Here is a 53,723-nt window from a genome sequence, read left to right as displayed (position 1 = left end):
GGGTCCACGCCGCTGCCGATCTACCGCGCCCTGGAAGCCAAGGTGCAGGCGGGCACGCTCGACGTCTCGCGGGCCCGGGTCTGCCAGCTGGACGAGTACGTCGGCCTGCCCGACGGCCACCCCGAGTCCTACCGCGAGGTGCTGCTGCGCGAGGTGCTGCAGCCGCTCGGCATCCCGGGCGAGCGCTTCATCGGCCCCGACGGCGCGGCCGAGGACATCGCCGCCGCCGCGATCGCCTACGACCGGCAGCTGGCCGAGGCCGGCGGCGTGGACCTCCAGCTGCTGGGCATCGGCACCGACGGCCACATCGGCTTCAACGAGCCGTGCTCCTCGCTCGCCTCGCGGACCCGGATCAAGACCCTGACCGAGCAGACCCGGGTGGACAACGCCCGGTTCTTCGACAGCCTGGACGAGGTCCCGCACCACGTCCTGACCCAGGGCATCGGCACCATCCTGGAGGCCCGCCACCTGGTGCTGCTGGCCACCGGCGCGGCCAAGGCCGAGGCGGTCGCGCAGACCGTCGAGGGCCCGCTCTCCGCCCTGGTCCCGGCCTCCGCGCTGCAGCTGCACCCGCACGCCACCGTGGTGGTGGACGAGGCCGCCGCGACCCACCTCAAGCTGGCCGACTACTTCCGCGCCACCTACGCCGCCAAGCCGTCCTGGCAGTCGATCTGACGCACCGTCCCCCGTGGTGGCGGGCGCCGGCCCCGGCCGGCGCCCGCCACGGCGTTCCCGGACCGGGCGCCGCAGCCGCGATCATGGACTTGAAGAATTCTTCATCTCCAGTGGATGATGCCGGTGCGATGACGCCGGTGCACCGCACCGCCGCGGTGACGGAGGACACAGTGCCGGTTCCGCTCTACCAGGCCAAGGCGGAGTTCTTCCGCACCCTCGGCCACCCCGCCCGGATCCGGGTGCTGGAGCTGCTCCAGGACGGACCGCGTCCGGTGCGCGAGCTGCTGGAGCTGATCGAGATCGAGCCGTCCAGCCTCTCCCAGCAGCTCGCGGTGCTGCGGCGCAGCAACCTGGTGACCGCCACCCGCGCGGGCAGCACCGTGGTCTACGCGCTCAGCACGCCCGACGTCGCCGAGCTGCTCCGGGCCGCCCGGCGGATCCTCACCGAGATGCGGCCCGAGCTCGACCGGGACGCCCTGGGAGCCGCCCTGTGACCGCCGCGAAGGACGCTGCGGAGGACGCCGTGCAGCCCGTCGGGACCCCCGCCCAGTCCCCTGCCGTGCCACCCGTCCTCTCCCCGGTGGACGGCACCGTCCGGGACGAGAAGAGCAAGCGGAAGGCGGCGCTGACCCGCGCCGCCATCTACATCGCCGGCACCCACTTCTTCGCGTTCTTCGTGATGCTCCTCTTCTACCTGGGCAGCCACCGGCACTGACCGACACCACCACCGAGCAACACCGAGGGCCGGGACTCCCGTCCCGGCCCTCGGCATCCCACTCGGCGCCCCACTCGGTGGACCCGCCTCAGTGCGCCACCCGCCGGTGCCTGCCGCCGTCCCGATGCTGACGCTCCGTCAGCATCCGGGCCGTCAGCACCAGGGTCGCCACAACGGTCAGGCCCCAGAAGATCGCGAACAGCACGACCACCCAGGTCGTCGCCACCTGGGCGCCCACCAGGCCGAGCCCCATCGACGCGCCGATCATCACCAGCACCGTGATCGGCCGGATGTGCCAGGCCGCGTCCACCATGTCGCGCACCGGGTGCGGCTGTGCCGACCGCCCGCTCCCGGTGCCGTTCCCGCTGCTGCCCCGCTGCTGCTCCGTCGCCATCGAACGACCTCCTCGGACGGGCCTCCCGGACTACTCCATCCTGCTCCCGGGCGCGTGTGAGTGCGCGTTCGACTGGGGAGTGAGTGCTGAGAGTGCCCGCCCGGGTGCTTGCCGTACCCAGAGGAGTGCGAATGACCAGCAGGAATTCGGCCCACGTGATCGTCGGCGCCAGCCTGGCCGGGGCCAAGGCGGCCGAGGCGCTGCGCAACCAGGGCTACCGGGGGCCGCTGGTCCTGATCGGCACCGAGACCGAAATGCCCTACGAGCGGCCCCCGCTGTCGAAGGGTTACCTCGCGGGCAAGGACTCCCGGGAGAAGATCTACGTCCACCCACGGGAGTGGTACCAGGAGCAGGAGATCGACCTGCGCCTGGGCACCACGGTCACCGCGATCGACCGCGCCGCGCACGAGCTCGAACTCTCCGACGGCAGCCGGCTCGGCTACGCCAAGCTGCTGCTGGCCACCGGTGCCTCGCCGCGCCGGCTGCCGGTGCCCGGCGCCGACCTGGCCGGCGTGCACTACCTGCGCACCGTCGAGGAGAGCGACCGGCTGCGCGAACTCTTCGGCACCGTACGGCACCTGGTGGTGGTCGGCGCCGGCTGGATCGGCCTGGAGGCCACCGCCGCCGCCCGCACCGCCGGGGTCGAGGTCACCGTGCTGGAGGCGCTGGAGCTGCCCCTGCTCCGGGTGCTCGGCCGCGAGGTCGCCCAGGTCTTCGCCGACCTGCACCGCAAGCACGGCGTCGACCTGCGCTTCGGCATCGGCGTGCAGTCCTTCGAGGGCACGGACGGCCGCGTCACCGGCGTCCGCCTGGCCGACGGCACCCTGGTACCCGCCGACGCGGTCCTGGTCGGCATCGGCGCCGCCCCCAACACCGCCCTGGCCGAGGCGGCCGGCCTCCCGGTCGACGACGGCGTCCTCACCGACTCCGGCCTCGCCACCGACGACCCCGACATCTTCGCCGCCGGCGACGTGGCCCGCGCCCAACACCCCCAGTACGGCAAGCCGATCCGCGTGGAGCACTGGGCCAACGCGCTCAACCAACCGCAGACCGCGGCCAAGGCGATGCTCGGCGAGGAGGTCGTCTTCGACCGGATCCCGTACTTCTACACCGACCAGTACGAGCTGGGCATGGAGTACGTCGGCTACGTCGAACCGGACGGCTACGACCAGGTCGTCTTCCGCGGCGACCCGGGAACCCTGGAGTTCATCGCCTTCTGGACCCGCGACGGCCGGGTGCTGGCCGGCATGAACGTGAACGTCTGGGACGTCACCGACCCCATCCGCGACCTGGTCCGCACCGCCCGCCAGGTGGACCTGTCGAAGCTCGCCGACCCGAACGTGCCGCTCGGCTCGCTCTGACGGAGTCAGGGCCCCGGTCGACACACCCACCGGGGCCCTGGGGAAGGTCGCTCTCGCGGAGGAGCGGATCGCCCGGGTGTCGGGCCTGCGGGTCACGGGTGGCGCGGAGCGCTGCGCCGACCCGCGCTGGCATCTCGCTCTAGCTCGACCCTCCCGTGCCCAGGAGGCGAATTCCCACAGGTGGCCGTCGTAGCCGCTGTCGCCCCCTCCCCCTCGCAGGTGGTCAGCCCGCGACGGTCAGCTGCATCAGCGCCTTCGCGGTGTGCATCCGGTTCTCCGACTGGTCGAACACCCGGCTCTGCGGGCCCTCGAAGACCTCGTCGTCCACCTCGCAGATGTCGGGGTGGTCGATCGCGGTCTCGGTGTCGAGCCCGTGGAAGGCGGGGAGGCAGTGCAGGTAGACGGTGTCGGCGCGGCCGGTGCGGGCCATCAGCCCCGCGGTGACCTTGAGGTCGCGCAGCAGGGCGATCCGCTCGGCGGTCCGGTCCTCCTCACCCATCGAGACCCAGACGTCGCCGTAGACCGCCGCCGACCCGCGCAGCGCCGCGGTCGGATCCGAGGTGACGGTGATCCGGGCCTGGTCCGACTCGGCCTCGGCCAGTAGGTCGGCGACCAGCCCGGGGGTGGGCCGGAGCTGCTCCGGCGCGAGGATCCGCAGGTCCAGGCCGAGCTTGGCGGCGGCGATCGCCAGGGTCGTCGCCGTGTTGTTGCGGCCGTCGCCGACGTAGGTGACGGGCAGTCCGGCCAGCTCGCCGAAGGACTCGCGCAGCGTCAGCAGGTCGGCCAGCACCTGGGTGGGGTGGTAGCTGTCGCACAGCCCGTTCCAGACGGGGACGCCCGCGTACTCGGCGAACTCGGCCACGGTGCCGTGCTCGAACCCGCGGAACATCACGCCGTCGAAGACCCGCCCGAAGACCCGGGCGATGTCGCGCACCGACTCCTTGATGCCGAAGCGGATGTCCTCACGACCGAAGACCTCGGGGTGGGCGCCGGACTGAGTGGCCGCCACCACGAAGGAGACCCTGGTGCGGCAGGACGGCTTGAGGAATATCAGCGCGATGTTCCGGCCGGCCAGCACCGGCGGGTGCTCCCCGCGTGCTGCCCGCTCCTTCAGATCGCCCGCGTGCTCCAGCAGTTCGGTGATCTCGGCTGCGCTGAAATCCCGCAGCGAGAGCAGGCTGCGGCCCTTGAGGGTCGAAACCGCCATCGTCCACCTCCGGTTCCAGAACGATTAGTAAAATTGCATTGATGTTCGGCTCGGCACATTATCATGCACGCCTGATACGCTCCGGCAGGCCCATCACCGAGGCACGAGGCACGAGGCACGTGCATTGGGTCGCCGTCGAGACGCTCGGCCAGGTCCCACACCTTCACGATCAGGGGAGCCGGCCGCGCGGCGGGCAATGACCAGGAGCTGTCCGCCCGCCCTCAGCCGAAAGCGCGCGGCGTCCACGAGTCGGTCCGGAGCGATCCCTCCCACTGACGGACTGGGCCCTGCGGGGGCGTTCTGGCAGGAAGATGCCCGGCAGGATCTTGAACGACCTGGCTGCGGACAGGGCCCGCGGTCGGGTGGTTTGCTCGTTGGCACGGGGGAACGCACCAGAACCCCTGCCCCCCACGAGAAGCATCCGACTCCCAAGGAGCTCCCGAACCATGCAGCCTTCCCGTCGCCTGGCCGCCTTGCTTGCCTTCGCCGCCCTGGGCACCGGCCTGCTGACCGCCGCCGCCGAGGCCGCCGCGCCGACCTCGACCGTCCCCACCGCCCCGATCGGGGTCACCACGCCCACTCCCGCGCCGACTTCGACGCCGGCCGGCCAGCCGGGCCCGGGCAACCCGTCCACCGGCCCGACCACGCCGCCGAGTTGCCCGGTGGACTTCATCTGGGAGGCCGGCGTCTGCGTCCCCGTCAACCCGTCCCCGAGCTCGGGCACCTCCTGACCTGCCGGGCCCCGGCCCGCGTCCGGTCAGATCCACTCCAGCCGCGCCGCCTGGTAGCCGGCCTCGAACCGACTGGACGCACCCAACCGCTCCATCAGCTCCGCGACGATCCGCCGTTCGGTCCGCAGGCCGATGCCCAGCGCCCGGGCCACCGCCTCGTCGGTCATCCCGGTCGCGAGCAGCTTGAGCAACTCCCGTTCCTGCGGCCGTAGTCCGCTCTCCGGCGCGGCAGCCGACCCGCCCAGCGGCGTGGCCTGCTCCCAGTACGCCTCGAACAGTGCCCGCAGCGCGTGCACCACCGGCGGACTGTGCAGCACCAACGCCGTCGGCGACCCGTCCGCCGCGCCGGAGAGCACCGCGGTCGTCCCGTCCACGATCAGCATCCGCATCGGCAGGGTCGGCGCCGTCCGGATCTCCCCGCCCCTGCGCACCAGCCACTGCGTGTAGTCCCGCGTCGTCCGGTCCCGCCCGAGCCCGTCGAGGAAGATGGTGCGGAACCGGACTCCGCGGTCCAGCGCCCGGTCGTTGAGCGGCTGGCCCGCCTTGATCGCGGTCTCGCTCAGCGTGTTCAGCGGCTGGAAGGCCAACGACTCCTGCCGGCAGGAACTCGCCAGCGCCTCCAGCCGGGTGCGGATCTCGTCGATGCCGGTCAGTTCCTCCAGCGCACCGGTCCGCGCGCGGACCTCGCACTCCGCGACCAGCAGCGACAGTGCCGCCTGACTGCGCTCGATCCGGTACCGGCGCTCCGCCGACTCGCGCTGCTCGCGCTGGCGCAGGATCTCCATCCCGCGCTCCGGGCTGACCGCCCGGAAGGTGCCCGGCAGTTCCCAGGACGGCGCCAGCAGCGACAGCGCCACCAGCCGACCCGCCACCTCCCGCACCTGCGCCGGCGCCAGCCCGGTCCGCTCGGCCACCTCCGCGTGGTCCGCCTGACGCGCCAGCAGCACCGCCCGGTAGACAGCGAGCATCTCGTGGTCCATCTCGCCAGCGCTGTGCACGTGACCTCCCCCGTTCTCGGCAGTGCAATTGTACCGAGCTGGGGCGGCGCCACGGCCCACGCGGTCCACACGGCACCGTGCTCGCCACTGCGGGAGCAGCTGGTCATCCAGCCGAGCCCACTGGCAGGAAGGTGCCCGGCATGATGTTGAAGTTCCAGGCTGCGGACGGGGTCCACGGCGCGGTGGTTTGCTTGTCGGCACGGGGAGCCCACGGAATCCCCCATCCCCCAGCGGGCGCATCCACGGCAACCAGCAGAAACAATGTGGGAGTAGTTCTGCCGGTGAAAGTCCCTCTTCTCGGACTGGATTTCCGTGGCTTTTCGACCAACGCCGACGAGCGGGCAACGGAAGGGTTTCGGCTCGCCCGCCCGTGAACTCCGGCGCACCATTCGGTTCGATCCAGCGGAGGAGGTGAATGAAATGAAGAACCCCCAGTGGACCACGCCAGAGATCTCTCCCGTCGACTTCTCCGCACTTCTGGGCTGCAGTTGTGACTGCCAGGGGGCCGGTGCGGGTGCCGGCTCCGGAAACGGCATGGACCTCGGCTAGCCGACACCGTTCCGTTCTTTTCCACCAATGACCAACAGGAGGTACCGAGCGATGACGAACACGACCTGGATCACCCCCGCGATCACCACCACGGAGATCACGGCCGAACTCGGCTGCAGCTGCCGCTGCGACTCGGCAGCGGGCGCGGGCGCCGGCGGCGGCGACGACGCGTAGTCGGCGGAGCCACGAGGACGAATGAGTGGGCCGCCGCCGAACCCACCGGTCGGCGGCGGCCCCGCGGAACAGAGGAGGCTTTCGATCAATGGGGCTCATCGACTCATGGGACGACTTCATCGTCCCCCCGGACCTGGTCCGGTTTCACTCCGAAGGCCGAAGGCTGCTGGTCAACCCGGAGATCTCCGCATGGTGCACTCCGGACGACGTCCAGTACGCCGTCCTGGCCGCACTCGTGGACCGCGAGCGGGGAGCGGGTGCAGCCGGGATCTCGCCCCGGGACGTGGAGCGCAGCCTGGCCTACCTGCTCCTGCACTACGTGATCTACCTGCCCGGCCGCGAGCCCAGACCGGTCATGGCGGCGCCGGGACTCAAGCTGGTGTACTACGCCATCACCGACGGCTGCAATCTGCGCTGCCCCTACTGCTACGCGTCGTCGGAGAAAGCTCTCCCCGGGGAACTGGACACGGCCGAATCAATGGCGCTCATGGACGAAATCGCCGACCTGGGCGCCACCACGGTGATATTCACCGGCGGTGAGCCCATGATGCGCCGCGACCTGTTCTCGGTGGTACGCCATGCCCGGTCCCTCGGACTGCGGACGAACATCATCACCAACGCCACACTGGTACGTGATTCCGCCGTTGCCGAGGAGATGTCGGAGATTTTCGACCTGGTGACGGTGAGCATGGACGGCTCCACCGAGGAGAGCCACGAGCGCACACGCGGCCGGGGAACCTTCCGCAAGACGCTCCACGCGCTGAAGCTGTTGAACGAGCACGGCGTCCGACCGGTGATCAACCATGTGGTGGGCAAGGACAACGCGGCCACGATGGAGCAATTCGCCGAGTTCGCCAGCGGATTCGACATCAGGATGGTCCGCGTCATGCAGCAGAGCGCCTTGGGTCGGGGCAAGGAGGACGACGCGACCTACGGCTGGCAGGAATACCTGGCCGGCCATGCGTTCACCTGGACCCACCCCGCGGCCAAGCACCTCCTTCCCGAGGGGCCGAAGGCGGCCAAACCGTGCTCGGTCAAGGGCAACTGCGGCATGGGTGGCGTCGAGATCTACGTCAACTCGCTCGGCAATGTCTATCCGTGCAAGCTGATCACCGCCCCGCTCGACATCGCCGGCAACGTGCGCACCCAGAAGCTGGCTGAGATCTTCGCCGATCCGGTGCTGGCCGAGATGCGGGAGAGCAGCGCGGTCCTGGGTGGATCGGTCCACACCGACTGCGCCGAGTGCTACATCCGTGCCGCCTGCGGCGGCGGCTGCCGGGCCTACCACATGGCGGATTCCGGCAGTTACCGGCGCAACTCCCGGCAGCTCTGCCGCCAACTGCGCCACCAGATGATCTCGTCGATCTGGGCGGCGGTCGGAGCGGGGCCCAGAACGCTGGTCGAGGATCCCGACGCCTTCTCCCCCTACCTCGTCCGGACCGGTGAGCTCCATCCCGTCCACGAGGACTGGAAGGCCGAGCTGACGGTCCGCAAGTCGCTCCCGCTCGTCGCCACCCGGTCCGCCGGCAAGGGATGTGCATCATGACGTACGAGATCAGCGAGTCGGTCGTGTGGACCGGGGCCGGGAACGAGGTCCGCCTGTACGACACCGACTCGGGGGAGTTCCGGACCCTCAACGACAGCGCCGCGCAGATCTGGCACCTGATCACCGACGGGGCCTGCGAACAGCAGGTCAGCGACGTCCTGGTGGAGAAGTACTCGGCCGGTGACGCCGACGAGGGCGCTGTGATCGCCCGCGACGTCCACCGGTTCCTCGCGACCCTGGTGGAGGGCGCCATCCTCGTGCGCACCGACACCGCCGGCGATGACTGCTGACCCGGCCGCCGTCGCGCTGCTGCGCACCGCGCTGGCGGTCAGGGGCCGTGCCCGGGTGACGGTGTCGGGTGACAGCATGCTGCCGGCACTGGCCACCGGGGGCCGCGTGACGCTGGTCGCCGCCCCGTTCGACGAGGTCGAGGTCGGCGACGTCATAGCCTTCGAACAGGCAGGACGCGTCCTGGTGCACCGGGCGGTGGACCGCGCCGAGCGTGAGATCCGGACCGCCGGCGACAACCACTGGTTCGTCGACCCGGTGGTGACGCCGGCGAGTTTCCTCGGCAAGGTCCCGCTGCCCGCCGGCCCCGGGGCCAGGACCTGGCGGGTGCCCGGTCCCCGCGCGGCGGACCGGCCGGACGGACAACCGATCCGGGTCCAGCCCTGGATCTTCTCGGCGGTCCCCCGGCCCGGTTTCCCGTGCCCCTGCCACGAGGTGCGGGTGATTCCCGTGGCAGGAGTCGGCTCGGACCCGGGTGCTCTCCGGCTCCTGCGCGACGAGCTCGCCGGCTTCGACCTCGTGGTCGCGTGCAACCCGCTCGCGGTGCGCGACTTCTCCTCGTTGACCGAGATCGAGTGGCCCCGGTTCGCCACTGTGGCCCTGCTGATCGGCGGAATGATCGGCGAGGGCGCGGCCGGGACCCACGACTTCATCCCCAGTGCGCTGACCGATGTCCAGGTGCGTCCGTCGGGCTTCGGCGAGGCCGTGGCGGCGGATGGCGTCGTTCCCCTTTTCCTCTCCTTCCTGTCTGGTGTGGTGGACCCGTGCCTGAAGCCGTAGCCGTTTCGCAACTGGTCAAGCGCTACCGCGGTGCTGCCGGCAATTCCATCGACGACATCAGTGCCACGCTGGAGGAGGGGCAGTCGGTCGGGCTGCTCGGCCCCAACGGCGCCGGCAAGACCACGCTCGTCAAGCTCCTCTGCGGCGTGACCCGACCCACCAGCGGGACCGTCAGGGTGTTCGGAGGAGACCCCTTCACCGACGCCTCGGGGACCAAGCGGTCGCTGGCGGTCGTGCACCAGTCCTCCCCGATGGACATGATGCTCAGCGTCCGCGACAACATCAAGATCGCCGTCGCCTTCCGCGGACTGACCTGGCGTCAGGCCCGGGGCCGGGTGACCGAGCTGGTCGATGAGTTCAACCTGGGGTCCTGCATGGACAAGGTGGCCTTCACCCTCTCCGGCGGCCAGCAGCGCCGGGTCCAGATCGTGCGCTCCCTGGTGGTGGCACCCAGGCTCTTCCTCCTCGACGAGCCGTCGATCGGACTCGACCCCACGGGGCGTCGGAGGCTCTGGGACCACCTGGGCAGGCTCCGGGCGGAGCACGGCGTCACGCTCGTGCTGACGAGCCACAACATGGACGAGATCGAGCAGAACTGCTCGCAGGTGATCGTCCTCAAGGAGGGGCGGATCATCCGGAACGCGCCGCACGGGGACATCACGGCCGAGTTCGGCGGCACTTCGGCGGTGGTCACCTTCGCCGAGGAGGTCGGCCCGGACGAACTGCGGGAGATCGCCGGAACCCACGGGGTGGCCCTGAAGTCACTGGACCGGATCAGGATCGAGGTCATCGGCGACGATCTGGAGGGATTCGTCTCCACCCTGCTGAAGTACTGGGCCGGCCGCGCCGGGGCGATCCGCAGCATCGCGTTCTCCTGCGTCTCCCTGGAGGAAGCATTCATCCGACTCACCGAAAGGGCATGAGCCCCATGGCACTTCCCGTCCAGCGACGAGGCGGCGGCTTCCGCGCGACCGTCTACCGGGAGGCCGTGCTGCTGACCAGGGACCGGGTCAATCTCGTCCTGTCCATCGCGCCGACCGTGGTCTACCTGCTCATCCTCTCCGCCTCGATGGGGCGGATCATGCCCTCGGTCGCCTACGACGGGCACGAGGTGCCGTACGGCGAGTTCATCGTGCCGACGGTCATCATGTCCGCGATCCTCAGTTCCTCGCTGACGGTCGGCACGGCTCTCTTCCAGGAGGAGATGAGCCGGATGTCTTTGGAAATATGGTCCTACCCGCTGCGGCGCACCGCCTACTTCAGCGGGAAGATCATCGCCGGCATGTCCATGGTGCTCGTCCAGGCGTTCGTGACGATGACGCTCGCAGCCCTGGTGTTCGACGTCGGCTGGAGCGGGACCAGGTGGCTCGCGCTGCTGCTCGCGGGCGCGTCGGTCGGGGCCGCGGTGAACTGCGCGTACCTGTTGGTGGCAACGCTGATCCGGGAGTTCCGGCGATTCATGATCCTCGGGAACATCTCCCTCCAGATCCTGCTCTTCGCCAGTCCGTCGTTCTACCCACAGAACGGCATGGCTCCGCTGGCCCGCTACCTCTCCTACGTGAACCCGGTGACCTACGGGCTCGACTGCATGCGCGCCGCAACCCTGTCACCACCGGGCACCTCGCTCGCCTGGTGCGCGCTCATGCTGTGCGTCGCCTCGGGGTTCGCATCCGTGGTGCTCCGCTCGCTGATCAAGCGAGCCGACAACCTCTGAGCCCGACTCCGGCGAACCCGCAGGGCATCGTCACGACGCTCCACGACCTCGGTCTGAGGGCGGGCTCGGGTCCGACCCGGCAGATCCCGGACTGCCGCGCCGTCGTCTCAGCCGTGCTGAGGATCGCCGCTCTCCCGGCCGAAACCCACCTCACGCGCGAGCCGGCCTCATGGGCTGTCAGCGAGCGTCGGCCTCGGGCCGGGGCAGCTCGTCCAGGTCGAGAGTGTAGGTCCGCCCGTCGGCCAGCTCGATGGGCAGCTTGCCCGAACCGTACTTGTGCGTGTGGGCCGCGATGTAGCCGGAGCCGGTGGGCTGGGTGTGGACGACGACCTCTGCGGCGTACGGGTCCACGACCACGTAGACCGGGATGCCGTAGCGGCCGTACTTCGCCGTGCAGTCGTCGTAGTCCTTGCGCGCGGAGGAGACCGACACCACCTCGGCGATCAACAGCACGTCCTCGAAGCCGTAGCGCTTGCCCTGCCGCTGCGCGTCCTCCCGCAGGATCGCGAAGTCCGGGGCCGAGTTCTCGTCAGCTGGGAAGTCCAGGTAAACGTCGGAGACAGTCTTCGCGTGCCGGCCGAGCGAGAGCGAGTCGATCTGCATCGACTTGATCGTGCTGGAGTGCTCGAAGCTCCGCGGGGTCATGATCACCTTGCCGTCGGCACCGAAGAAGACCACGTGCCCCGCGGGGAACTCGGTGCGCATGACCGCGTCGACGCTCATCAACGGCTCCTTCCTGGCGCCTCCCAGGATAGGGGCCACCGCCCAGCAGTGAGCCCGCGCCGGCCGTCTCGTCGAATGGGTGCGGGCCGCTCGGGGGCTCGGCGGGGACGCCGTGGTTCGCGTCCCCGCCGACGTGTGCGGCCTCTCAGGCGGTCAGGCTGCTTGAGCGGCCCGGGCCGGCCGGGTGGTACGGGTGGGTCAGTTCGAGCAGATCTGCGCGGTGTACTGGATGTCGTTGGTCACGGCGATGGTGCCCAGCGAGCACATGTACTGGCTCGGGGACACCCGCAGGTAGGGCGTGAAGTTCTGGGTGGCGGTGTCGTTGGCGATCGCGCTCGGGGTGTAGTCGGCGCCTTCGCCGATCTCGGCTTCGAGGTGGTAGGAGCCGATGTAGGAGGTGACGCGGGTCCAGTTGCCCGAGCACGCGGCGGACCAGCGCATCTCGACCAGGCCGACGACCGCGCCGTTGTAGTCGTGGATGGAGGTGGAGGCGACGGTGTAGCCGCCGGGGCAGTCGGTGGCGGGGTTGCCGTCGCCGCCGCTGTCGGTGGCGGAGGCCGCGGGGGCCGCGCTCAGTGCGGCGGCGCCGATCAGTGCTGCGGCGGCCAGGACGGTGGCCGTCTTGGTGTGGGTGCGCATGTCGTGTCCTTCCTCGGTCGGTGGCCCGTGTTCGTGGCCTGGTGCTGGTCTACCGAGGTGGCGGCCGGTCTTGTGGCGGTCCGTACCGGTCTCGTACAACCCCGTACACCCGGGCGCTGACGGTCCATCAGGGCACCGGGGCCGCTCAGCCGGTCAGTGGCAGGGGGGATCGAAGGGTTGGTCGGGCAGGAAGCGGTGCCATTCGGCCGGGGTGATCGGGTCACCGCCGTGGTCGCAGATCCGGGCGGCGACGGAGCCGGGGTCGGTGTCCCACAGCTGCACGGTGCCGGCGCTGCCGCCGCCGGCCAGGGTGTGCCCGTCGGGGCTGAACGCGACGGTGAACAGTCCGCCGGCGGCGGCCTGCAGGGTGGCGAGGAGCACGGGCGCCGCGAGGCGGCCGTTGGTCCCGGTGCCCAGTTGCCAGAGCCAGATGCTGCCGTCCGCGCTGCTGACGGCGAGCCGGTCGGTGCGGGGGGCGAAGGCGAGTTCGTAGACCTCGCCGACCGGTCCGACCAGGAGGGTGGGCAGCAGGACCGGCCGCTGAGGCCGGGTCAGGTCGACCAGCCGCACGGAGGAGTCGGCGGTGCCGAAGGCCAGCAGTCGGCCGTCGGGGCTGAAGGCGGTGGCGTAGGCGGCGGCCCCGAGTCCGGTCACGGTGGTCAGCAGCCGGGGGTGGGCGCGGTCCCGGACGTCCCACAGGTAGCCCCTGGCGTCTCCGCCGGCTACGGCCAGCAGGTGGCCGTCCGGGCTGAAGCGGACTCCGTAGGCGGTTGCGGTGGGCCCGGTCAGGTCCGCCGTGACGGTGGGGTGGGCGGGGTCGGTGAGGTCGAGCAGGTGGACCGAGCCGTCGTCGCTGGAGATCGCTGCCGTGCGGCCGTCGGGGCTGAGCGCGATCGCCTCGATCGTGGCGCGGGCGAGCGGGAGTGGGCCGCTGAGCGGGCGGGGGTGGTCGGGGTCGGTGACGTCCCAGCAGCGGACCGAGCCGTCGGTGGTGCCCGCGAGCTCGGTGGTCCCGTCGGGGGTGAGTGCCGAGGCGCCGGCGAGCGGCGCACCCGGTCCCTGGCCGGTGACCGGTGCGGCGGCGCGTGTGGGGTGCGCGGGGTCGGCGGTGTTCCACAGGGTCAGGCTGGCGTCGCCGGCTGCGGCCAGCAGGCGGGTGCCGGAGGCGTTGAAGGAGACCGAGAAGACCTGCTGGGCGCTGTCGGCCAGGGCCGGGCCGGGTACGTCCCAGGTCCGCAGGACGCCGTCGCCGGCCAGGGTTTGGAGGGTGTGCGCGTCACGGTAGACGGCTGCGGTGACGGGTGCCGGATGCGGCAGGGTGGCGATCAGGCGTCGGGAGGCGAGGTCCCACTGCCAGCTGAGCGTGTCGGAACTGCCGGCGGTCAGCGTGCTCCCGTCGGGGCTGAACGCGACGGTGTTGATCCAGCTCGCCGGCCCGGTCAGCGGTGCGCCGAGTGTGCCGGGGTGCGCGGGGTCGGCGATGTTCCAGAGGTAGACGGCGTGGTCGGCCGCGGTGCCGGCGGCCAGGGTGCGGCCGTCGGGGGAGACGGCGAGTGCGAAGATCTCGCCGGTGGGCCCGTCGAGGGTGGCCAGCGGTTCTGGCGGGCCGGTCGCGGGCAGGTTCCACAGGTGCGCGGTGCCGTCGTCGCCGGCCGCTGCCAGGGTTCGGCCGTCGGGGGTGAAGACGACGCTCTTGACGGCCTTGCGCGCGCCGGTCAGTCGGTCGGGCGGGGAGCCGGTTCCCAGCTGCCACAGGTAGGTGGACGCGTCGGCTGCTCCGGCGGCGAGGAACGTGCCGTCGGGGCTGAACGCGAGTGCGAGGACCCGGCCCCCGCTCGCCGGGGGCAGCGGCAGCGGCACGGGGCCGTCGGTGTCGCCGAGGTGCCAGACCCGTACGGAGCCGGCCTGGTCGGCCGCGGCCAGGACGGTGGCGTCGCGGTTGAGCGCCAGGGCCGCGACGGCGTGACCGGTCGTCAGGCGCGCGCCGGTCGGTGCGGGCGCGCCGTTCGGTGCGGTGCGCCACAGGCGTATCTGCCCGTTGTCGTCGCCGGTTGCCAGCAGGTCTCCGGCCGAGGCCAGGACGGCGGTGCCGGCCGGGGCGGCCAGGGTGCGCCGGGGCAGGGGTGCTGCCGAGGATCCCAGCAGGGCCGAGCGGGCCTCGGGGGTGGGCGCGCTGCGGTAGGCGGCGAGGGCGAGTTGGGCGGCCAGGGCCGGGTCCTTGGCGCGCAGCCGCACGGCGGTTGCCGCGATCTGCCGGGAGAGCGCCAGTCGCGACTGGCGGCCGGCGCCCGCGGCGATCTGGTGTGCGTAGAACGCGGTGCCGGCGCAGACCAGGACGAGCACCATCAGGGCGCTCACCAGTTGGTAACCGCGCCGTAAGCGCCGGCGTTCGACGGCCGCGCGCGCGGCGCGGGCGGCCTGCGAGGCGGTGAGGAACTCGCGTTCCAGCGGATTGAGCGCCTCGGCCGGACCGGGCTCCTGGGCCCACTCCAGCGCGCCGGCCAGCGCACCGCCGCGGTAGAGGCCCTCGGCCGGGCGCCCGTCGGCCCGCCACTCGCGCGCGGCGGCGGTGAGCCGGCCGTGCAGGAGGTGGCCCGCTCGGTCCTCGGCCAGCCAGCCGGCCAGGCGGGGCCAGGCGGCCAGCAGCGCCTCGTGCCCGATCTGCGCGGTGTGCGGGCCGGTGATCAGCAGGCGGTGGGTGACGAAGACGTCCAGCATCTCGGCCAGTTCGTCGGCCTCGTGCGCGGGCCGGCCCTCCGCCAGTTCGTCGAAGGTGACCTGCCGTCGGGTGTCCGCGGTGCTGTCGTCGGTGCGCACCAGCCGCAGGAAGAGCCGCCGGGCGGCCTGACGCTGCGTCACTGGGAGTGACTGGTAGGCCTGTTCGGCGGTCCTGGCGACGGCGCCGTGCACGCCGCCGACCGCCCGGTAGTGCGCCAGGCCGATCTCGGCGGTCGGCGGGTCGCTCTGCCGGGCCAGCTCGACCATGGTGTGCAGGGTGTGCGAGAGCAGCGGCAGGGCGGCGGGCTCGCGGGCGGTGTCGCGCAGCAGCAGTTCCACCAGCCCGCTCTCCAGCAGCAGGCCTGCGGAGCGCGCCGGTTCGACCACGGCCTCGCGCAACTGCGGCTCGGTCATGGGCTCCACGACGATCTGCGAGCGCTGGAACAGCTCGGCCAGCCGGGGGTGGCGCAGCGCGTGGCCGTAGAAGTCGGCGCGCAGACCGACCACCACCGGCGCCCGGCGTTCCAGCAGCGCGGTCACGAAGGCGGCCCGCTCCTGCTCGTCGGTGCACAGGGTGAACAGTTCCTCGAACTGGTCGACCACCACCACGGCGCCGCCGTCGGCGTCCGGCATGTGCCGGTGCCACTGCTCCAGCGGTTCGGCCCCGGGCGTGATCAGTACCGCCGACTTGACGGCCGCCAGCAGTCCGGCCCGCAGCAGCGAGGACTTCCCCGATCCGGACGGGCCCACGACGACCAGTGCTCCGCCCCGCGACCGGCAGCGGTCCAGTTCGTGGACCAGTCGCGCGGTCAGCTCCGCGCGGCCGTGGAAGACGGCTGCGTCGCTGCTCTCGAACGCGCGCAGGCCCCGGTAGGGGTTCCAGGCCGGGCCGGTGCCGGGCGCCGGCTGGGCGCGCAGGGCCGCGAGGGCCTCGGACCAGGCTTGGCGGGCCGGGCCCGGGGGCACTCCGAGGGCGGCCAGCAGCAGGTGGAACTGGGGGCGGACCGAGAGCTGCGGCAGGTGCCGGCCGGCGCAGTATCCGGCCACGGTGTTGAACCCCAGGCCGCATTCGCCGGCCAACTGCCGGTAGGACTTGCCGGACGCCCTGCGCAGCGTGTCGAGCTCCCGAGCGAAGTCGGCCGGCGTGTCGATGGCTGCCTCCTGACGTGCGGCCCGGCCAGGCTAGCGGGACGGCGGGCCGGACGCGGGCAACTCGGGTGATCCGACGGACTTTCCGCGAGACGGTGGGTCGGCGTCGCCCCCGCCCACTCCCGGAGGCCGGGCCGGGCCCCGGCCGCGGCTCACTCCGAGTCGGCCGGGTCGGCCGGCGCGGAGGTGTCCTTGAGACCGAGCTTCGCCTCCGCCGTGGTCCAGTCGGTGGCGATCGCCTGCTGGGCGGCCGCCAGGGTGACCTGGCCCTTGCAGACCGCGGTGTGCAGGTGCGTTTCCACCGAGTCCTTGGGGTTGTTCGGGCCCTTGCCCGGCACGTGGCCCGGGGAGGGCGGCTCGACCCAGAGGTTGCGCGGGTCGTTGGGGTCGCCGCCGAGCTGGAGGCTGATCAGGTGGTCGTACTCCGCGTCGCCCATCGGGCCGGTGTACCCGTAGGACTTGGCGTTCTCCGCCTTCTCCTTGTTGGTCACGTTGACCGGCGGACGGATCGTCGAGGTGTAGCCGCCGGGGCGGCAGATGGTGTCCTTGATGTTCTCCTGGGTGACCGCCGGGCTGAGCGCGCCGGGGGTGCAGGCCGGGTCCGGCAGCGGCTGCCCGTCGGGGGTGTGGCGCACGTGGCAGCTCCCCGGGGCGGGCTGCGCCGCCGCCGTGTAACTCGGCTCCGGGCCGGCGCCCATGGGGATCATCGGGTGCCCGCCGGCCGGCGGGGCGGCGTCCGCCGCCTTGTGCCCGCCGGGTCCGCACGCGGTCAGCACCGCGAGCGCCAGCAGGGTCGCGGCCGCTCCCAGGGCGGTTCGGCTCGCCACCGGACCTCGTTGCATCGAACTGTCCTTCCGTCGTACTGACGCACCGACAGCTGCGCCGTCCGGGATTCTCCCAGTTCGGCGGCGGCCGCCGCCGGTCCGCCGCGCGCGGGGTCGGTGGGGCTGTCGCACCGTCACCTCAGGCACCGTCAAGGCTCCACCGTGCCGCACTCGATACGATCATCACATGACCACGGACGCACGACTCGCCCAGGCCGGCATCCACTACGAGCACTCCGTCTTCGGCGGCCACACCGCCGCCATCGCGCCCGCGCTGCGCGAGCTCGACGGGGTCGAGGCGGACCTCGCGCTGGCCCGTGGACGCCTGCTGCACGCCCGGTTCCTCACCGACCGGGTGGAGAACCTCCAGGAGCTGGAGCTGTTCGAGCGGGCCGCCGAGCTGTACGAGGTGCTCGGCGACACCCGCGGCAAGGCCGAGGCGGTGTTCTGGGTCGGCGCCTTCCACCACGTGGTCCGGGGCGACGCGGCCGCCGCGGAGCCCGTCTTCGAGCGCGCCCTGGAGCTGGCCACCGAGGCCGGCGACCGGCTCACCATGTCCTACGCGCTGCGCCACCTCGGCATCGCCGACCAGCAGGCCGACCGGTTCGAAGCCGCCCGCGCCCGCCTGGAGGAGTCCACCCGGCTGCGCCGCGAGCTCGGCTTCCTGCCGGGCGTGGCCGCCAACCTGATCGGCCTGGCCTACCTCGCCGACCAGCAGGGCCGGCCCGAGGACGCGGCCCCCCTGCTCGCGGAGGCGGACGAGCTCGCCGGGAGCAGCGGCGCGGACGGCGTGCTCGGCTGGGTGGCCGAGGCCCGGGCGGACCTTTCCCTGCCGTCGTGAACACCGCCAGGACGCTCGACCTCTGGCGCCAGGAGCTGGGCACCGTACCGGAGTCGGTGTGGGACCTGACCGACCTCGAAGTCCTCGTCCTCGCCGACAACGGGCTCACCGCGCTCTCCCCGCGGATCGCCGGCCTCCGGCACCTGCACACCCTCGACCTCGGCCACAACGCGCTGACCGAGGTCCCGGCCCGGCTTCCCGACCTGAGCCGCTACCTGTACCTGCACGACAACCGGCTCACCGAACTCCCGGACTCCCTCGGCGAGTTGTCCCGCCTGCGCTACCTCAACGCCGGCGAGAACCCGCTCCGGGCCCTCCCCGCCGGCCTCGGCGGCCTCGCCGCCCTGGTGGAACTGCGCTGCCAGCACGCCGAACTGACCGAGCTGCCCGCCTCCCTGGGCGCCCTGTCCGAGCTGCGCGAACTCTGGCTGCGCGGCAACTCCCTGCACTGCCTTCCCGGTTCGACGGCCGAGCTGGCCAACCTCCGGCACCTCGACCTGCGCGAGAACGCCTTCCCGCAGATCCCGGCCCCCTTGGCGGCCCTCCCCCTGCTGCGCCACCTCGACCTGCGCGCCAACCGGATCACCACGCTGCCATCCTGGCTCGCCGACCTCCCCGCGCTGGAGAAGCTCGACCTCCGCTGGAACCCGCTCACCCCCGACCCCGACCCCGCCTTGCTGGCCGGCCTCGCGGAGCGCGGCTGCATCGTGCTCACCTGACCGCGCGGCGAGGTCCGCTCAGAGCGGCGCCATCACCAACTCCCCGATCGGCGCCAGCCCCACCTGCTCCGCCAACCACGGCGCACGTTCGGCCTCGCGGTGGGCCACGTGCACGAAGACCGTGTGGTCCGGCGCGGGTTCCCGCAGGTCCAGGTCGCGCAGGTTCAGACACACCGTCACGTACGAACCCCTGCTGCCGCCCCGGCCGAGGCCGATCGCGGGCGCGTCGAGCCAACCGGCGAAGTCCCACCGCAGGGTCGCCGGCGCTCCGCCCACCGCGGCGAGCAGTGGCCCGGCCAGCTCCGGCGGCATCCCCCAGGCCTGGACCCGCACGGCGGCCTCCCCGCCCCCACCCGTCGCGGGCCAGCGGTCGATGTTCGGGACCAGCTCGACCAGTGGCGCCAGCGCCTCGGCGCCCGGCACCCGGGCGTCGAAGTCCACCTCCAACTCCCCGGTGTCGGCGTGCTCCAACAGTCGGGCGACGGTTGCCAGCGCCTCGGCGAGATCGGCGGTCCGCAGGATCGGCCGCGCGTACGAGTTCGACATGACGAGGAGTCTGACATCCGCACCTCACGGACCCCACCGAGAATCCGCCGGGCAGCCGGTCGGCGAATCGCCCGCGCCGGGCCGCCCCGGTGGACTAGCCTGCCCGCACATCGCGTTCGGCGATGCTCCGCATGGGGAGGGAACTCATGAAGTCCGTTGCCACACCTGGCCGTTGGTTAACCGCACTGGTCACCGCGGGAGCACTCGCGGCACTCGCCGCACCGGTCGCGCAAGCCGCCCGGACACCCCAGGCATCCCAGACACCCCAGGCACCCCAGACCGCCGCGAAGCCCGGCTCCCCCGGGCTGGTCCAGCTGGGCAGCAGCTCGATGCCGCCCAGCGGGCCGCTGCTCGGCCCGGACGGCAGGCGCGCCTACGCCGTCGCCCAGGACGCCGACGGCCACACCCGGCTCCGGACCGTGAGCACCGCCCACGACCGGGTGATCGCCACGCTCGACCTCGGCCTGACCGAGTGGACCCGGGACCGCCCGGCGCTCAGCGCCGACGGCAGCCGGCTCTACGTGGTCAACGGCGAGACCCTGTCGGTGATCGACACCACCAAGCACAAGCCCAGCGTGGTGAGTTCGCTGGTCCTGCCGGACGAGCCGCGCCCGACCGGCTGGGGCCCGGGCGTGGCGGGCACCGTCGCGGTCAACGGCTCCCTGGTCTACCTCGCGCAGGACGGCCCCGCCCCCGGCACCTCGGCGCCGACCGCGGGCCGCGTCTGGGTGTACGACACCGCGCGGCAGGCCGTCATCGGCAGCGTCCAACTCCCGGGCGGCCAGCTGCTGTCGATCGCGGTCCGCCCGGACGGCCGCAGCGCCTACGTCTCCACCGAGGTCGGCATCGTGCACCTGGACACCAGCACCGCGGTGCCCACCGTGGCCGGCACCGTCCCGGGCAGCGCCGGCATGGACGGCCTGGCCCTCAGCCCGGACGGCACCGCGCTCTACGCCGTCAACGACGTCGCCGACGGCACCGGCCTGCGCGTCGACCCGGGCACCGACACGGTCACCGCCCGGCTCACCCTGACCGACGGCTACTCCCAGCTCGCCGCCCCCGTGGTCTCCGCCGACGGCACCCGGCTCTACGTGCCCGACGCCTACCCGGCCGGGCACCCGGCGGTGCTCGCCTTCGACACCGCCACCGGCGCCGCACTCCCGTCGCAGGACGTCACCGGCTTCGCCCTGACCGACTTCGGCGGCCTGGCCCTCGCCCCGAACTCCCGGACCCTGTACGCCACCGGCCAGGACCGCGGCGGCAGCGCGCTGCAGATCCTCGCCTACTGAGCCCTACTGAGGCCTACTGAACCTGCTCCACGGTCACCGCCGAGCTCAACAGCCTGATGTCGTGCTCGGTCCAGCAGTCCGAGATCTCGATGCCGACCTCGCTGCCGCACCCGGCGCACAGCAGGTTCGGTCCGTTGATCCCGTCCCGCCGGCAGCACCCGTAGAGCCGGGACGAGTCCGTGTGCGGCCGCAGCCCAACGCCGTCCAGCGGGTTGATCACCCAGGTGGCGGCCGCACCGGCACGCGTGCACGAATCCGGGTCGACGGCGGTGGCCCCGGCCACCACCGTCGACGGGCCGTAGGTGTAGTGCTCCCGGCCCGACACCCGTGGCAGGGGCTCCAGTTCACGGCGCTCCACCGGCTTCGACAGGCGGGCGCCGCACCGCCGGCAGGCGAACTCGATCAGCACGTCCGCCCCCACGCCTGCGACGGGTACTCAGTCGAGGCAGAACTCATTGCCCTCGACGTCCTGCATCAGCAGGCACGACTCGTTCTCCTCGTCGGCGGTCAGCAGGAGCAGCCGGGTCCCGCCGAGCGCGACCAGCCGGGCGCACTCGGCCTCCAGCACGGCGACGCGCTCGTCACCGACGAGTCCGGTGCCGGCCCGCACATCGAGGTGCACCCGGTTCTTGACGACCTTGCCCTCGGGGACGCGCTGGAAGTAGAGCCGCGGACCCACCTTCTCGGGGTCACTGGCCACGAACCAGGTATCCCGCTTCTCGGCCGGGAGCGAACTGTCGTATTCGTCCCAGGACGCGAAACCCTCCGGCGGCGCGGCTGCGACGTACCCCAACACCTCGCACCAGAAAAGACCGACGCGCCGAGGCGACGCGCAGTCGAACGTGACCTGGACCTGCTTAACCGATGCCATCGCGCCACCATAGCAGGGGGGTTCAACCCATTAATCCCGGCCGGAAATACGCATTTTCATGCGCATTTTGAGAGAAGGTCAGCGATCCACCCGGCACAGCCGCCGCCCCCGCGCGCGGCGCCAGGCCGGCAGCGCGGCCGCCAGGGCCGCCTCGGCCTCCGGGCGCTGGGCCGCGTACAGCACGCCGTACCCGAAGGTGTCCGCGCCGGCCGCCCGGGCCCGGGCCGCGAGTTCGGGGAGCAGGGCCTGGGCCACCACCGCGTCCTGGTAGCGGCCCAGGGCGTCCTGGACGGCGTGCAGCCGGGTCGCCAGGCGGGTCGCGCCCGCCAGCTCCGCCGCGTAGCGCGCCCGCTTCGCCGCCTTGCGGGCCCCGTGCAGCGCCTCGTCGCGCCCGGCTCCGGGCGGCAGGGCCAGCGCGGTGCGCAACCGGCGCCCGGTGCGCCGCCGTTCGCCGCGCACCAGGCGCTCCAGCTCCCGCTTGCCGCGCCCCGCCCGCGCGCGCAGCGGCGGCGCCGCGGCGATCCGTTCGAGCTCCGCGAGCAGCGCGAAGTACCGCTCACCGTCCAGGACTTCACGCACCGTCAGAAAGGCCTGCGCATACCGCTCCCGGAACACCAGGCGCAGCGCGTCCGACACCCCGTCAGCCGTGCCCGGCCGCTCGGCCGCGCCGGCCAGCAGCCGTTCCCCCGTCGTCTCCGCGTCCCGCGCCTCGCCCAGGACCCTCCCCAGCCAGCGCAGTTCACCCGCCAGCTCGGCCACCCGCCGCCGCCCGCGCAGCAGCGGACGCCCCGCGGTCAGCGCGCTGCGCAGCCGTCGCGCGCACACCCGCATCCGGTGCACCGAGTCCGCCTCGTCCCGCCGCACCGCACCGTCCAGTGCCAGCAACTCGGCGCTCTGGTCCCGCAGGTAGCCCGCCAGCGCCGCGCCAGCGGTGCCCTGCTCGACCGCCCGCCCGCCACCACGCCCTGACACAGGAACAGGCGCAGGCACGGGCACCCCGGCCGGCGCGGCGGTCAGGCCGTCGGCGCGCAGCCGCGCGTCCAGTTCGTGGAGCAGCCCCCGCCGCCCCGCCACCAGCCGGACCTCGGTCCGGTCCCACCCCGCGAGCCGCGCCGCCCGGTCGCCCAGCCGCTGCGCCAGTGACTCGGTGCGGTCCAGCTCGGCCAGGGTGTGCCGCTCCCGGTCGAGCAGCAGCGAGCGGGTGCGGCGACTGCTGATCCGCAGCGCCGGTCGCAGCGGGCGCCCCGCGGTGTAGGCGCGGAGCCGGTCGTCCAACTCGGCGAGTGCGGCGGCCCGGTGCTCGGTCCCGTCGGGCAGCGTCGCCAGCCAGCACTCCGGCGCCCCGGCCGGGCCCGCCGACCGCTCCAGCAGCACGCCGTGCGCGATCAGCCGCAGGTCGGCGGTGTCCCAGCAGACCCGCACCGACCGCGCCGGCTCCCCCGCCCCGGCGGGGACCACCGCCGCGACGTGCGGCAGCCCGCGCGGACGCACGGGCCTGCTCGGCAGCCCCTGGTACGCCAGCGCCCGGGTCCGGGCGGGTTCGGCGGCCATGTTCCCAAGCTTCCCGCGTCGCCCCGACCACTGCACCCCACCCGCCGCCCGCACCCCGTTCACCTGGCATGATGCGCGGGCAACCGCACGGAACGGGGTCCATCACCATGTCGGCAGCCGCGCCACGCCGCCCACGCACCAAGTCCGGGCCCAAGGACGGATCCAAGGCCGGGTCCGGACCGGGTCGGCACGGCAGACCGCACGCCCAGCCGCCCCGGCGCAGCCCCGCCCTGGCGGCGATCTGCCTGGTGGGGGCGGCGCTGATGTTCTGCGGGTGCGCCGCCGTCGGCTGGTGGGCCGGCGGCAACGTGGCCTACGCGAGCCGCCTGGCCGGCACGCCCGGCACCTTCACCGTGCGCACCTGCGTGTCCAGCGGCCAGGGCCGCAACGAGAGCTACAGCTGTGTGGGCTCCTTCCGCGCCGACGACGGCCGGGTGCTGCGCACCGGCCCGCTGGGCAACGGCGAGCACGACCCCGGTGACCGCATCCCGGTACAGGTCAGCGGTAGCGACCTGCACTCGGTGGGCGTCGCGCCGGCCGCCGGCTGGTGCTTCGTGCTGGCCTTCGCGCTCGGCGTGCTGACCTCGGCCGTCCAGGTCCTGGTGGTCGGTGTCGAGGCGGCGTCGCCCGCGCTGGCCGTCCGCCTGCGCCGGTCCCACTGGCGCCCGCGGATCCGCTCGGCCGTCTCGCTGCTCGGCAAGGGCGCCGGCGGCGCGGCCGGCGCGGCGGCCGTGGTCTTCGTGGTGGGGAAGATCGTCTCCTGAGCGCCCCGACCCAGGACTCCCCGGGCCGGGGCGCTCAGGAGCACCGGACGGGCTGACCGGTCGTCAGCCGTCAGTCGTCAGCCGTCGGCCAGCGCCTGCAGCCGGTCCGGTGCGCCGTTGAAGTAGTCCTGGTCACCGGGGAAGGTGCCGGAGTCGGCGTACTGCCAGAAGGTCTGGTAGGACCAGCCGTTCGGCAGGGTGCCCGGCGAGGTGTTGTAGCGGGCGATCCAGAGCGGGTTGGTGGCGCCGAAGCCGCCGTAGTTGCCGGTGCAGGTGCTCCACCAGTCGGTGGTGGTGTAGATGGTGGGGTAACGGCCGGTCAGGCTGTCCACCGTGTTGCTGAAGCTCGCGATCCAGCTGACCATCGCGCTCTGGCTCAGGCCGTAGCAGGTGGCGCCGTAGGGGTTGTACTCGATGTCCAGGGCCGGCGGCAGGGTCTTGCCGTCGGCGGACCAGCCGCCGCCGTGGTTGACGAAGTAGGTGGCCTGGGTGGCGCCGCTGGAGGCGTTCGGCAGCGCGAAGTGGTAGGCGCCGCGGATCAGCCCGTAGTCGTAGGAGCCGTTGTACTGCTGGGCGAAGTACGGGTTGGTGTAGCCGGTGCCCTCGGTGGCCTTGACGTAGGCGAAGGAGCCGCCGTTCGCGGCGACCGTGGCCCAGTCGACGTTGCCCTGGTAGCTGGAGACGTCCAGGCCGGAGGTCTGGGTGACCAGCGGGCTGATGCCGCCGGACGGGCCGCGGCCCTCGTGGGCGACGACCGTGGAGCCGGCGAAGTCGCGGTCGGGGTGGCTGGGCACGAAGCCGTGCGCGGCGTCGGCCGCCTGGGCGGGGACGGCGGCGGTGGCCGCGAGCAGGAGGGCACAGACGGTGCCGACGCCGAGGGCGCCGAGGCGGGAGAGCCTGGTGGTGCGGGCCGTGCGGTGAGACATGGTCGCTCCTTGTGGCCTGGCAGGGATGAGTACCACATGTGCGATGTGCGAGGGGTGCACCCATGCGCTCGATGCATACCAATGATTGGCATGACCGCGCTCGGCGAGCGTAGCGGCGAACCCGCTTGCGCCGCTAGGGAACTGAAGCCCACTCAGTCGCCGGACTCCCACCAGGACCCGCGTAGACCAGCCCGGTCCACTCCCCGTTCACCGGTGCGCTACGCGCGTTGACGGGAGGTCGGACAACACCCCCGTCCGGCCCGCCCCGCCGGAGCCGACGCCGCGTCAGCGCAGCCTGCGGGCCACCTCGCCGAGCGCCTCCGCGACCGCCGCGAGCTGCTCGCGGTCCAGCACGTCGATCAGCGTCTCGCGCACCGCCGCCACGTGGCCGGGCGCCGCCGCCCGCAGCGCCGCCATGCCCTGGTCCGTCAGGTACGCGAAGACCCCGCGCACGTCGCTCGAACAGGACCGCCGCCCGACCAGCCCCGACTTCTCCAGCTGGGCGACCTGGTAGGTGAGCCCGCTCTTGGAGGTGACCAGCCGGTCGGCCAGGTCGGTCATCCGCAGCGAGTGGCCGGGGGCGGCGGACAGGTGCACCAGGATCTCGTACTGGGTGTGCGAGAGGCCGGCGTCGTCCTTGAGCTGCTGCTCCAGGCGGCGGGCCACCAGGCTGCTCGCCGCGAGGAAGCCGCGCCAGGCCGCCATCTCCTGCTCGTCCAGCCACCGGGGTTCTGCCATGCGGAACATCCTATCGTGGTTGTTCAAATTTGAAGCGCGGTGTACGGTCGCGCCATTACCTTTCAAATTTGAACCATGTCCGCCCCGAACCGGCTCGGAGCGCGTCCACCGGAGGCCACCTTGACGCACCTCAGCAGCATCCCGCGGCAGCAGCCCGCCCCGGCCCGGGTCCGCACCCGGGTCACCGTGCCGCTGCGCTTCGGCGACGGCTACGCGGTGGACGCCGACTTCCTCACCTTCCACGACCTCGCCGACGGCGCCGAGCACCTCGCCCTGGCCCTCGGCGATCCGGCCGCCACCGCCACGCCACTGGTCCGGCTGCACTCCGAGTGTCTGACCGGCGACGTCTTCGGCTCGGCCCGCTGCGACTGCGGCCCGCAGCTGCGCGAGGCGGTCGAGCGGATCGCCGGGCACGGCGGCTACCTGCTCTACCTGCGCCAGGAGGGCCGCGGCATCGGCCTCTACAACAAGCTGGACGCCTACGCCCTCCAGGACACCGGCCTGGACACCTACGCGGCCAACGCGGCACTCGGCCTGCCCGAGGACGCCCGCGACTACACCGCCGCCGCGCAGATGCTGCACGCGCTCGGCGCCGACCGGATCGACCTGCTCAGCAACAACCCGGACAAGGCCGCCCAGCTCGCCGCCCACGGCATCACGGTCGCCGGGCGCACCCCGACCGGCGTGCACGCCTCCCCCAGCAACCTGCGCTACCTGCACGCGAAGGTGAACGGCTCGGCCGTCGCGCCGGCCCACGACCTGCTGCGCGGCCGACTGGCCTGAGCCCGCACCGCCGCGCTCCGCCGCCCCCACCCCCGCCGCCACCTGCGCGGATCCGGACGCTACCCTCCCAGGACCCACAGGCACGGCGGTTCGGGGGACGATCATGGGACGGCAGGACTCGGGCGACTACGGCGCGCTCAGCTACACGGCGATTGGCACGCTCGCCGTCGGCCTCGGCGGCGCGGGCCTGTGGTACCTCGGCCGGGAGACCCTGCTCCAGGCGGGCCTGACCGGCACCCGCGGCACCCTCGCGGTGCAGCGGTGCGTCCGCCACCAGGAGCCCCGGACCGTCGACAACGTCTGCACCGGCCCGGTCAGCACGGCGCAGCAGCGCTGGACCACCGACCTGCACGGCCTGCCCGCGGCCTACCCGGTGGGCCGGACGATCGGCGTGGTCTGCGACGGCCACGACTGCCGGCAGCCGGACACCAGCGCCGCGGCCGGCTGCGTGATGGGCCTGTGCGTGCTCCTGCTGGTCTTCGCGGCCGGTCTGCGCGGCCTGCTGCTGGGCGCCCGCGCGGTGTTCGGCGCCGACTTCCTCCGGGTGGCCGAACCCCGGCGCGCCAAGCGGGTGGCGAACGGGTTCCTGGCGTTCTGGCTCGCCGTCATCGCGGTCTTCGCCCTGGCCACCGTGACGCTCTTCGCCGCCATGCCCTGACCGCCGCGGGCCACGGCGCGGGTGGTTGTTCAAATTCGAACCGCGAGGTACTGTCGTTCCATCGAGGTTCAAATTTGAACCACTCTGCCCGTCCCCGCCGGCTAGGAGAACCCGACATGCCCGTCCGCCGCCTGAACCACGCGGTGCTGTACATCCGCGACGTGGCGACCTCCGTCGCCTTCTACACCGAGGTGCTCGGCTTCAAGGTCGACGCCGAGATCCCCGGCCGGGCCGCGTTCCTCAGCGCGAGCGAGACCCTCAACGACCACGACCTCGGCCTGTTCGCCATCGGCGCCGACGCCCCCGGCCCGCAGCCCGGCCGGGTCGGGCTCTACCACCTCGCCTGGGAGGTCGGCACCCTCGGCGAGCTGGCCGAGACCGGCCGGGTGCTGAGCGAGCACGGCGCCCTGGTCGGCGCCTCCGACCACGGCGTCTCCAAGTCCTTCTACGCCAAGGACCCGGACGGCAACGAGTTCGAGGTGATGTGGCGGGTGCCGCGCGAGGACTGGCCGACGGCCGAGCTCGCCGGACCGCGCCAGCTCGACCTCCAGGGCGCCATCGAGCGCTGGGGCGCCGACCTCGCCACCGGCGCGGCGGCCGGCTCCGCGACCTGAACCGACCGCCCACCCGCACTCGTCGAAGCGCTCAGCCCGGCGCCGGCCCCCGCTGGCAGCGCGGGCACCAGAACACCACCCGGTCCTGCGGCGGCTCGCCCTGGCTCCCGGTGCGGATCGGCGTGCCGCAGCGCCGGCAGGGCTGGCGGGCGCGGCCGTACACGTAGTGGTCGCGGCCGCGCCGCGGGTCGCCGGTGGTCGGGTGGCCGGGGCGCAGCCGGTTGGCGTGCAGCAGGTACTGGGCCTTGGCCAGCAGCCGCTCTGGCGCGGGCAGCGAGCCGAACGGCGCCCACGGGGTCACGCCGGCCATGAAGGCGAGCTCGTTGGCGTACACGTTGCCGAGGCCGGCCAGGTTGCGCTGGTCGAGCAGTGCGGCGGCCACCGGGCGACCGGGCTCGGCGGCCAGCCGGCGCAGCGCCTCCTCGACCGACCAGTCCGGCCCGAGCAGGTCCGGGCCGAGGTGGCCGACCGCCTCGGCCTCCCGCGCGGTGGGCAGCAGTTGCACCACGGGGAGCCGGTAGCCGACGGCGGTCTGCTCGGCGGTGCCGAGCACCACCCGGATCTCGTGCGCGGGCCCGCCGGTCCAGCGCGTGCCGGCCGGGTGGAGCAGCCAGCGGCCGTCCATCCGCAGGTGGGTGTGCAGGGTCCGGCCGTCGTCCAGCCTGGTCAGCAGGTGCTTGCCGCGCGGGCGCACCTCCAGCACCTGGCGGCCCGTCAGCCGGACGGTGGCGAGCCCGGGCACCCTCAGGTCGGCGGCGGTCAGCACCCGCCCTGCCAGGGCGCGGTGCAACTGGTCGGCGATGCGGAAGACGGTGTCACCCTCGGGCATGTCACAAGCATGCACCCCGCCCCCGCTTCCCTAGGCTCGACCGGAGATCCAGCCCACCCTCCACCTGCCTCCAGGAGACGACCGATGGCGATCGCGACCGTGAACCCGGCGACCGGACAGACCCTGCGGACCTTCGAGCCGTACTCGCCCGCCGCCGTGGAGCAGCGGCTGGCCCGCGCCGTGCAGACCTTCGAGCAGTACCGGCTGACCGACTTCGGGCGCCGGACCCAGCTGATGCACCGGGCGGCCGAGTTGCTGGACGCCGACCAGGAGACCATCGCCAAGCTGATGACCACCGAGATGGGCAAGCCGATCACGGCGGCCCGGGCCGAGGCGGCCAAGTGCGCCAAGGCGATGCGCTGGTACGCGGACCGGGCTCCCGCGCTGCTGGCCGACGAGCACCCCTCGCCGGAGGACGTGACCGACGCCGGCGCGGCCCGGGCGCTGGTCCGGTACCGCCCGATGGGCCCGGTGCTGGCGGTGATGCCGTGGAACTTCCCGCTCTGGCAGGTCGTCAGGTTCGCGGCGCCGGCCCTGATGGCGGGCAACGTGGGCCTGCTCAAGCACGCGTCCAACGTGCCGCAGACCGCGCTCTACCTGGAGGACCTGTTCCGCGGCGCGGGCTTCCCGGACGGCTGCTTCCAGACCCTGCTGATCGACTCCCGGGCGGTGGCCGACGTGCTGCGCGACCCCCGGGTGGTCGCGGCGACGCTGACCGGCAGCGAGGGCGCCGGGCGCTCGGTGGCCGCGGTGGCCGGGGACGAGGTCAAGAAGACGGTGCTGGAGCTCGGCGGCAGCGACCCGTTCGTGGTGCTGCCCTCGGCCGACGTCGCGGCGGCGGCCCGCACGGCCGTCACCGCCCGGGTGCAGAACAACGGGCAGTCCTGCATCGCGGCCAAGCGGTTCATCGTGCACGGGGCGGTGTACGAGGAGTTCCGGGCGGCCTTCGTGGCGGGGATGCGGGCGCTGCGGGTCGGCGACCCGATGCGGGAGGACACCCAGGTGGGTCCGCTGGCCACCGCGCAGGGCCGCGAGGAGCTGGGCGAACTGGTCGCGGACGCGCTGGCGCTCGGGGCCGCCGTCGAGTGCGAGGTGGAGGTCCCGCAGAGCGCCGGCGAGGGCTGGTACTACCCGCCGACGGTGCTCAGCGGGATCACCGACCGGATGCGGATCCACCACGAGGAGGCCTTCGGCCCGGTCGCCACGCTCTACCGGGCCGAGGACCTGGACCACGCGGTGGAACTGGCCAACGACACGCCGTTCGGCCTGAGCTCCAACGTGTGGACCACCGACGACGCCGAGCAGGAGCGCTTCGTGCGCGACATCCAGGCCGGCGGGGTGTTCTTCAACGGGATGACCGCCTCGCACCCGGCGCTGCCGTTCGGCGGGGTCCGCCGCTCGGGCTACGGGCGCGAGCTGTCCGGGCACGGTATTCGGGAGTTCTGCAACATCACCACGGTGTGGATCGCCTGACCGGTCCGACGGACCGTCAGTCCTCGCCCAGCACGGCGTACCACTCGACGTCGTTGTGCTCGAAGTCGGTGTCCTCCTCCAGGGCGTGGCGTTGCGGCTGCTCCGGGTGCTGGCCCGGCTCACCCGCAGTGCTGATCTCACGCTCCATGTCGGCCTCCTCGGCTCGGGACCGCGGAGATCCCGGTGATCTCCGTGATCTTGGAGCGAGCGGTACCCGGGTCGTTGGTGGCCAAACCGCGCCGCGCCCTGGTTCGCCCGGACGGTGGATGAGTACGCTCGGGGTGTGACCGAGGAACACCCCGAGCGGGGCGAGGCGCCGGACGGCACGCCGCCGGACCGCACGCCGCCGGACCGCACGCCGCCGACCGGGCCCGAGCCGGGCGGCGGCGAGAGCGCGTGCCTGCTGCCGCTGGTCTGCGAGGAGTGCGGCGCGCTCGCCGAGGCCCGGCCGCCGGTGGTCTGTTGGCGCTGCGGCGCGCAGGTGGACCGGGCCTGACCCGGCGGCCCGGTGCCGAGGCCCTGCGCCGTGGCCCGCCGCCTGGGGTCCGACCCGGCGTCAGGCCGGGTCGCGCGGACCGAGCAGCGAGAACCGGCCGCCCTGCGGATCGCGCAGGTCCACCCACCTGCCGTAGGGGCTGTCCCGCACCTCGCCCAGCACGTCGGCGCCCAGCCGCTCGGCCAGCGCCGCCGAGGCGTCCGCGTCGGCCACCGAGAAGTAGACGTTCCAACTCGGCCGGGCCTCCGGGTCGGTGGCGTTGACCAGGGCCGCGACGCCGTGCCCGTGGGAGCGCAGCACCACCCGGTCGTGCTCCCAGCGCACGTCGAACTCGCCCGGCTCCCGGTTGTCCCAGCCGAACACCTCGCCGTAGAACAGCGCCGAGTCGAACGCGTCCTTGGTGCGCAGCTCGATCCAGGCCGGTGCGCCGGGCATCTCGTTGAGCACCACGCCCGCGCGGGCGTCGCCCTCCCAGAAGCCGAACGGCGCGCCCGACCGGTCCGAGGCGATCGCGATCCGGCCCGCGTCGAAGCCGAGCGGGCCGATCGCCACCGTGCCGCCGCGGGCCCGGATCCGCTCGGCCAGCGCGTCGGCGTCCTCGGTGCCGAAGAAGGTGGTCCAGGCGACCGGCAGCTGGAGGTCCGAGGAGCCGCTGATCCCGGCGACGGAGGTGCCGCCGACCAGCGCGCGGACGTAGGGGCCCCAGCGGTCCGGGCCCCGGCTGAAGGTCCAACCGAGCAGCTCGCCGTAGAACGCCGTGGCGCCGTCCAGGTCTCCGGCCGTCAGGCTCACCCAGCTGGGGGCGGCCGGCACGCACCGCACCACCGCTCCGCGTTCCAACCCGGCCGTCGCTGGCTCGGTCATCGCACCCGCCTCCCTGCCCGCCGGGTCACCGGTCGGGCCCGAGCTGGTCCGACCGTACCCGGCCGGGCCCCGGCTCGCACGGACCCGCCGTCGGGGCGTCGCGCCCCGGACCGGGCGGCCGGCGGCCGGGACTGAGCGCGCGTCAGCCGGCGGCCAGGCGCGCCCGGCGGGCGGCGGCGGCCCGGCCGAGGGCGGGCCAGAGCGGGCGGAGCAGCTCGGCCGCGCCCGCCCCGGGCGGGCGGCCGGGCAGCAGCAGGGCCGAGGTCTCCGGCTCCAGTTCCCGGTTGCGGCGCACCGTCGGGTGCTCGGCGTCGGCCGAGTCGAGCACGCTCTGCAGGAACAGCAGGTTGGCGGCGACCAGCCACTCGTCGCTCGCCCCGGCCGGGCCCGGTCCACCGCGCTCGGCGGCCAGCGCCCACGGGTCGGGGGCCAGGTGGCGCACCGCGCCGACGCCGGTGAACTCGGCCGCCGCCCGGCACATCGCGCACGGCTGCTGGGTGCTCCACAGGGTCAGCCGGCCGAGGTCGCAGCCGGTGCGGACCTGGGCCAGCGCGTTCAGCTCGGCGTGCGCGAGCGGGGTGCCCTGCAACGGGTCGGGGCCGCCCGGGCCGTCGTAGGCGCGGTTGCGGCCCTCGGCGCGGACCTGGCCCGCCCCGTCCACCAGCACCGCGCCGACGGCCAGCCCGCCGCCGGCCAGCGACTGGTGCGCGAGCTCCAGGCAGCGGCGCACCGCCGCCGGCGCGCCGGCCCAGGCCTCGTCGAACCCCGCCCCCTCGGACCCCGCCCCGTCGAAGCCCACTCTGTCGAACTCCGCCCCGTCCATCTGCTTCCCCCCCGTCCGCCCGGGCGGACCGATCCTACGGGCGGGTCATCCGCAGCACGTCCAGCGCCTCGTCGAGCTGCTGCTCGGTCAGCTGACCGCGCGCCACGTACCCGCGCTCCAGCACCACCTGACGGATCGTCTTGGACTCGGCCAGCGACTGCTTGGCCACCTTGGCGGCCTCCTCGTAGCCGATGTACCGGTTGAGCGGGGTCACCACCGAGGGCGAGGACTCGGCGTACTCGCGGGCCCGCTCGACGTTGGCCGTGATGCCGTCGACGGTGCGGTCGGCGAGCAGCCGGGCGGCGGAGCCGAGCAGCTGGATCGACTCCAGCAGGTTGCGGGCGATCACCGGCAGCATCACGTTCAGCTCGAAGCTGCCGCTGGCGCCGGCCATCGCCACCGTCGCGTCGTTGCCGACCACCTGGGCGGCGACCATGGCCACCACCTCGGGGATCACCGGGTTGACCTTGCCCGGCATGATCGAGGAGCCGGGCTGCAGGTCGGGCAGGTTGATCTCGCCCAGGCCGGTGCGCGGGCCGGAGGACATCCAGCGCAGGTCGTTGACGATCTTGGTGAGGCCGACCGCGATGGTGCGCAGCTGGCCGCTCAGCTCGACCAGGCCGTCCCGGGCGCCCTGGGCCTCGAAGTGGTCCCGGGCCTCGGTGAGCGGCAGGCCGGTGACCTCGGCCAGCTCGGCGATCACGGCGGCGGAGAAGCCGGGCGGGGTGTTGATGCCGGTGCCGACCGCGGTGCCGCCCAGCGGCAGCTCGGCCACCCGGGGCAGGGTGGCGCGCAGCCGCTCCTGGCCGTAGCGCACCTGCGCGGCGTAGCCGCCGAACTCCTGGCCCAGGGTGACCGGGGTGGCGTCCATCAGGTGGGTGCGGCCGGCCTTCACCACGGCGGCGAACTCCTCCGCCTTGCCGGTCAGCGCCGCCTCCAGGTGGGCCAGGGCGGGCAGCAGCTCGCCGGTGACGGCGGCGGTGGCGGCGATGTGGATCGAGGACGGGAAGACGTCGTTGGACGACTGGCTGGCGTTCACCTGGTCGTTCGGGTGCACCGGGCGGCCCAGGCGCTCGCCGGCCAGGGTGGCGATCACCTCGTTGGTGTTCATGTTGGAGGAGGTGCCGGAGCCGGTCTGGAAGACGTCCACCGGGAACTCGGCGTCCCAGCGGCCCTCGGCCACCTCCTCGGCGGCCTCGCGGATCGCCCCGGCCACGGCCGGGTCGAGGATCCCGAGGCGCTGGTTGACCTCGGCCGCGGCGCCCTTGATCCGGGCCAGCGCCGCGATGTGCGCGCGGCCCAGCCGCAGGCCGGAGACCGGGAAGTTCTCCACCGCGCGCTGGGTCTGGGCCTGCCACTTGGCCTCGGCGGGCACGCGCACCTCGCCCATCGAGTCGTGCTCGGTGCGGTACTGCTGCGAACTCATTGACTCCACCTCCACCTGACCACAGCTACCCCGTGCCGCACGGTATTTCCCGCTGCTGCGCCGTGTGGGTGACGCCACATCAGGTGCACAGCCTCAGTCGCAGCTCCATCAGCCGCTCCGCCTCAGGCGCGGCGCGGGGCGCCCCGGTAGGTGCCGAAGTACCAGTGGTTGCCCTCCGGGTCGCGGACGGCGAAGTCGCGGGAGCCGTAGTCGGTCTCGTACAGCTCCGTGGTGATCTCCGCGCCGGCCGCCTTGGCCCGGTCGTGCAGCTCGTCGGGGCGGTCGGTGACCACGTAGGCGCTGAAGTGGCCGGGCTCGGACAGGCCCCGCCCGTCGTCGCCCTCCCGGGCCGAGCCCAGCATCACGCCGCCGCCCTCGGGCCAGTCCAGCTCGGCGTGGTGGACGAGGTCGCCCTCGCCGTAGACCACGTTCTGCTCGAAGCCGAACGCCTCGACCAGGAAGCGGATCAGCGCCCGCGCGTCGCGGGCCCGGAACGTGGGCCACACCTGCGGTGCGCGCTCCTGCACGGCGTGGGTCTCTTCGGTGCTCATCAGGGGCCTCCCTGCTCGGTTCCTCCTCGGTGGCTCCAGCCTGCCCCGACCGGCTCCGCCGGGCTTGGACGTTTCGGAACAGGGCGCGCCGCCCGGTCGGGCGGCTCCTCCCTCAGGTAGCGGGTCGGCGGGCACCCCGCCAGCGCGTTGAACTCCCGGGCCAGGTGCGCCTGGTCGAAGTAGCCGCAGTCCGCCGCCAGGTCGGCCAGGGTGGCGGCGGCCGGTGTGCCGAGCAGCCGGCGGGCCCGGTCGAACCGGATCACCCGGGCGGCCGCCTTCGGGGTCAGGCCGATCTCGGTGTTGAAGCGGGCGGCCAGGTGGCGGGTGCTCCAGCCGACCTCGGCGGCCAGGCTCGCCGCCGTGCCCAGGCCGCGGCCGGCCAGCAGCAGCCGCCAGGCCCGGACCACCTCGGGCGGCGGCGCCGCGGCCTCGGCGGCCCGCTGGAGCAGCCAGCGGTCCACCGCGCGGAACCGGCCCGGCCAGTCGGCGGCGGCGCACAGCCGCTCCTGCCCCTCGGTGGCCCACCGGCCGAGCACCTCCTCGGCCGAGTAGTCACCACTGGCCAGCTCCCCGGCGGGCAGCCCGAACAGGGCGCGGGCGCCGAGCGGGCTGACGGCGATCTGCACACCGGACTGGCTGCCCTGATGGGTGATCAGCGCGGGCGAGGTGTGCAGGCCGCCGAGCAGGGTCCGGTACTCGCCGGGCGGCTGCGCCGGGTCGGGGTGCGCGGCCAGCACGAGAGGCTCGTCGAGCGTGAGGATCAGGGTCAGGTAGGGCGAGGGCAGGCCCCGGTGGATGGTCGGACCGAGGCCTGCCTGCCGGTAGCCGGAGTACCACGCGACGTACGGGCGCAGCGCGGCCGCCGGCCTGGTCCGGACCGACTCGTCGATCGGGGTGCTCGCGCTGCTCACCCCTCCATTGTGGGGCGGCGGGCCGCCGCGCTCAGCGGAGCAGCTGATCGAGGAACGGGTTGCTGAAGACGTGGTTCGGGTCGAGGCGGTTGAGGGTGGCGACGGCCTGGTCCCAGCCGGGGCCGCCGCCGGCCCGCAGGCTGTCGGGGATGACCCGGCCGAGCATGTCGGGATCGGCCCAGGTGGCATCCGCGGTGTAGGCCCAGCCCTTGGACCACTCGACCCGCACGGCGGCCCGGGTGCCGTCGAAGGTGGCGACCAGGAACTGCTCCAGGTCGCGGCCGAACTGGTGCAGGCCGGGGGTGCCGGGCAGGGTGAGCACGTCGAACCAGACGGCGGTGTCCCACTCCGGGTGGTCGGCCCGCGGCCGGATCGCGGAGAGCAGCGGGGGCTGGGCGCCGGGCACCCCGCAGGTGGCCGGGTCCTCCAGGCCGGTGACCCGGATCTCCACCGCGCCGTTGACCGGGAACTGCCCGCGCGCCTGGTACTGCCCGAGCAGCTGCTGGTACTCGGTGGTGACCTGGTTGACCACCCACTGCACGTCGGACCGCCGGCAGAGCACCGCGTACCCGTTGGCGGTGACCCGCAGGGTGGTGGGCCGCACGTACTGCAGCAGGGCCCGGGACGGCCCCCAGAGGTCGGAGTGCAGACCGTCGGCCAGCAGGTGGGTGACCACGTCCAGGGTGAGCAGGTCGCGCAGCAGGGTGCCGGAGAGCAGCACGTCGGTGAGGTCACCGGTGAGGCCGAGCTCGGTGATCAGCAGCTGGAGCTGGCCGAAGGTCGGGGCCAGGCCCCAGGATCCGCTGATCAGCTCGCCGACCAGCTGGGCCACCGGGGTCGGGATGTTGTCGGAGAAGGGGTAGTTGTAGGGCTGGTCGACGGGGCGGGAGCCGAACGGCTGGCTCGGGCTGACGCTCCAGGTCTTCAGCCAGGGGCGGTCGGTGAAGGCGTACCAGATCGCCTCGACCCGGCCGGTCTGCTCCACGAATCCGGCCAGGGTGCGGGCGCCCGGGGTGCCGGGCGCGGCGAACAGCTCGCTGACCGGGATGTCCACCCGGCTCTGGCAGCGCAGGTTCTGGTCCGGCCCGGCGCGCAGCACCGCCTCGACCACGAAGGCCCGGCCGAGGTGGACCAGCAGGGCCGCGCAGTCCGGGTCGGACCGCTGCAGGGTGCGCAGCACGTACGCCCCGGCGGTGGCGTCCCAGACCACGGCGGTGAGCTCGGTGACCAGGTTGCTGACCGAGCCGTAGCCGTGGCCGGCGGCCGGGGTCTCGCCGGCGGCGGGCACGGCGGTGCCGTGGCCGCCGATCGCCAGCACGCCGCCGAGCGTGAGGTCGCCCGGGGCCGGGCAGTGGGTCAGGCCCAGGCCCTGCCCCTGCAGCTGGGCGAGCAGCTGCTCCATGTCGGCGCCGGCCTGGGCGCGCACGGCGGGCGCCGCGGCGGTGCCGGCCGGGGAGATCGCGGTGAGGTGGCTGGTGGTGTCGAGCAGCAGCACGGTGCTGCCGGCCGGGGTGCCGTCGGCCACGGTGAGCGGGGCCCAGGTGTGCCGGTGGCCCTGGGCGCGCAGCTGCCAGCCCTGGGCGTGCGCCCAGTTGGCCAGGGTGAGCACGTCGGTCGGGGTCTGCGGGGCGCAGGTCCAGAGCTGGTCGGCGTGGATCTCGCCGGCCCAGTTCTCGAAGACCTGCCGGTAGACCTCGATGCCGCCGGGGAAGGCGGGCGGGGCGGGCAGCGCCGGCACGCCGTCCGCCCGGGCCTGGTCGGGCGTGACCACCCCGCGCAGCAGCCAGGCCGCACCGCCGAGCGCGGCGCCGCCGGCCAGCAGTCGACGGCGTGTCAGTCCGGCCCCCGACGTGGTGTTCTCGTGCATGACCCCTCCCTGGCAGCTCTGTTGTGCTGATGATGTCGAAGATAGGGAGGGTGCGTGCGACACACCCGGGACTCCGGTGCAGTTCATTAGTTCGAGTGAACCCACGGCGTTCGGGGAACTTCCCGGGGCGCCCGTGACGGACGGTGCGTCAGCTGATGGGACGTCAGTCCACCGGCCAGGAGTCCTGTTCGACCAGCCGCAGCACCAGCGCCGCGATGTTCCAGGCGTCGTCCTCGCCGCGGTGGTGCCGCCCCTGGAGCGGCAGGCCGGCCACCTCCAGCGCCCGGGCCATCCCGGGCCGGCGGCGCAGCCCGTACGCCTCGGTGAAGCGGGCCTTGGCGTTGGTGTGCCGCTCGCCGAACGGGTAGCCCACCCCGCTGCGTTCGCACTGCCCGGCGAACTGCAGCCGGTCGTAGTCGCCCCAGCTGGCCCACGGCCGCTCCCGGCCGCCGTGCTCCGCCACCAGCAGCCGGCAGGCCTCGGCGAAGCTCACGCCCCCGGCCACCTCGTCCCCGGTCAGCCCGGTCAGCTCGGTGCAGAACGGGCTCACCTCGGAGCGCTCCGGGCGGACCAGGATCCGGTGCCTCCCGATCCGCCGGCGCTGCGTCAGGTCGACCACGGTCAGCCCGATCTCGATGATCTCGTTGACCGACCCGGGCGGCACCGGCCCGTCCCAGCAGGTCGCCTCGACGTCGATCACGTTCAGCAGTCCAGTCATGGGACGGATCATCAGACCACGGGCGCCGCGGCTCAAGCCGTTTTAGCCGGGCACGACGGGCGCCGCCGGCAGCGCGATCTCGAAGCAGCAGCCACCGGCCACGTTGCGCACCGTCGCCCGGCCGGCGTGCGCCTCCACGATCCCGCGCACGATCGCCAGTCCGAGCCCCGCCCCACCGGTGCCCTCGCGCGGGGTGCGGGCGCTGCCGCCCCGCCACCCGGTCTCGAACACCCGGGGCAGGTCGGCCTCGGGGATGCCGCCGCAGCCGTCGGTCACCGAGAGCACCACCTCGGCCGCCTCCCAGCGCGCCGCCACCTCGACCACGCCGTCCGCGGGGGTCGCCCGGATCGCGTTCACCAGCAGGTTGCCCAGCACCCGGGTGATCTCCCGGCCGTCCACCTCCACCGGCGCCTGCTCCACCCGCTCGCCCTGCAGCCGGACCCCGCGCTCGCGGGCCAGCGGGTGGGCGCCGGCCAGGGCGTCGCCCACCAGGTCGTAGACCGAGACCCGGGCCGGACGCAGGCCGAGCGCGCCGGCCTGGATCCGGGAGAGCTCGAACAGGTCGTCCACCATGCCGGCCAGCCGGTCCACCTCGGTGCCGATCCGGGCGTGGTAGCGCGCCGGGTCCTCGGCCACCCCGTCCTCCAGCGCCTCGGCCATCGCCCGCAGGCCGGCCAGCGGGGTGCGCAGGTCGTGCGAGATCCAGGCGACCAACTCCCGCCGGGAGGACTCCAACGCCCGCTCGCGCTCCCGGGACTCGGCCAGCCGGGCGCTGGTGGCGGCCAGCTCGGCGCTCAGTTCGGCCAGTTCGGCGCCGAGCGGACCGGTCGGCGCGGCGAACCCGGCCGCGCTGCCGACGGTGCGCGCGGCCAACGCCAGCGCCCGGCTGCCGGCCACCACCTGGCGGCCGAGCAGCGCGGCGGTGCCGATCGAGAACACGGCGGCCACGCAGGTCACCGTGATCACCACGCCGAGGTCGTGGTGCGAGAGGAACATCGCCTGGGCCACCGCCAGGGTCCCGGCCGTCATCGCGAGCACGCTGGCCACGGCGACGGCGAACAGCGAGAGCACCAGCGAGCGGCGGCGCAGCAGCCGCACGGCGGGCCAGCCGAGCAGCGTGACGGTGCCGGCACCGAGCGCGGCGATCAGCGCGATCAGCAGCGGGGCGGTCACCGCGCCACCTCGCCGGCCGGGTCGAACCGGTAGCCGACGCCCCAGACGGTGCGGATCAGCCGCGGGGCGGCCGGGTCGTCCTCGACCTTCTCGCGCAGTCGGCGCACGTGCACCGTGACGGTGGCGAGGTCGCCGAAGTCCCAGCCCCAGACCCGGCTCATCAGCTCCTCCCGGCCGAAGGCGGTGCCCGGGTGGCCGACGAAGAAGGCGAGCAGGTCGAACTCGCGCTGGGTCAGGGCCAGCTCGCGCCCGCTGCGGAAGGCGCGGCGGGCCTGCTGGTCGAGCTCCAGGTCACCGGCGGTGAGCGGTTCGGGCGCGCCGGCCGCGGGCACCGCGGTGCGCCGGCGCAGCACGGCGCCCACCCGCAGCACCAGCTCGCGCGGGCTGAACGGCTTGGTCACGTAGTCGTCCGCGCCCAGCTCCAGGCCGGCGATCCGCTCGGCCTCCTCGCCCTTCGCGGTGAGCATCAGCACGGCGGTGGCGGAGCCGGCCGCGCGCAGCCGGCGGCAGACCTCCAGCCCGTCGACCTCGGGCAGCATCAGGTCGAGCACCACCAGGTCGGGCCGGAAGGCCGCCGCCCGGGCGAGCGCGGCCCGCCCGTCGGCGGCCCGGTCCACGACGTACCCGGCGCGCACCAGGTAGCCGGTCACCACTTCGGCGACGGTGGGGTCGTCGTCCACCACGAGGACGCGCGGGGGCGCGGGGGCCGGGGGCACGGGGGCTGGGGCTGTCACGGCTCCGAGGATAGGAGGCCTTCCGGCGGCCCGGGAGCGGCGGCCGGACCGCCGTTGGCCTTTCGTAAGGATTGGAGCCCGGCCCGCGCCCCTCCCCCGGCGGCCGATCCCGCCGCGCGGCGGCCCGCCCGCTGGGCCACGGTGGAGGGGACAGCCACTGCCAGCCGAACCCCGCCACGGAGGTCGCCATGTCCGAACACACCTACCGGGTGACCGAGATCGTCGGCTCCTCCCACGAGGGCACCGACGCCGCCATCCGCAACGCCCTCTCCCGCGCCTCGCAGACCCTGCGCAACATCGACTGGTTCGAGGTGACCCAGGTGCGCGGCCACGTCGGCGACGGCGAGATCAAGCACTACCAGGTGACGGTGAAGGTCGGCTTCCGCCTGGAGGACCCGTCCGCCTGAGCCACCGGCCCGAACCGCCCGGCCCCGCCCGCGACGGGCGGGGCCGGGCGCGTTCCGGTCAGCCCGGGTAGCGGTGCGCCACCAGCGCGCGCGCCGTGCGGGCCGCCTGCTCGAAGGGCTCCAGTTCGCCCGCGGCCCGGCAGAGCACGTGCGCGCCCTGCAGCAGGGTGATCAGCGTCCCCGCCAGGTCGGCGGCGTCGGCCGCGGCCAGGCCGGTGGCGGTGAACCGTTCGGCGAGCTGGTCGGTCCAGGCCTCGAAGGCGCCCGCGGCGATCCGGCGCAGCCGCGCGTCGTCGCCGTCGGTGCCCGTCCCCACGGTGACGGCGGCAACCGCGCACCCGCTCCCGTGCGCGGATTCGGCGACCACGGGCCGGACCAGCTCGACGAAGGCGTCCAGCACGCCGGTCGGGCTGTCGGCGGGCAGCGCGGCCAGCCGCTCGCGCACCGCCCGCCCGTTGCACTCGGCCGCCTCGGCGACCAACTCGGCCTTGCCGCCGGGGAAGTGATGGTAGATCGCGCCGCGGGCGGCGCCGCTCTCGCGGAGCACGTCGGTGAAGGACATCCCCGCCACGCCGCGGTGCCGGAGCGCGTTGACGGTGGCCTCGATCATGCGCTCGCGGGTGTCGCGCGCCACGGTCGCCTCCGGGAGTGTGTGGGCCCACTTGACTAGGACGGCCATCCTACTCGAAGCTGGACTAGCTAGGACGTACGTACTAGCCAACAGGCCACACCGACCACGGGAGCCACCATGCCCATCACCGTCACCGCACCCCGCGGCGTCCTCACCCCCGCCGGCGAGCGCGAGATCCTGCCGCGGCTGACCGCCGCACTGGTCGCGGCCAGCGGCCTCACCGGGAACCCCGCCTTCACCGCCATGGTCGGCGGCACCGTGCACGTCCTCGCCCCGGAGCACGTCTACGCGGGCGGCACCAACCGCCCGGTCGTCATGGTCGAGCTGAAGCTGCCGGACATCGGGCTGGCCGACCCCGCCGCCCGGGCGGAGTTCATCCGGGCCGCCACCGACGTCGTCGAGCGGCTCTCCGTCCCGGGGCACGACCCCGAGGACACCTGGGTGAACATCCTCAACGCGCGCGACGGCGCGTGGGGCATCGGCGGCCGGGTGCTCACCAACGAGGCGATCGCCGCCGGCATCTCCTAGCCGTGCGCGCCCTCAGGCCCGCGGCGGCCGCGGGTGCTGGTGGCGCCACGGGGTGAACAGGTGGAGCAGGCGGCGCAGGTGCACGATGCGCATGGTGGACAGCTCGGTGTCCAGCACCGCGTCGGTACGAAGATCGGCCTCGATCTCGTCGAGGAGCTGCTGTTCGCGCGGGGAGAGAGCCGGACCCTCCATGATTGCCCCGCCTCCTCACCGGTGGGTGACGCTGTTGTACCCCCGCTGGTGCCCCGGGCGGAGGCGTTCCAATCCACCCGGGGCCCGAGCGGTCGGGGAATTTCCGAAATGCCGCACGCCCGACCGGTCGGGCGCTCAGCCGGACGGCCCGGGCCCCCGGGTCCCGGCGGCCGGGCCGAGAAGTGCGTGGAGACCGGAGCCCCCGATGGCTCCGGTCTCCGCGCGGTGTTCGCGGACTGCGCCGTTCATGCGTGGTGGTGCACCGTCGGGCGCAGCACGGTCTTGAAGGCCGGCACGTGCCAGCGGCCGGCGATCTCCTCCTCGGGGGCGCGCTCGCCGGGGTGGCGCCGCTGCCAGTAGGGGTTGTCGTGCGGGAGGTGGCCGCTCACCCGGCCGTACATGCCGAAGGTCGCGATCACCAGGCCGAAGACGAAGCTGAACAGCACGTTGGCCAACCGGAAGGCCAGGTGGTTCCAGCTGCTGTCGAGGGCGATCAGGCCGACGAATCCGGCCAGGAAGAAGACCGCGCCGACGACCATGTTGGTCCAGGAGGCGATGTTGCCCCCGATGATCGCGGCGATGAACAGGATTCCGCCGAAAACGATCGACAGCACACTGAGCGCTCCGTTGCTCGACATGCCGGCGACGTTCTGGCCGTGGGTGCTCAGGAAGCCGGGTTCGCCGGCCAGCCCGAAGCAGCCCCAGATCAGCAGCAGCAGACCCATCAGTCCCGCGCCGGCTCGGTACACCTGGGCCAGGCGGTGGTCCACGGGAAGTTCGTCCTGCAGTTTCATCGCTGCCTCCACCGGAGGGTCCCTGCGGGAGCGGCCGGTAGGCGCTCCCGGCTCTGGATCCACGCTACGCCCGCGGGCCACGGGCAGCGCTGCGGCTCGATTGTCTGTTCTCGGCCAAATCGGCTGTGAGCCTGGCGGGGCCGGTGGGGCCCGGCGTAGCGTCACCAACCGCGTACGCAACGAAGCGGATGCGGCGGGAAGGGACACCCCTGACATGTGTGGAATAGCCGGCTGGGTGGCGTTCGACCGGGACCTCACCCGGCAGCGGTCGCTGGTCCAGGCGATGACCGGGACGATGATCTGCCGCGGTCCGGACGCGGGCGGCGTGCACCTGGAAGCGCACGCGGCGCTCGGGCACCGCCGCCTCGCGGTGATCGACCTGGAGGGCGGCGCCCAGCCGATGAAGGTCGAGCGCGACGGCCGGCTGCTGGCCGTGATGACCTACAGCGGCGAGGTGTACAACTTCCAGGAGCTGCGCACCGAACTGGCCGCGGCGGGCGTGCGCTTCCGCACCCGCAGCGACACCGAGACGGTGCTGGAGGCCTACCTGCACTGGGGGCCGTCCTTCGTGGAGCGGCTGAACGGCATGTTCGCCTTCGCCATCTGGGACGCCCGGACCGAGGAACTGCTGCTGGTCCGGGACCGGATGGGCGTCAAGCCGCTCTACTACTACCCGACCTCCGACGGGGTGCTCTTCGGCTCCGAGCCCAAGGCGATCCTGGCCAACCCCGAGGCGCCGGCCGTGGTCAGCAAGGACGGGCTGCGGGAGCTGCTCGCCTTCGTCAAGACCCCCGGGCACGCGGTCTACCAGGGCATGGCGGAGCTCAAGCCGGGGCACGTGCTGCGGGTGCGGCGCGGGAACCTGTCGCTGCAGCGGTACTGGCAGCTGACGGCCCGTGAGCACACCGACGACCTGCCGACCACCGTCGCCACGGTGCGCGAGCTGCTGACCGACACCGTGCGGCGCCAGCTGATCGCCGACGTGCCGCTGTGCTCGCTGCTCTCCGGCGGCCTGGACTCCAGCACGGTCACCGCGCTGGCGGCCCGGGAGCTGGCCGCGGCCGGGGGCGGGCCGGTGCGCTCGTTCTCGGTGGACTTCCAGGGGCAGCAGCAGAACTTCCAGGCCGACGCCATGCGCGCCAGCCTGGACGGGCCGTACGCACACCTGGTGGCCGAGCACGTGCGGGCCGACCACCGCGACATCGTGCTGGACCGGTCCCGGCTGACCGACCGGGCGAACCGGGACGCGGTGCTGCGGGCCGGCGACCTGCCGACCGGCTTCGGCGACATGGACACCTCGCTGTACCTGCTGTTCCAGGAGATCCGCCGGCACTCCACGGTGGCGCTGTCCGGCGAGTCGGCGGACGAGCTGTTCGGCGGCTACCCCTGGTTCCACCAGCCCGAAGCGGTGGCCGCCGAAACGTTTCCCTGGCTCGACGGCTCGCGCACCCTGCACAGCTCCGTCGCCGAACCCCGGCTCGCCATGATCGACCCCGGCCTGGTCGCCGAGCTGGAGCTCGACACCTACATCGCCGACAGCTACGCCACCGCGATGGCGGAGGTGCCGCACCTGCCGAGCGCCTCGCCGATCGAGCGCCGGATGCGGGAGATCTGCTACCTGCACCTGACCCGGTTCGTCCGGCTGCTGCTGGACCGCAAGGACCGGATGAGCATGGCGGTCGGCCTGGAGGTCCGGGTGCCGTTCTGCGACCACCGGCTGGTGGAGTACGTGTTCAACACCCCGTGGGCGATGAAGACCTACGACGGGCGGGAGAAGAGCCTGCTGCGCGGCGCCGCCGAAGGGCTGCTGCCGGAGCAGGTGCTCGCCCGGGTGAAGAGCCCGTACCCGTCCACCCAGGACCCGGGCTACCCGCGGGCGGTCCGGGACGAGCTGGCCGAGCTGAACGGCGACCCCAAGTCGCCGCTGCACGCGCTGGCCGACCCGGCGGCGGTGGCCCGGGCCCTCGCCCCCGACCGCGACCCGGCGCGCGACCGGACCTCGGCGGAGCTGCTGCTCGCGCTGGACCGGTGGCAGCGGCTCTACCCGGGCAGCCTGGCCCTCTGAGGTTCGGTGGTCACGCGCTGACCGGCGGTGGGGCGCCGGTCAGCGCGGGTACTCGTCGTCGTCGACCGGCACCTGGCGGCTCTGCTCGACCGCGTCCGCGACATCGGCGGCGGCGGCCAGGGACAGCTCGGCGCGCGGCAGCGGCTGCTCGTCCGCGCCGGACTCCAGGTCCTCCGGGTCCAGCGAGTCGACGACGAATTCCGTGGTGTTGTCCGTCATGACCTCACCCCATCACGGCTGCGGAGCCCCATTGGCCCCTTTCGTTCCCAACACTTACCCGACCCGTGGCGTCCCACTCGGCACCCACGGGCCGCGTCGGCGTGTTGCCGTGGCGGCGAGGCCGGTCGGGGTTCAGGTCCAGGAGGTGTCACGCTCGGCGGTCATGTCCGGGTCCTCCCTCTGCGGCGCGTCGTATCGACCCAGGCCGACCGGTCCGGTGCCCTCCCCTGTTCGGCACCGGCCCGGTCCGGCTCGGTCGTCATGAGCCTGACGCAGGCCGCTCACGGCCGGGTAACATCCGCATAATGGACCATCAACAAGGGCCCGGGACCGGCCGCCCGACCGCCCCCGCCGCGCTGCGCTTCGGCCTGCTCGGGCCGCTGACGGTCCATGACGACGGCGGCGCGGCGCTGCCGGTGACCTCTCCGAAGGTACGCGCCCTGCTGGCCATGCTGCTGCTGGAACCGGGACGGGTCGTCTCCCGGGACCGGCTCACCGGCGCCCTGTGGGGCGAACACCCGCCGGCCACCGCGGCCACCTCGCTCAACAACCACGTGGTCCAGCTGCGCCGCCTGCTCGGCCCCGACGGCCCGGCCCGGCTGCGCACCGCCTCCCCCGGCTACCTGCTCCAGGTCGACCCCGGCGAGCTGGACAGCGCCCTGTTCACCGAACTGCTGGAGCAGGCCCGCACCGCCCGGCGCTGCTCCGACTGGCAGGCCGTCGCGGACCACAGCGCCGGGGCGCTCGCGCTCTGGCGCGGCACTCCGCTCAGCGACCTGCCCGGGCTGGCCGAGGAGGCGCTGCCGCACGTCCAGCAGCTCCAGGAGCTGCGCTTGCAGGCCCTGGAATGGCAGTTCGACGCCGAGCTGGAGCTCGGCCGCCCGCAGGCCATGATCCCCGCGCTCAACCGGCTGACCGCCGAGTACCCGCTGCGCGAGGCCTTCCACCGCCAGCTGATGCTCGCCCTGCACCGCACCGACCAGCGGGCCGAGGCGCTGGCCGGCTACCAGCGGCTGCGCCGCACGCTGATCGAGGAGCTCGGCATCGAACCCGGTCCCCGGGTGCGGGCCGCCCACCAGGAGATCCTGCGGGCCGAGCAGGCCGAGGCCGAGCAGCAGCACGAGGAGGCCGCCGCCGCCCCCACCGTCGCGGCCGGCGCCGGACTGCCCCGGGACGTGGCCGGCTTCACCGGCCGGCACGAGGAGCTGGAGCAGCTGCTGGCCGCCTGCCGCTCCGGCGGCCCGGTCGGCATCGTGGCGGTGGACGGCATGCCCGGGGTGGGCAAGAGCGCGCTGGCCGTGCACGCCGCGCACCGGCTGGCCGGCGACTACCCGGACGGGCAGATCTTCCTGCCGCTGCACGCGCACACCCCCGGCACCCCCGCCGTGGAGCCGACCGACGCGCTGGCCGCGCTGCTGCTCACCATCGGCGTGGCGCCCCAGCAGATACCGCCGGACCTGGACGCCCGGGCCAACCTGTGGCGCAGCCGGCTGGCCGGGCGGCGGATGCTGCTGCTGCTCGACGACGCCCGCAGCAGCGAGCAGGTCCGCCCGCTGCTGCCCGGCAGCTCCGGCTGCCTGGTGCTGGTGACCAGCCGGCGCCGGCTGCCCGCGCTCGGCGACGCGGTGCCGATGACCCTCGGCGTGCTGCCGCCGCACGAGGCCGCCGAGCTGTTCACCGCGACCGCCGGCCGGCACGACCTGAGCCCCGACCAGCCGGCCGTCACCGAGGTGGTGCGGCTCTGCGGCTGCCTGCCGCTGGCGATCCACCTGACCGCCGCCCGGCTGCGCCACCGGCGCGCCTGGACCGTCGCCGACCTGGTGCCCGACCTGGCCGCGGCGGCCGGCCGGCTGGCCGCGCTGCGCGCCGAGGACGTCTCGGTGGCCGCCGCCTTCGACCTCTCCTACCGGGACCTGACGCCCGCTCAGCGCCGGCTCTTCCGCCGGCTCGGCCTCAACCCCGGCGACCACTTCGACGCCCGGGCCGCCGCCGCGCTGGACGGCACCGAGCCGGCCACCGCCCGCCGGCTGCTGGAGGAGCTGGAGGACCACCACCTGGTGGACGAGCCGGTGCGCGGGCGCTACCGGATGCACGACCTGATCCGCGAGCACTCCCGGGCGCTGAGCACCATGGACGACCCGGCCACCCGGCACGCCGCGGTCGGCCGGCTGCTGGAGTCCTGCCTGGCCACCGTGGTGGAGGCCGGCCGGCTGCTCGGGGTGCGCCGGCACCGCTGGGTGCCGGCCCAGCGCTCGGTCGGCGCCGAGCTGCCCAGCGAGGACGCGGCCACCGCCTGGCTGCGCACCGAGCGCTCCAACCTGCGGGCCGCCATCGAGTACGCGGCCACCCACGGCCACCCCGACTACGCGGTCCGGCTGCCCGCCGCGCTGCACCACTTCCTGCGCACCCAGGGCCACTGGAGCCAGGCCCGCACCCTGCACCTGATCGCCCTGGAGACCGCCCGGGCGGTCGGCGACCGGTCCGGCGAGGCCGAGGCGCTGACCCACCTGGGCACCTTCCAGCGGCTGACCGGCGAGCACGAGCTGGCGGCTGATCATCTACGGCTCGCCTTGGACCTGTTCCGGGAGCTGGACGAGCCCTCCGGGCAGGCCGCCGTGCGGATCCAGCTGGGCGCGATGGAGCGCACCTTCGGCAGCAACACCAAGGCCCGCGAGCACTTCGCCACCGCCCTGGAGCTGGCCCGGGACGCCGGCGACCGGCCGGGCCTGGGCGAGGCGCTGAGCCAGCTGGGCATCCTCGGCCGGATCACCGGCGAGTACGCCGAGGCCACCGCCAACACCACCAACGCGCTGGCGCTGCACCGGGAGCTGGGCAACCGCACCGGCCAGACCGCCGCGCTCAGCGAGCTGAGCCTGATCAAGCAGCTCACCGGCGACCTGGCCGGCGCCGAGGAGAGCCTGCGGCAGGCCCTCGAACTCTGCCGGGCCCGGGACGACCGGCCCGGCGAGGCCTACGCGCTGGCCAGCCTCGGCTCGCTCCAGCAGCTGACCGGCCGTTACCAGGAGGCGGAGGCCACCCACCGCCGGGCCGGCGCGCTCTACCGGGGCCTGGGCAACCTGATCGGCGAGGCCAACGCGGTGATGGCGCTGGGCGCGGTGCGGATGGTCACCGGCCAGTACCAGGCGGCCGAGCAGGACCTGCTGCGGGCCAGCGCGATGTACCACGAGCTGGACGAGGCGCGCGGGCGGATGAACACCGTCGCCTACCTGGGCGTGCTGCGGCTGGCCACCGACCGGCCGGCCGCCGCCGCGGAGAACCTGCGGGCCGCGCTCGCGCTCTACCGGGCGCAGGGCGATCGGCTGGGCGAGTCCCGGGTGCTGGCCTACCTGGGCGACGCGCTGCAGGCGCTCGGCCGGTTCGGCGAGGCGGAGCGGACCCTGGACGAGGCGCTGGCGCTGTGCCGGGAGCGCGGCGACCGGGCCGGCGAGGCCGAGGTGCGCAACATCCTGGGCCGGCTGATGAACGCGACCGGCCGCTCGGCCGCGGCCGAGCCGCAGTTCGCGGCGGCGCTGGAGGGCGCGCTGGCGGCCGACTCACCGCTGGAGCAGGTGCGGGCGCTGGGCGGCCTGGGCCGGCTGGAGCTGGCCACCGGCCGCACCGAGCAGGGCACCGCCCGCCTGCTGCGCGCGCACGAGCTGGCCCAGCGGCTCGGCGTGCCCGAGGCCGAGGAGCTGCACCGGACGCTGGCCGAGCTGGCCTCCCGCGCCCGCGCCCGCTGCTGACGGCCGGTCAGCGCGCCGCGGGCTGACCGGCCGTCAGCCGCCCGGGCCAGCCGGGTTGCACGGCGGGCCCCGGCTGGCAGGCTGGTGCCGGGGGCCGGCCGGCTGGAAGGGACGAGGTGCGGTGAGCTACGCCCACTGGTCGGTGCGTGTGGTGGCCTTCCTGATCGACTGGCTGGCCTGCGCCGCGCCGAACATCATCGCCGGGGTGGTCGACCCGGACAGCACCGGCCTGCAGGTCGGGCTGCTCTTCCTGTCGGTGGCCCTGCTCGCCTACAACCGCTGGTACCTGGGCGGGCGGACCGGGCAGAGCTGGGGCAAGCAGCTGATGGACCTGCACCTGGGCGGGCTGGCTGACGGCGAGCCGATCGGCCCGCCGCGGGCCTTCCTGCGCGACGTCGCGCACCTGCTGGACACGCTGCCCTGCTACCTGGGCTGGGCCTGGCCGATCTGGGACCGCCGCAAGCAGACCTTCGCCGACAAGGTGATGAGCACGGCGGTCCGCAGCCCCGACTGAACGAACGGTGTCGCCCGGGCGAATTCTCGGCGCCGCACCCCAAGCGGCGCCCGGGTTCCGGCAGCTGACGGGCCCGAAGGCGCCGAGGCGGGCGGTTAGGGTGCGGGCAGGTTTCTGCCCGCACCACCGATCGGAGTCCCCGTGTCCTCGTCCATCCTCTGGCCCGCCGGCCCGCGCCGGGTCCTGGTGGTCGGCATCGACGGCGTCCGGCTCGACCTGCTGCCCGAGCTGCGCACCCCGCACCTGGACGCGGTGGCGGCGGCCGGCTTCCTCGCCCCGGTCCAGGTCGACGAGGCCACGCCGACCATGTCCGGCCCGTGCTGGGCGACCATCGCCACCGGCGTCACGGTGGCCAAGCACGGGGTCTACGGCAACCACCTGGGCGGCCACCGGCTCGACGTGTTCCCGGACTTCACCACCCGGCTGGCCACCGCGCACCGCCGCCGCACCTTCGCCGCCGGCGGCTGGGAGCCGCTCTTCCTGGCCCGGCAGGGCGGCCCGCTGTTCGCCGCGCCCGGCCGGCTCTCCTACATAGGCCCGCTGGAGGACACCCCCGAGGCCTGGGAGGTCTGCGACGAGCGGGTCACCGCCGAGGCCGTCTCGGTGCTCACCGGCGACGACGACCCGCAGGCGAGCTTCGTCTACCTGGGCGCGGTGGACGAGACCGCGCACTTCCGCGGCTGCGGGGCCGAGTACCGGGCCTCGGTCGAGACGGCGGACCGGCGGCTCGGCCGGCTGCTGGCCGCGCTCGAAGCCCGGCCCGGGTACCCGCAGGAGGAGTGGACGGTGATCGTGGTGACCGACCACGGGCACCTGGACCAGGGCGGCCACGGCGGGCGCAGCGAGCTGGAGCGGACCGCCTGGGTGGCGGCCAGCGGCCCGGGCCTGGCGCCGGGCGGCGCCGTCGAGCCGGTGCGCCACGTGGACGTGGCGGCGCACGTCTTCGCGGCGCTGCAGATCGTCCCGGACCCGCACTGGACGCTGGACGGGCGCCCGTTCACCCCGGTCGCCGAGCTGGTGCCGCAGGCCTGACGGCCCGTCCGCTCAGAGCGCCTTGACCAGCTTCTCGAAGGCCAGGTCGGGGCGCTTCGGCTTGCCGAACCGGTCGTCGCCGTACGGGAACGGGGAGAGCTCGCCGGTGCGCCGGAAGCCGCGCCGCTCGTACCAGGCGATCAGCTCCGCGCGCTGCACGATCACCGTCATCTCCAGCTCGGTGGCGGCCCACTCGGCCCGCACCCAGCGCTCGGCCTCGGCCAGCACCGCCCGGCCGACCCCGCCGCCCTGCAGCGAGGGGCGGACCGAGAACATGCCGAAGTAGGCGCCGGGCAGTCGGCGCTCCACGGTGCAGCAGGCGAGCAGCTGCCCGTCCCGCTCGGCCAGCAGCACCACCGTCTCCGGCTGGGCCAGGGTGGCGGCCAGCGACTCGGGGTCGGTGCGCTGGCCGTCCAGCAGGTCGGCCTCGGTGGTCCAGCCGGCCTTGCTGGCCTCGCCCCGGTAGGCCGACTCGACCAGCTCCAGCAGGGCGGGTATGTCGGTACCGGTGGCGGGGCGGAAGTGCAGGTCGGCGGCCATGCGGGGCTCCTCGTAGGCGGTGGAGGCGGTCCCAGGAATGGTGCCACACCGATGGCCGCGGCCCGGATGGCTCAGCCGATGCGGAGCGGGCGGCGGTCACGGGCGAGGATGGTCCGGTAACCGTCCGCAGCCGACCGGCAAGGGAGCCGACCAGCCATGCACCCGCGTCTCTTCGCGATCGTGACCGCCGCCCTGCTCGGCGTCCTGGGGCTCGGCGCCGCCGCGGTGACCCAGTGGGTGCCGGCGGCCGCGCCCGCCGCCCGGGCCGTCGCGCCGGGCGGGAAGCGCCCGGCCGCCCCCGCCGGGTCGGCCTCCCCCACCGGCGACCCGGCGGTGTGGACCCGCAGCACGCTGCGCAACAAGCTGATGGCCGAGATGGCGGCGACCGACCCCGGGGTGGCGCTGGCCGACCTGGACAAGATCACCAAGGCGAAGCCGTACACCGTGCGGTTCTGCCACCCGATCGCGCACGAGCTGGGCCACGCGGCGGTCAAGCGCTACGACCACGACTTCCAGAAGGTGCTCTCCTTCCCGCACGACACCTGCGCGGCCGGCTACCTGCACGGCGCGGTCGAGGAGATGCTGGAGGCCTCCAGCGACCCGGGCAGCGACCTGCTGAAGCTCTGCCAGCCGCAGATGAGCGGACCGTGCGTGCACGGGGTGGGGCACGGCACGATGTTCGTCTCCAACCAGGACGTGGCCAAGGCCCGCGACCTGTGCAGCCGGTTCGGCAGCCAGAGCCGGATCATCACCTGCTCGGAGGGCCTGTTCATGCAGCTCTTCGGGCCGGACGAGGAGGACGAGAAGGCCAAGGCGCTGGTGCCGGCCGACAAGCTGGCCGCCGAGCCGCTCTACCCCTGCCCGGAGCAGCCGGCGCTCTTCCAGTCCGCCTGCTTCTTCTACGCGCCGACGTTCTACCTCTCCTCGCACGACTACCCGAACCACCCGGAGATCTACGCCCAGGCGCTCAAGTGGTGCCTGAACGCGCAGGCCAGCGGCGGGGCCAACGACTGCAGCCGGGGCGTCGGCTCGCGGCTGATGAAGTACAACCTGGACCGCGAGGACTGGGTCGGCCAGCAGTGCGCGACGGCGGCCGACGACTGGCAGCGCAAGGCCTGCACCGACGGGATCGTCAGCTACTACACCGTCAACTACACCGACCCGGGCGCGGCCGGCCGGCTCTGCGCCAAGCTGACCGACCAGGAGATCGCCCGGGACTGCCGCGCCTCGGCCCACCTCTCCGGCTCCTTGGATTAAGGCCGGCTGGACTGAGCTCGTACGATCGTCGGCATGTCCGACGCATCCGGTCCGAGCTTCCGTGAAGCCGCCCACGCCACCGCCGAGCTGGTCTCCGACTACCTGGCGGGGGTGGCCGGCAGTCCGGTCTGGCAGCCGATGGACCCGGCCGCCCGGCAGGCGCTGCTGGACCTGCCGCTGCCGGGCACCGGCCGGGAGCTCGACGAGCTGCTCACCGAGATGGCCGGGCGGATCATGCCGTCGCCGATGGGCAACGGGCACCCCAGGTTCTTCGGCTGGGTGAACTCCGCGCCCGCCCCCGCCGGAGTGCTCGCCACCCTGGCCGCCGCCGCGATGAACCCCAGCTCGGCCGGCGGCGACCACGCCGACGTGCACCTGGAGCGCGCGGTGGTGCGCTGGATCGCCGAACTGGTCGGCTTCCCGCACGCCCCCGGCGCCGGCCTGCTCACCTCCGGCACCTCGATGGCCACCATCGTCTGCCTGGCCGCCGCCCGCTCCCGGGCCGCCGAGCGGGCCGGCTGGGACGTGCGGGCCGACGGGCTGGCCGCAATGCCGCCGCTGGTCGGCTACCTGACCGGCGAGACCCACTCCTGCGTGCGCAAGGCGGCCGAGCTGCTGGGCCTGGGCAGCCGTCAGCTGCGGGCCGTGGCCGCGGACGCCGAGGGCCGGATGGACCCGGCGGCGCTGCGCTCCGAGATCGCCGCCGACCGGGCCGCCGGCCGGCTGCCGTTCCTGGTGGTGGCCTCGGCCGGCACCGTGAACACCGGCGCGGTGGACGCCTTCGAGCCGATCGCCGAGGTGGCCGAGCAGGAGGGCCTGTGGCTGCACGTCGACGGGGCGTACGGCGCCTTCGGCGTGCTCGACCCCGAGATCGCGCACCGCTACGCCGGGCTGGACCGGGCCGACTCGCTGGCCCTGGACCCGCACAAGTGGCTGGGCGTGCCGGTGGACTGCGGCTGCGCGCTGGTCCGCGACCCGGCCCAGCTGCGCGACACCTTCAGCCTGGTGCCCTCCTACCTGCGCGACGAGGAGGCGGGCGGGCTCGGCTGGTTCTCCGAGTACGGCACCGAGCAGACCCGCCCGTTCCGCTCGCTCAAGGTGTGGGCCACCATCGCGCACCGGGGGCGGGACGGCATCGCCGCCGACATCGCGCACTGCACCCGGCTGGCCCGGCGGCTCGGCGAGCTGGTCGCGGCCGATCCGCAGCTGGAGCTGCTGGCGCCGGTGGAGACCTCGATCGTCGCCTTCCGGTCCCGGCCGGCCGGCCTGGCCGAGCACCAGCTGAACGAGTCGCAGCTGAACGCGCTCAACCGGGCGCTGCCGCTCGCGGTGCAGCGCCGTGGCGAGGCCTTTGTTACCGGCACGGTGCTCGGCGGGCGCGAGGCGGTGCGGGCCTGCCTGCTGAACGCGGCCACCACCGAGGCCGACCTGGCCGTCCTGCTGGACGAAGTCCGGTCCGCCACCGCCGAGCTGATGACCCGTCAGTAACACCGGCGTCGGCCGATCGTCCTCGAAAGAGATTTACCGCGCGGTCATGACGGATTCGTGATCACGAAACACCACTGAGTCATGGTGGTGTCATGAGTGAATCCTCCTTCGCCGCCGCCCAGCCCGAACCCACCGCCACGGTCGCCCAGGAGGCCCGCTCCCGCTCCTGGCGGCGCCGGGCCCGCCGGGACGGCTGGCGCCGCAGCGCCGTCGAGCTGGCCGCCGCCTTCACCGCCGTGGCCACCGCCGACCTGATCGCCAACATCGTGGTGCACGGCCACGACGGGCCGCTGCTGCTGGTCGTCGCGGCGCTCGCACTGCTCGCCACGGCGGTGTTCCACGCCTGGTGGGCGCACCGCCATCCGCACGCACCGCCGCCGCCGGACGCCCCACCGGTCGGCGAACCGGCGGAGCGGACCAGGCTCTGGCGACTGCGCAGCACCGTCTGCGACGCACCCGGCAGCCTGGCCTCGATCTGCACGGCACTGGCCGCCCAGCGGGTCAGCATCCTCTCCTTGCAGACCCACCCGCTGCCGGACGCCACCGTGGACGAGTTCCTGCTGCGGGCCCCGGCCGACCTGCCCCGGGCCGCGCTGACCGAGGCGGTCGCCGCGGCCGGCGGCCGGGAGATCTGGACCGACCCGGCCGACGCGCACGACCTGGTGGACGCGCCCACCCACGTGCTCGGCCTGGCCACCCGCACCGCGCTGGACGCCGCCGAGCTGCCGGTGGCGCTGCGTCAGCTCTTCGGCCGGCTCACCGTGCGGCAGTTCCCCCGCCCGGCCGACCCGGCCGGGAGCCCGGTGCCCAGCCTGGACGGGCACCTGATGCGGCTGGCCGCCCCCGGCGGCGGAGTGATCGAGCTCTCCCGCCCGCACCTGCCGTTCACCCCCACCGAGTTCGCCCGGGCCAAGGCGCTGGTCGAGCTCGACGCGGTGCTCGGCCCCCGGGTGCCCAAGGTGG

General features: G+C 73.8%; 59 protein-coding genes (2 of these 59 running past the window's edge). 30 read left to right on the top strand and 29 right to left on the bottom strand.

Features of this window, described 5'->3' with window-relative positions:
- The 3 genes from nagB to FHX73_RS26425 form a co-directional block, all read left to right on the top strand.
- On the top strand, positions 1-675 hold the 3' portion of the coding sequence (nagB, locus tag FHX73_RS26435) for a glucosamine-6-phosphate deaminase (RefSeq protein ID WP_145907767.1). The gene continues 108 nt to the left of window position 1, outside the view; 675 of the gene's 783 nt are visible here — the last part of the coding sequence; the start codon falls outside the window, past its left edge; it ends in the stop codon at positions 673-675.
- 170 nt (positions 676-845) lie between these two features.
- Positions 846-1,169, top strand: a complete 324-nt coding sequence (locus FHX73_RS26430; protein ID WP_145908542.1) for an ArsR/SmtB family transcription factor — start codon at positions 846-848, stop codon at positions 1,167-1,169.
- Complete coding sequence (locus FHX73_RS26425; RefSeq protein WP_145907765.1) at positions 1,166-1,390, top strand: DUF6126 family protein; 225 nt, start codon at positions 1,166-1,168, stop codon at positions 1,388-1,390. The genes FHX73_RS26430 and FHX73_RS26425 overlap by 4 nt, the downstream gene beginning before the upstream one ends.
- Positions 1,391-1,478: 88 nt before the next feature.
- Here FHX73_RS26425 and FHX73_RS26420 read toward each other — a convergent pair whose 3' ends face one another.
- Positions 1,479-1,784, bottom strand: coding sequence for a hypothetical protein (locus FHX73_RS26420; protein ID WP_145907763.1), 306 nt, complete (start codon positions 1,782-1,784; stop codon positions 1,479-1,481).
- Positions 1,785-1,915: 131 nt separating this feature from the next.
- Between FHX73_RS26420 and FHX73_RS26415 the strand changes: the two genes are divergently transcribed.
- Complete coding sequence (locus tag FHX73_RS26415) at positions 1,916-3,145, top strand: NAD(P)/FAD-dependent oxidoreductase (RefSeq protein ID WP_145907758.1); 1,230 nt, start codon at positions 1,916-1,918, stop codon at positions 3,143-3,145.
- A gap of 223 nt (positions 3,146-3,368) precedes the next feature.
- Here the strand turns inward: FHX73_RS26415 and argF are convergent, their stop codons facing one another.
- Positions 3,369-4,352: an ornithine carbamoyltransferase gene (argF, locus tag FHX73_RS26410; RefSeq protein ID WP_145907755.1), complete on the bottom strand. Its 984-nt coding sequence runs from the start codon at positions 4,350-4,352 to the stop codon at positions 3,369-3,371.
- Positions 4,353-4,798: 446 nt separating this feature from the next.
- On the opposite strand from argF, the gene FHX73_RS26405 reads away from it, so the two are divergent.
- Positions 4,799-5,083 carry a hypothetical protein gene (locus FHX73_RS26405; RefSeq protein ID WP_145907752.1) on the top strand — a complete coding sequence of 95 codons (285 nt, stop codon included), beginning with the start codon at positions 4,799-4,801 and terminating at the stop codon, positions 5,081-5,083.
- Between the two features lie 26 nt (positions 5,084-5,109).
- Here FHX73_RS26405 and FHX73_RS26400 read toward each other — a convergent pair whose 3' ends face one another.
- Positions 5,110-6,081 (bottom strand): LuxR C-terminal-related transcriptional regulator, encoded by a 972-nt coding sequence (locus FHX73_RS26400; protein ID WP_246213729.1) that lies wholly within the window; start codon positions 6,079-6,081, stop codon positions 5,110-5,112.
- A 420-nt stretch (positions 6,082-6,501) separates the two neighbouring features.
- Here FHX73_RS26400 and stsA (FHX73_RS47680) point away from each other — a divergent pair, with 420 nt between their 5' ends.
- From stsA (FHX73_RS47680) to FHX73_RS26375, 7 genes are all read left to right on the top strand, one after another.
- On the top strand, positions 6,502-6,630 hold the full coding sequence (gene stsA / locus FHX73_RS47680) for a StsA family sactipeptide RiPP (protein ID WP_425461424.1): 129 nt from the start codon (positions 6,502-6,504) through the stop codon (positions 6,628-6,630).
- A gap of 51 nt (positions 6,631-6,681) precedes the next feature.
- Positions 6,682-6,804 (top strand): StsA family sactipeptide RiPP, encoded by a 123-nt coding sequence (gene stsA / locus FHX73_RS47315; RefSeq protein WP_281292705.1) that lies wholly within the window; start codon positions 6,682-6,684, stop codon positions 6,802-6,804.
- A gap of 88 nt (positions 6,805-6,892) precedes the next feature.
- Positions 6,893-8,350: a StsB family radical SAM/SPASM domain sactipeptide maturase gene (gene stsB, locus FHX73_RS26395; protein WP_145907750.1), complete on the top strand. Its 1,458-nt coding sequence runs from the start codon at positions 6,893-6,895 to the stop codon at positions 8,348-8,350.
- Positions 8,347-8,640: a PqqD family protein gene (locus tag FHX73_RS26390; RefSeq protein ID WP_170305032.1), complete on the top strand. Its 294-nt coding sequence runs from the start codon at positions 8,347-8,349 to the stop codon at positions 8,638-8,640. Before stsB ends, FHX73_RS26390 begins: the two co-directional genes overlap by 4 nt.
- A complete protein-coding gene (locus FHX73_RS26385) occupies positions 8,630-9,418 on the top strand; it encodes a S26 family signal peptidase (protein ID WP_145907745.1) in 789 nt (262 codons plus the stop codon). The genes FHX73_RS26390 and FHX73_RS26385 overlap by 11 nt, the downstream gene beginning before the upstream one ends.
- Positions 9,403-10,341, top strand: coding sequence for an ABC transporter ATP-binding protein (locus FHX73_RS44910; RefSeq protein WP_170305031.1), 939 nt, complete (start codon positions 9,403-9,405; stop codon positions 10,339-10,341). Before FHX73_RS26385 ends, FHX73_RS44910 begins: the two co-directional genes overlap by 16 nt.
- Positions 10,342-10,346: 5 nt before the next feature.
- Positions 10,347-11,132 carry an ABC transporter permease gene (locus FHX73_RS26375; protein ID WP_170305030.1) on the top strand — a complete coding sequence of 262 codons (786 nt, stop codon included), beginning with the start codon at positions 10,347-10,349 and terminating at the stop codon, positions 11,130-11,132.
- Between the two features lie 177 nt (positions 11,133-11,309).
- On the opposite strand, the gene FHX73_RS26370 is transcribed toward FHX73_RS26375, so the two are convergent.
- The 4 genes from FHX73_RS26370 to FHX73_RS26355 all read right to left on the bottom strand — a co-directional run bounded on the left by FHX73_RS26370 (position 11,310) and on the right by FHX73_RS26355 (position 17,188).
- A complete protein-coding gene (locus FHX73_RS26370) occupies positions 11,310-11,855 on the bottom strand; it encodes a Uma2 family endonuclease (protein WP_145907737.1) in 546 nt (181 codons plus the stop codon).
- 198 nt (positions 11,856-12,053) lie between these two features.
- Positions 12,054-12,494, bottom strand: a complete 441-nt coding sequence (locus FHX73_RS26365; RefSeq protein WP_145907734.1) for a hypothetical protein — start codon at positions 12,492-12,494, stop codon at positions 12,054-12,056.
- A 153-nt stretch (positions 12,495-12,647) separates the two neighbouring features.
- Positions 12,648-16,364: an nSTAND1 domain-containing NTPase gene (locus FHX73_RS26360; RefSeq protein WP_145907731.1), complete on the bottom strand. Its 3,717-nt coding sequence runs from the start codon at positions 16,362-16,364 to the stop codon at positions 12,648-12,650.
- Positions 16,365-16,513: 149 nt separating this feature from the next.
- Positions 16,514-17,188: a hypothetical protein gene (locus FHX73_RS26355; protein WP_246213727.1), complete on the bottom strand. Its 675-nt coding sequence runs from the start codon at positions 17,186-17,188 to the stop codon at positions 16,514-16,516.
- 184 nt (positions 17,189-17,372) lie between these two features.
- On the opposite strand from FHX73_RS26355, the gene FHX73_RS26350 reads away from it, so the two are divergent.
- Together FHX73_RS26350 and FHX73_RS26345 are read left to right on the top strand one after the other, a co-directional pair.
- Positions 17,373-18,026 (top strand): tetratricopeptide repeat protein, encoded by a 654-nt coding sequence (locus tag FHX73_RS26350; protein WP_145907725.1) that lies wholly within the window; start codon positions 17,373-17,375, stop codon positions 18,024-18,026.
- On the top strand, positions 18,023-18,745 hold the full coding sequence (locus FHX73_RS26345) for a leucine-rich repeat domain-containing protein (RefSeq protein WP_145907722.1): 723 nt from the start codon (positions 18,023-18,025) through the stop codon (positions 18,743-18,745). The genes FHX73_RS26350 and FHX73_RS26345 overlap by 4 nt, the downstream gene beginning before the upstream one ends.
- An 18-nt stretch (positions 18,746-18,763) precedes the next feature.
- Here FHX73_RS26345 and FHX73_RS26340 read toward each other — a convergent pair whose 3' ends face one another.
- Positions 18,764-19,291 (bottom strand): hypothetical protein, encoded by a 528-nt coding sequence (locus FHX73_RS26340; RefSeq protein ID WP_145907718.1) that lies wholly within the window; start codon positions 19,289-19,291, stop codon positions 18,764-18,766.
- A 329-nt stretch (positions 19,292-19,620) separates the two neighbouring features.
- Between FHX73_RS26340 and FHX73_RS26335 the strand changes: the two genes are divergently transcribed.
- Positions 19,621-20,580: a YncE family protein gene (locus FHX73_RS26335; RefSeq protein ID WP_145907715.1), complete on the top strand. Its 960-nt coding sequence runs from the start codon at positions 19,621-19,623 to the stop codon at positions 20,578-20,580.
- A gap of 13 nt (positions 20,581-20,593) precedes the next feature.
- On the opposite strand, the gene FHX73_RS26330 is transcribed toward FHX73_RS26335, so the two are convergent.
- The 3 genes from FHX73_RS26330 to FHX73_RS26320 all read right to left on the bottom strand — a co-directional run bounded on the left by FHX73_RS26330 (position 20,594) and on the right by FHX73_RS26320 (position 23,002).
- The gene (locus FHX73_RS26330) at positions 20,594-20,989 is read right to left on the bottom strand and encodes a hypothetical protein (protein WP_145907712.1); all 396 of its coding nucleotides are present in this window, start codon (positions 20,987-20,989) and stop codon (positions 20,594-20,596) included.
- 27 nt (positions 20,990-21,016) lie between these two features.
- Positions 21,017-21,451 carry a VOC family protein gene (locus FHX73_RS26325; RefSeq protein WP_145907709.1) on the bottom strand — a complete coding sequence of 145 codons (435 nt, stop codon included), beginning with the start codon at positions 21,449-21,451 and terminating at the stop codon, positions 21,017-21,019.
- Between the two features lie 78 nt (positions 21,452-21,529).
- Positions 21,530-23,002, bottom strand: a complete 1,473-nt coding sequence (locus FHX73_RS26320; RefSeq protein ID WP_145907706.1) for a CYTH and CHAD domain-containing protein — start codon at positions 23,000-23,002, stop codon at positions 21,530-21,532.
- Positions 23,003-23,109: 107 nt separating this feature from the next.
- Between FHX73_RS26320 and FHX73_RS26315 the strand changes: the two genes are divergently transcribed.
- Positions 23,110-23,766 carry a hypothetical protein gene (locus FHX73_RS26315; RefSeq protein ID WP_145907705.1) on the top strand — a complete coding sequence of 219 codons (657 nt, stop codon included), beginning with the start codon at positions 23,110-23,112 and terminating at the stop codon, positions 23,764-23,766.
- A gap of 77 nt (positions 23,767-23,843) precedes the next feature.
- On the opposite strand, the gene FHX73_RS26310 is transcribed toward FHX73_RS26315, so the two are convergent.
- Together FHX73_RS26310 and FHX73_RS26305 are read right to left on the bottom strand one after the other, a co-directional pair.
- Positions 23,844-24,692, bottom strand: coding sequence for a lysozyme (locus FHX73_RS26310; RefSeq protein ID WP_145907702.1), 849 nt, complete (start codon positions 24,690-24,692; stop codon positions 23,844-23,846).
- 285 nt (positions 24,693-24,977) lie between these two features.
- Positions 24,978-25,430: a MarR family winged helix-turn-helix transcriptional regulator gene (locus FHX73_RS26305; protein ID WP_145907699.1), complete on the bottom strand. Its 453-nt coding sequence runs from the start codon at positions 25,428-25,430 to the stop codon at positions 24,978-24,980.
- A gap of 120 nt (positions 25,431-25,550) precedes the next feature.
- On the opposite strand from FHX73_RS26305, the gene FHX73_RS26300 reads away from it, so the two are divergent.
- The 3 genes from FHX73_RS26300 (at position 25,551) to FHX73_RS26290 (ending at position 27,485) form a co-directional block, all read left to right on the top strand.
- Complete coding sequence (locus tag FHX73_RS26300; RefSeq protein ID WP_246213726.1) at positions 25,551-26,213, top strand: GTP cyclohydrolase II; 663 nt, start codon at positions 25,551-25,553, stop codon at positions 26,211-26,213.
- A 103-nt stretch (positions 26,214-26,316) separates the two neighbouring features.
- Positions 26,317-26,871, top strand: a complete 555-nt coding sequence (locus FHX73_RS26295; RefSeq protein WP_145907693.1) for a hypothetical protein — start codon at positions 26,317-26,319, stop codon at positions 26,869-26,871.
- A gap of 116 nt (positions 26,872-26,987) precedes the next feature.
- The gene (locus FHX73_RS26290) at positions 26,988-27,485 is read left to right on the top strand and encodes a VOC family protein (protein ID WP_145907690.1); all 498 of its coding nucleotides are present in this window, start codon (positions 26,988-26,990) and stop codon (positions 27,483-27,485) included.
- A 31-nt stretch (positions 27,486-27,516) separates the two neighbouring features.
- On the opposite strand, the gene FHX73_RS26285 is transcribed toward FHX73_RS26290, so the two are convergent.
- Positions 27,517-28,314, bottom strand: a complete 798-nt coding sequence (locus FHX73_RS26285; protein ID WP_145907687.1) for a DNA-formamidopyrimidine glycosylase family protein — start codon at positions 28,312-28,314, stop codon at positions 27,517-27,519.
- Between the two features lie 84 nt (positions 28,315-28,398).
- Between FHX73_RS26285 and FHX73_RS26280 the strand changes: the two genes are divergently transcribed.
- Positions 28,399-29,787, top strand: coding sequence for an NADP-dependent succinic semialdehyde dehydrogenase (locus FHX73_RS26280; protein ID WP_145907684.1), 1,389 nt, complete (start codon positions 28,399-28,401; stop codon positions 29,785-29,787).
- Positions 29,788-29,803: 16 nt separating this feature from the next.
- Here the strand turns inward: FHX73_RS26280 and FHX73_RS47310 are convergent, their stop codons facing one another.
- On the bottom strand, positions 29,804-29,935 hold the full coding sequence (locus tag FHX73_RS47310; RefSeq protein ID WP_281292704.1) for a hypothetical protein: 132 nt from the start codon (positions 29,933-29,935) through the stop codon (positions 29,804-29,806).
- A gap of 135 nt (positions 29,936-30,070) precedes the next feature.
- On the opposite strand from FHX73_RS47310, the gene FHX73_RS26275 reads away from it, so the two are divergent.
- Complete coding sequence (locus tag FHX73_RS26275) at positions 30,071-30,283, top strand: hypothetical protein (RefSeq protein WP_145907681.1); 213 nt, start codon at positions 30,071-30,073, stop codon at positions 30,281-30,283.
- A gap of 60 nt (positions 30,284-30,343) precedes the next feature.
- Here FHX73_RS26275 and FHX73_RS26270 read toward each other — a convergent pair whose 3' ends face one another.
- From FHX73_RS26270 to FHX73_RS26230, 9 genes are all read right to left on the bottom strand, one after another.
- Positions 30,344-31,147 carry a VOC family protein gene (locus FHX73_RS26270; RefSeq protein WP_145907678.1) on the bottom strand — a complete coding sequence of 268 codons (804 nt, stop codon included), beginning with the start codon at positions 31,145-31,147 and terminating at the stop codon, positions 30,344-30,346.
- 142 nt (positions 31,148-31,289) lie between these two features.
- On the bottom strand, positions 31,290-31,970 hold the full coding sequence (locus FHX73_RS26265; RefSeq protein WP_145907675.1) for a nucleoside deaminase: 681 nt from the start codon (positions 31,968-31,970) through the stop codon (positions 31,290-31,292).
- 34 nt (positions 31,971-32,004) lie between these two features.
- On the bottom strand, positions 32,005-33,396 hold the full coding sequence (locus FHX73_RS26260; protein WP_145907672.1) for a class II fumarate hydratase: 1,392 nt from the start codon (positions 33,394-33,396) through the stop codon (positions 32,005-32,007).
- Positions 33,397-33,518: 122 nt separating this feature from the next.
- Positions 33,519-33,947: a VOC family protein gene (locus FHX73_RS26255; RefSeq protein WP_145907670.1), complete on the bottom strand. Its 429-nt coding sequence runs from the start codon at positions 33,945-33,947 to the stop codon at positions 33,519-33,521.
- Positions 33,947-34,858, bottom strand: a complete 912-nt coding sequence (locus FHX73_RS26250; RefSeq protein WP_246213725.1) for a helix-turn-helix domain-containing protein — start codon at positions 34,856-34,858, stop codon at positions 33,947-33,949. Before FHX73_RS26250 ends, FHX73_RS26255 begins: the two co-directional genes overlap by 1 nt.
- A gap of 31 nt (positions 34,859-34,889) precedes the next feature.
- On the bottom strand, positions 34,890-36,725 hold the full coding sequence (locus FHX73_RS26245; protein ID WP_145907667.1) for a cholesterol oxidase substrate-binding domain-containing protein: 1,836 nt from the start codon (positions 36,723-36,725) through the stop codon (positions 34,890-34,892).
- 163 nt (positions 36,726-36,888) lie between these two features.
- Positions 36,889-37,443 carry a 3'-5' exonuclease gene (locus tag FHX73_RS26240; protein ID WP_246213724.1) on the bottom strand — a complete coding sequence of 185 codons (555 nt, stop codon included), beginning with the start codon at positions 37,441-37,443 and terminating at the stop codon, positions 36,889-36,891.
- A gap of 42 nt (positions 37,444-37,485) precedes the next feature.
- On the bottom strand, positions 37,486-38,616 hold the full coding sequence (locus FHX73_RS26235; RefSeq protein WP_145907660.1) for a sensor histidine kinase: 1,131 nt from the start codon (positions 38,614-38,616) through the stop codon (positions 37,486-37,488).
- A complete protein-coding gene (locus FHX73_RS26230; RefSeq protein WP_246213723.1) occupies positions 38,613-39,350 on the bottom strand; it encodes a response regulator transcription factor in 738 nt (245 codons plus the stop codon). The genes FHX73_RS26235 and FHX73_RS26230 overlap by 4 nt, the downstream gene beginning before the upstream one ends.
- 188 nt (positions 39,351-39,538) lie before the next feature.
- Here FHX73_RS26230 and FHX73_RS26225 point away from each other — a divergent pair, with 188 nt between their 5' ends.
- Positions 39,539-39,757, top strand: a complete 219-nt coding sequence (locus tag FHX73_RS26225; RefSeq protein WP_145907655.1) for a dodecin — start codon at positions 39,539-39,541, stop codon at positions 39,755-39,757.
- A 58-nt stretch (positions 39,758-39,815) separates the two neighbouring features.
- On the opposite strand, the gene FHX73_RS26220 is transcribed toward FHX73_RS26225, so the two are convergent.
- On the bottom strand, positions 39,816-40,391 hold the full coding sequence (locus FHX73_RS26220) for a TetR/AcrR family transcriptional regulator (protein ID WP_170305029.1): 576 nt from the start codon (positions 40,389-40,391) through the stop codon (positions 39,816-39,818).
- 114 nt (positions 40,392-40,505) lie between these two features.
- On the opposite strand from FHX73_RS26220, the gene FHX73_RS26215 reads away from it, so the two are divergent.
- Complete coding sequence (locus FHX73_RS26215) at positions 40,506-40,916, top strand: tautomerase family protein (RefSeq protein ID WP_145907649.1); 411 nt, start codon at positions 40,506-40,508, stop codon at positions 40,914-40,916.
- A gap of 12 nt (positions 40,917-40,928) precedes the next feature.
- Here the strand turns inward: FHX73_RS26215 and FHX73_RS26210 are convergent, their stop codons facing one another.
- Both FHX73_RS26210 and FHX73_RS26205 read right to left on the bottom strand, forming a co-directional pair.
- Positions 40,929-41,108 (bottom strand): hypothetical protein, encoded by a 180-nt coding sequence (locus FHX73_RS26210; protein WP_145907647.1) that lies wholly within the window; start codon positions 41,106-41,108, stop codon positions 40,929-40,931.
- Between the two features lie 245 nt (positions 41,109-41,353).
- On the bottom strand, positions 41,354-41,902 hold the full coding sequence (locus FHX73_RS26205; RefSeq protein ID WP_145907644.1) for a DUF4383 domain-containing protein: 549 nt from the start codon (positions 41,900-41,902) through the stop codon (positions 41,354-41,356).
- A 214-nt stretch (positions 41,903-42,116) separates the two neighbouring features.
- Here FHX73_RS26205 and asnB point away from each other — a divergent pair, with 214 nt between their 5' ends.
- Positions 42,117-43,967 carry an asparagine synthase (glutamine-hydrolyzing) gene (gene asnB / locus FHX73_RS26200; RefSeq protein ID WP_145907643.1) on the top strand — a complete coding sequence of 617 codons (1,851 nt, stop codon included), beginning with the start codon at positions 42,117-42,119 and terminating at the stop codon, positions 43,965-43,967.
- A 39-nt stretch (positions 43,968-44,006) separates the two neighbouring features.
- Here asnB and FHX73_RS26195 read toward each other — a convergent pair whose 3' ends face one another.
- Positions 44,007-44,186, bottom strand: a complete 180-nt coding sequence (locus FHX73_RS26195; protein WP_145907641.1) for a hypothetical protein — start codon at positions 44,184-44,186, stop codon at positions 44,007-44,009.
- 305 nt (positions 44,187-44,491) lie between these two features.
- Here FHX73_RS26195 and FHX73_RS26190 point away from each other — a divergent pair, with 305 nt between their 5' ends.
- From FHX73_RS26190 to FHX73_RS26180, 3 genes are all read left to right on the top strand, one after another.
- On the top strand, positions 44,492-47,929 hold the full coding sequence (locus FHX73_RS26190) for an AfsR/SARP family transcriptional regulator (RefSeq protein ID WP_145907639.1): 3,438 nt from the start codon (positions 44,492-44,494) through the stop codon (positions 47,927-47,929).
- A 121-nt stretch (positions 47,930-48,050) separates the two neighbouring features.
- Positions 48,051-48,443, top strand: coding sequence for an RDD family protein (locus FHX73_RS26185; protein WP_170305028.1), 393 nt, complete (start codon positions 48,051-48,053; stop codon positions 48,441-48,443).
- Positions 48,444-48,584: 141 nt separating this feature from the next.
- Positions 48,585-49,475: an alkaline phosphatase family protein gene (locus FHX73_RS26180; RefSeq protein WP_342795321.1), complete on the top strand. Its 891-nt coding sequence runs from the start codon at positions 48,585-48,587 to the stop codon at positions 49,473-49,475.
- Positions 49,476-49,487: 12 nt separating this feature from the next.
- Here the strand turns inward: FHX73_RS26180 and FHX73_RS26175 are convergent, their stop codons facing one another.
- Complete coding sequence (locus tag FHX73_RS26175; RefSeq protein ID WP_145907636.1) at positions 49,488-50,015, bottom strand: GNAT family N-acetyltransferase; 528 nt, start codon at positions 50,013-50,015, stop codon at positions 49,488-49,490.
- 156 nt (positions 50,016-50,171) lie between these two features.
- On the opposite strand from FHX73_RS26175, the gene FHX73_RS26170 reads away from it, so the two are divergent.
- The 3 genes from FHX73_RS26170 to FHX73_RS26160 all read left to right on the top strand — a co-directional run.
- On the top strand, positions 50,172-51,272 hold the full coding sequence (locus FHX73_RS26170; RefSeq protein WP_145907634.1) for a hypothetical protein: 1,101 nt from the start codon (positions 50,172-50,174) through the stop codon (positions 51,270-51,272).
- A gap of 33 nt (positions 51,273-51,305) precedes the next feature.
- On the top strand, positions 51,306-52,760 hold the full coding sequence (locus FHX73_RS26165) for a pyridoxal phosphate-dependent decarboxylase family protein (protein WP_145907630.1): 1,455 nt from the start codon (positions 51,306-51,308) through the stop codon (positions 52,758-52,760).
- A gap of 92 nt (positions 52,761-52,852) precedes the next feature.
- Positions 52,853-53,723, top strand: partial view of a GNAT family N-acetyltransferase gene (locus FHX73_RS26160; RefSeq protein WP_145907627.1) — the 5' portion only. Its footprint extends 542 nt past the window's final position; only the first 871 of its 1,413 coding nucleotides appear in the window; its start codon is at positions 52,853-52,855; its stop codon lies off the right edge, out of view.

The organism is Kitasatospora viridis (assembly GCF_007829815.1).
Classification (GTDB): domain Bacteria; phylum Actinomycetota; class Actinomycetes; order Streptomycetales; family Streptomycetaceae; genus Kitasatospora; species Kitasatospora viridis.
Note: the sequence above shows the minus strand (reverse complement) of the source record. Positions and strands in the feature narration are given on the sequence as shown.

Excerpts from the sequence above, each read along its gene's own strand:
- FHX73_RS26420 (WP_145907763.1), bottom strand. The coding sequence starts at position 1,784 with ATGGCGACGGAGCAGCAGCGGGGCAGCAGCGGGAACGGCACCGGGAGC.
- FHX73_RS26415 (WP_145907758.1), top strand. The coding sequence starts at position 1,916 with ATGACCAGCAGGAATTCGGCCCACGTGATCGTCGGCGCCAGCCTGGCC.
- argF (WP_145907755.1), bottom strand. The coding sequence starts at position 4,352 with ATGGCGGTTTCGACCCTCAAGGGCCGCAGCCTGCTCTCGCTGCGGGAT.
- FHX73_RS26405 (WP_145907752.1), top strand. The coding sequence starts at position 4,799 with ATGCAGCCTTCCCGTCGCCTGGCCGCCTTGCTTGCCTTCGCCGCCCTG.
- stsA (WP_425461424.1), top strand. The coding sequence starts at position 6,502 with ATGAAGAACCCCCAGTGGACCACGCCAGAGATCTCTCCCGTCGACTTC.
- stsA (WP_281292705.1), top strand. The coding sequence starts at position 6,682 with ATGACGAACACGACCTGGATCACCCCCGCGATCACCACCACGGAGATC.
- stsB (WP_145907750.1), top strand. The coding sequence starts at position 6,893 with ATGGGGCTCATCGACTCATGGGACGACTTCATCGTCCCCCCGGACCTG.
- FHX73_RS26390 (WP_170305032.1), top strand. The coding sequence starts at position 8,347 with ATGACGTACGAGATCAGCGAGTCGGTCGTGTGGACCGGGGCCGGGAAC.
- FHX73_RS26385 (WP_145907745.1), top strand. The coding sequence starts at position 8,630 with ATGACTGCTGACCCGGCCGCCGTCGCGCTGCTGCGCACCGCGCTGGCG.
- FHX73_RS26375 (WP_170305030.1), top strand. The coding sequence starts at position 10,347 with ATGGCACTTCCCGTCCAGCGACGAGGCGGCGGCTTCCGCGCGACCGTC.
- FHX73_RS26370 (WP_145907737.1), bottom strand. The coding sequence starts at position 11,855 with ATGAGCGTCGACGCGGTCATGCGCACCGAGTTCCCCGCGGGGCACGTG.
- FHX73_RS26365 (WP_145907734.1), bottom strand. The coding sequence starts at position 12,494 with ATGCGCACCCACACCAAGACGGCCACCGTCCTGGCCGCCGCAGCACTG.
- FHX73_RS26350 (WP_145907725.1), top strand. The coding sequence starts at position 17,373 with ATGACCACGGACGCACGACTCGCCCAGGCCGGCATCCACTACGAGCAC.
- FHX73_RS26340 (WP_145907718.1), bottom strand. The coding sequence starts at position 19,291 with ATGTCGAACTCGTACGCGCGGCCGATCCTGCGGACCGCCGATCTCGCC.
- FHX73_RS26335 (WP_145907715.1), top strand. The coding sequence starts at position 19,621 with ATGCCGCCCAGCGGGCCGCTGCTCGGCCCGGACGGCAGGCGCGCCTAC.
- FHX73_RS26325 (WP_145907709.1), bottom strand. The coding sequence starts at position 21,451 with ATGGCATCGGTTAAGCAGGTCCAGGTCACGTTCGACTGCGCGTCGCCT.
- FHX73_RS26320 (WP_145907706.1), bottom strand. The coding sequence starts at position 23,002 with ATGGCCGCCGAACCCGCCCGGACCCGGGCGCTGGCGTACCAGGGGCTG.
- FHX73_RS26315 (WP_145907705.1), top strand. The coding sequence starts at position 23,110 with ATGTCGGCAGCCGCGCCACGCCGCCCACGCACCAAGTCCGGGCCCAAG.
- FHX73_RS26310 (WP_145907702.1), bottom strand. The coding sequence starts at position 24,692 with ATGTCTCACCGCACGGCCCGCACCACCAGGCTCTCCCGCCTCGGCGCC.
- FHX73_RS26305 (WP_145907699.1), bottom strand. The coding sequence starts at position 25,430 with ATGGCAGAACCCCGGTGGCTGGACGAGCAGGAGATGGCGGCCTGGCGC.
- FHX73_RS26295 (WP_145907693.1), top strand. The coding sequence starts at position 26,317 with ATGGGACGGCAGGACTCGGGCGACTACGGCGCGCTCAGCTACACGGCG.
- FHX73_RS26290 (WP_145907690.1), top strand. The coding sequence starts at position 26,988 with ATGCCCGTCCGCCGCCTGAACCACGCGGTGCTGTACATCCGCGACGTG.
- FHX73_RS26285 (WP_145907687.1), bottom strand. The coding sequence starts at position 28,314 with ATGCCCGAGGGTGACACCGTCTTCCGCATCGCCGACCAGTTGCACCGC.
- FHX73_RS26280 (WP_145907684.1), top strand. The coding sequence starts at position 28,399 with ATGGCGATCGCGACCGTGAACCCGGCGACCGGACAGACCCTGCGGACC.
- FHX73_RS47310 (WP_281292704.1), bottom strand. The coding sequence starts at position 29,935 with ATGGAGCGTGAGATCAGCACTGCGGGTGAGCCGGGCCAGCACCCGGAG.
- FHX73_RS26270 (WP_145907678.1), bottom strand. The coding sequence starts at position 31,147 with ATGACCGAGCCAGCGACGGCCGGGTTGGAACGCGGAGCGGTGGTGCGG.
- FHX73_RS26265 (WP_145907675.1), bottom strand. The coding sequence starts at position 31,970 with ATGGACGGGGCGGAGTTCGACAGAGTGGGCTTCGACGGGGCGGGGTCC.
- FHX73_RS26260 (WP_145907672.1), bottom strand. The coding sequence starts at position 33,396 with ATGAGTTCGCAGCAGTACCGCACCGAGCACGACTCGATGGGCGAGGTG.
- FHX73_RS26255 (WP_145907670.1), bottom strand. The coding sequence starts at position 33,947 with ATGAGCACCGAAGAGACCCACGCCGTGCAGGAGCGCGCACCGCAGGTG.
- FHX73_RS26245 (WP_145907667.1), bottom strand. The coding sequence starts at position 36,725 with ATGCACGAGAACACCACGTCGGGGGCCGGACTGACACGCCGTCGACTG.
- FHX73_RS26240 (WP_246213724.1), bottom strand. The coding sequence starts at position 37,443 with ATGACTGGACTGCTGAACGTGATCGACGTCGAGGCGACCTGCTGGGAC.
- FHX73_RS26225 (WP_145907655.1), top strand. The coding sequence starts at position 39,539 with ATGTCCGAACACACCTACCGGGTGACCGAGATCGTCGGCTCCTCCCAC.
- FHX73_RS26215 (WP_145907649.1), top strand. The coding sequence starts at position 40,506 with ATGCCCATCACCGTCACCGCACCCCGCGGCGTCCTCACCCCCGCCGGC.
- FHX73_RS26210 (WP_145907647.1), bottom strand. The coding sequence starts at position 41,108 with ATGGAGGGTCCGGCTCTCTCCCCGCGCGAACAGCAGCTCCTCGACGAG.
- FHX73_RS26205 (WP_145907644.1), bottom strand. The coding sequence starts at position 41,902 with ATGAAACTGCAGGACGAACTTCCCGTGGACCACCGCCTGGCCCAGGTG.
- asnB (WP_145907643.1), top strand. The coding sequence starts at position 42,117 with ATGTGTGGAATAGCCGGCTGGGTGGCGTTCGACCGGGACCTCACCCGG.
- FHX73_RS26195 (WP_145907641.1), bottom strand. The coding sequence starts at position 44,186 with ATGACGGACAACACCACGGAATTCGTCGTCGACTCGCTGGACCCGGAG.
- FHX73_RS26190 (WP_145907639.1), top strand. The coding sequence starts at position 44,492 with ATGGACCATCAACAAGGGCCCGGGACCGGCCGCCCGACCGCCCCCGCC.
- FHX73_RS26175 (WP_145907636.1), bottom strand. The coding sequence starts at position 50,015 with ATGGCCGCCGACCTGCACTTCCGCCCCGCCACCGGTACCGACATACCC.
- FHX73_RS26170 (WP_145907634.1), top strand. The coding sequence starts at position 50,172 with ATGCACCCGCGTCTCTTCGCGATCGTGACCGCCGCCCTGCTCGGCGTC.
- FHX73_RS26165 (WP_145907630.1), top strand. The coding sequence starts at position 51,306 with ATGTCCGACGCATCCGGTCCGAGCTTCCGTGAAGCCGCCCACGCCACC.